Source organism: Uliginosibacterium sp. H1, assembly GCF_036017065.1.
Lineage (GTDB): Bacteria > Pseudomonadota > Gammaproteobacteria > Burkholderiales > Rhodocyclaceae > Uliginosibacterium.
Genome location: NZ_JAYXHR010000004.1, coordinates 171,761 through 228,824, shown reverse-complemented (window position 1 = coordinate 228,824; position 57,064 = coordinate 171,761). Strand labels below are relative to the sequence as shown.

Here is a 57,064-nt window from a genome sequence, read left to right as displayed (position 1 = left end):
AAGGCCTTGATGATGCGCGACATCACCACCTTGATGCTCATGTCCAGCGCCGGCGCGCTCATCAGGCGCCCTTCCGCCAGGCCGCCCAGCCACAGCGCGCCAATCATGGTCGCCATCACCATCGAGCAGCCCTGCAGGACGCCCCACAGGCTGATGCTCTCCTTGCCGATCGGCAGCGTGACCTGCTCCGCCCATACCACCAGGTCGTCCCAGATGCCGACGATGTCCAGCGCGACCCCGCACCAGATGAGCAGGGCGATGGTCTTCTCGAAGGACGCCACCCACGGCGCCTTGATGGCGTAGCGCAAGGCGAACACCACCATGCGCACCACGGCGGCCGCGAGCAGCAATTGCGTGGCGATCACGAAGAGGCCGCGCGGCCAGCCGTTGTGATGCGCGACGAAGCGCGCGACCAACATCAGGCCCACACCCGCCAGCGGAAACGCCAGCCTGCGCAGGCCGCTGGCGTGCACGCTCTGGCCGGCGTCGCGCGACACGCGTCCGGCCACCAGCGCGGCAACGCCCAGCGCCAGTGCGATGACCAGCAACTGCTGCCAGACGCCGCGTCCCGCCATGAACTGCAGCAGGTCCGCGTACAGGTGATCGAGCGCTTCCATGTCAGGTCTTGCGGACGAAGGCGGCGGCGAAGAATCCGTCCGTGCCGTGCGTCACCGGATCCAGCCGCAGACGCTCACCGGTGTCCAGCGCGATGTGCGAGCCCGCCAGCGCCTCGCTGACCGGCAGCGGGGCGAACTGCGGATGCGCCGCAAGAAAGGCATCCACGACGCTGTCGTTCTCTTCCGCCAGCAGCGAACAGGTGGCATACACCAGCCGCCCGCCGGGCTTCACGAGGCTGGCGGCGGCGGCGAGGATGCTGGCCTGCTTGGCCGTCAGCTCGACCACGTCCTGCTCGGTCTGCCGCCATTTCAGGTCCGGGTTGCGGCGCAGCGTGCCGAAGCCGCTGCACGGCGCATCCACCAGCACGCGGTCGAGCTTGCCGGCCAGCCGCTTGATGCGTGCGTCATGCTCATGGGCGATCGCCGCCGGATGCACGTTGGAGAGGCCCGACCGCGCCACCCGCGGTTTCATGCGTGCCAGGCGCTTCTCGGAAACGTCGAAGGCATAGAGGCGACCGGTGGAGCGCATCAGGGCGCCCAGCAACATCGTCTTGCCACCGGCCCCGGCGCAGAAATCCGCCACCATCTCGCTGCGCTTCGGCGCCAGCATGTAGGCCAGCAGCTGGCTGCCTTCATCCTGCACCTCGATGGCGCCGTCGAGGAACAGGGGATGCTTCTGCAAGGCCGGCTTGTCGGCGAAGCGGATCGCAACCGGCGAATAGCGCCCTGCTTCCGCCTCGAAGCCACCGTCCTTCAGTTGCGCAAGCGCGATATCGCGCTCGGTCTTCATGGTGTTGACGCGGATGTCCAGCGGGGCCGGACGGTTCAAGGCATCGGCCAGCGCAAGCAGGCCTTCGTCCCCCAGTTGCGCCTGCAGGCGCGTCGCCAGCCAGTCGGGCAGATCACAGCGTTCGGCAATGCTCAGGTCGTCGAACGACACGGCCTTCATCGCCGGAAACCATTCCTCGATCTCGTTGCGCGACAGCACGGGCTCAAGCTGGCGCAGGGAATAGCCTTCGAAGCGCGCCAGCCAGGCGAGCACCAGCTTGCGTGGACCCACGTTGCCCTCGCCTGCCGCGATACGCACGCGACGCATGCGACGCAGCACGCCATACACGGCCTCCGCCACGAAGGCCCGGTCACGCTGCCCGAGCTTGCGGTCGTTGCGGAAGAAATTCGACAGCACGCCGTCGGCGGGGTACTGGAAGCGCAGGACTTCAGTCAGGGCTTCGGTCGCCGCATCCAGACGCAGCGTGGTGATCTTTTCGATTGTCATGGGTTTCCAATGCCATCCGGACGGATGGCGTTTCTGCTTCGTACTTGCTCAATTCACTCCCGCAGCCTGTCAGGCGCCGGCGTACTGGCCACGATCTGGCCATCAAGCTCGATTTCGGTCGCGCGCATGTCGACGCGCAAACCCTCGCGCCGATCGTCGACGCGGATGCGCAGGGGCGCACCGCGCCAGTCGCGCGATATCCAGATGTCGATTTTATATTGCCCCTGCCGGGTTTCCGCGTGGAATCGACGCGCCATCACGCGGCCAAGCGGCAACTCGATCTCGACCTCGCCTTCGTTGGCGACGACCACCCGCTCAACCCAGAAGCCGCCGATCGCATTGAACTCCACCACGTCGATCTGCGCGCCGACCGCAGCGAGCATGTGCGGCAAGGTCACCAGATCGAGAATCGCCCCCTCGACCTTGCGCTCGCGGCGCTCCTCGCCACGGATCTGCAGGATGCTGCCGTTGGCCTGGTCGATCAGCGCCTGGGCACTGCGACCGTTGGTGCGCGTCTCGCGGAAGCCATCGATGATCGGCTGCCCACGCAGGATGCGGCCGGCGGATTCCTGGACGATCTCGCGCCCCAGCCCGCCCACCACCTGACGCACGCGAAAGCCTTCGCCGTCGTGCTCCCAGCGCTGCTCGCCGGAGCCTTCCAGGGGCAGGATGCCCCACAGCACGGAGGCCACGTAGGTCACGCGCCCCTTGTTCGGCCAGCGCAAGTCACCGGGTGCCGCCATGAACTGCTCGGTGCCCGCCGGCACGGGCAAGGGCTCCGGTGCGCTGGCCTGTACGGGAGGCCCGGCCACCGGAGCGGAGCCCGCCAATGTGTCGGCAGCGACGGGGGCAGAGGCCGGCGCCGCGGCAGGCGCGCTGGCTAGCTCCGGTGCGGGTAGTGGCTGCGTCGCAGGCAGGCTCGCGGTCGTGGCGTTGGGCCGTGATGGTGGCGCTGGCCGTGGCTTCGGAGGAGGCGCAGGTTTGCTGACAGCCTGTGGCACTGCCACGGGCGCTGGCGCGGCGACTGCAGACGGCGCCGCCAGCAATCGGGCGCTCAGGGGCAGCGGACGTGAGGATTCTTCAGGCACGCCCCAGCCGGGCGAGAGCACCAGCCACAGGTGCATCAGCAGCGAAACGAGCGCTCCAGCCAGCAGTGCGCGCCGTTCTAGCATCAAGGGCGCTCAGACATCCAGCGGCGGCACGCTCCAGCCAGCCTCCGCTTCATTGACGCCCGCCACCCGCACCCTGCCAGCGTCGATCTGCAGTCTGCCTTGCGCGAACCACTGTACGGCTTGCGGGTAGATCCGGTGTTCCTGACGGAGCACGCGTGCGGCGAGTGCGGCTTCGTCGTCATGCGCCAGCACCGGCACCGCGGCCTGGACGACGATCGGCCCGCAATCGAGTTCGGCCGTTACGAAGTGCACCGTGGCCCCATGCAGACGCACCCCCGCTTCGAGCGCCCGTGCATGCGTGTGCAGGCCCGGGAAAGACGGCAACAACGAGGGATGGATGTTGAGCAAACGCCCGTCGTAGCGACGCACGAAAGTCTCGGTCAGCACACGCATGAAGCCGGCCAGCACGACGAGGTCGGGCGCGAATCCGTCGACGCACTCGGCGAGCGCGGCATCGAAGTGATCGCGCGACGCAAAACCCTTGTGGTCCACGACCGCCGTCGCGATGCCATGGCCGGCAGCGAAATCGAGTCCGCCAGCGTCCGGCCGGTTGGAGATCACCGCGGCGATCTTCACGCCCTGCAGTTGCGCGCGGACGATGGCCTCCATGTTGGAGCCACGCCCGGAAATCAGGATGACGACGTTCTTCATGAATCAGGCTGCCTTGGCTTCCATGCGGGTCTTCAACCACATGAAAAACACCGGCAGCAGCGACACGCCGATGATCCCGATGATGAACAGCGACAGGTTGTTCTTGATGAACGGAATGTTGGCGAAGAAGTAACCCAGGTACGTGAGCGAGACGATCCACAGTGCCCCACCGGCGATGTTCAGCATCAGGAAACGCTGCGGATTCATCTGTGCCACGCCGGCCACGAAGGGCGCGAAGGTCCGCACCAGCGGCAGGAAGCGTGCAATGACGATGGTCTTGCCGCCATGTCGCTCGAAGAATTCGTGCGTGTGATCGAAGGCCTTGCGATTGAAGAAGCGCGACTGCTCCCAGGCAAACACCTTGGGGCCGACTTTGCGACCGATCCAGAAATTCAGGTTGTCGCCGAGCACCGCGGCGACGAACAGCAGCAACACCAGCAGATGCACGTTCATGCCACCGGCAGCAGCCAGACCACCAGCCACGAACAGCAGTGAATCACCCGGCAGGAAGGGCGTCACGATGAGCCCGGTCTCGCAGAAGATGATGAGGAAAAGGATCAGGTAGATCCATGCCCCATAGTTCTGCATCAGCACCGCAAGGTACTTGTCGAGGTGCAGCACGATGTCGATGAAGTGCAGCACGAGGTCTGTCAGGGGCCCGAAGAATTCCATGTGTTCTACCGTCAGCCTGCAAGGAAACCCGTGATGTTACCGGACGACCGCGACGCGGGCCGACGCGCCGCGTCAATGCGCGGCCCGGAACAGGCGGAAAAAGTTGTCCGTACTCGCCTGGGCCACGACCTCGACCGGCAGATCCCGCAAGCGCGCGATCTCCGCGGCCACGTGTGGCACGTAGGACGGCTCGTTGGTCTTGCCGCGGTAAGGCACCGGCGCAAGATACGGGGAGTCGGTCTCGATCAGCAGGCGCTCGAGCGGCACGCGCTTCGCCACCTCCTTGAGCGCCACCGCGTTCTTGAAGGTCACGATGCCTGAGAACGAGATGTAGAAGCCGAGTTCCAGCGCCGCGTCCGCCACGTCCTGCGTCTCGGTGAAGCAGTGCATGACGCCGCCACACTGGTCGGCGCCCTCCTCCCGCATCAGGCGGATGGTGTCCTCGGCCGCATCGCGGGTATGGATGATCAGCGGCTTGTCGCTGGCACGCGCCGCACGGATGTGATTGCGGAAACGCTCGCGCTGCCACTCCGGCCGATCCTTGTGCCAGTAGTAATCCAGCCCCGTCTCGCCGATGGCCACCACCTTGGGATGGATCGCCAGTTCCAGCAGACGCTCGACCGTGGCCTCTTCACCTTCCGTGTGTTCAGGGTGAACACCCACCGAAGCAAAGACGTTGGCGCGCTCCGCCATCGACAGCACGCGCGGCAGGTTCTCGAAGTTCACACCGACACACAGCGCATGCGTGACCCCTGCTGCGGCCATGCGCTCGAACAGCGCATCGCCCTGGGCAGACAGGTCAGGAAAATCGATGTGGCAATGGGAATCGATGTACATGCGCGGCATTGTGCCGAAAGCACAAAAAAAAACGCAGCTCGGTTAGGAGCTGCGCCAAGTCCACACCAAAGGAGGAGGGTGGAGGAGACAATCTTGGATCGAGGGAGCCTGCCTGCTTCGTTGCTGCTGCGACCTCAATCACGACGATTTCATTATGCGCGGAGCGCTTGTGCGTTGCAAGAACTTCCAAACGTTCCGGCCAAGAATGTTTCTATCTGACGATCAATTATGCTTATTCATATACAGGTAGCTGATATGTATATGAAATTATTCCGTAGTGCACAATCCAGCTCAGCTGACGGACAAAATACTTGCCAGAGAAAACGAAGCGTTTCGTCATGATTTTGTGCACAGCACAAAATAGCTCAGACGCACATTTTTGATTTTATTGTTTTTGTCGTTTATTTCAAATCAAAAGGTGTGTCTTGCTCTGGGTGGTCGGACAGACCGACGGACGGCAGGTTCCCGAACACTGCGACTGCCATGCGGCTACGACTGCCATGCGGCTACACTTGCCGCTTTGTCTCATTCAAGCGAGGACAGGATGGATTGCACGGTGAGCTGGGCGGGCGGCGCCAAGTTCTCTGCCACGACCGGCAGCGGCCACACGATGTTCATGGAAGGCTCTGCCGAAGCCGGGGGCACCAACTCCGCGCCACGGCCGATGGAAATGCTGTTGGTGGGCACCGGTGGCTGCACCGCCTTCGACGTCGTCCTGATCCTTCAACGTGGCCGTCACGATGTCACCGGCTGTGAATGCCGGCTGCACGCGGATCGCGCCGAGACCGACCCCAAGGTATTCACCCGCATCCATTTCCACTTCACGGTACGCGGACGCAATCTGAAGCGGGAAGTGGTCGAGCGTGCCGTGAAGCTGTCCCACGACAAGTACTGCTCTGCGTCGATCATGCTGGCCAGGACGGCTGAACTGACGCACGAGGTGGAGATCATCGAGGAAGCCTGAAGCCCGGGCTCCCTTTTCGACGCCTCCGGCCTACACCCAGTAGGCCGTGCCGGTCATCACGCGCGAGGCCAGCTTCATTGCCTGGCGCACTGGCGCCGGCAACTCCGCCCCACCGAGCTGGCGCGCCAGGTCGGCGTGCTCGCTCTCGTCTTCCTTCATCTGGGCGATGATCGCGCGGGAACGCTGGTCCTGCACCGGCACCCGCTCCAGATGGCCCTGCAGATGTGCCGCGACCTGCTTTTCCGTTTCGGCCAGAAAACCGAGGTTCCATTTGTCACCGGCGATCCCGGCCGCCACGCCGATGGCCAGCGCACCGCCGTACCACAGCGGGTTGAGCAACGAGGTGCGCCCACCCAGCTCCCCGATGCGCTGGGCTGTCCATGCGAGATGCTCCACCTCTTCATGGGCCGCCTGACGCAGGGTTTCTCGGGTTCGTGGATCGCGGGAAGTTAGGGCCTGCCCCTGGTAGAGCGCCTGGGCGCACACCTCGCCGACGTGATTGACCCGCATCAGCGACGCGACCTGCTTTCGGGTCACCTCATCGAGCGGCGCATCCGGCATATCGTTGCCCGGCACCGGGCGCGTGCTGCGCGCAGGCGCCGCCAGCGTGCGCAGCACGCGGTCGAATTCGCCGATCAGGTGATCGATCATGGCGTGCCCATGTCGGTGTGCGCCTCGACGGTATAGCTGGTCGGGCGGGTGGCCGGATTGTGGCCGAAGATGATGGCACCGAGTTCGTTCAGCGCGTTGCGATAGACCTCGCGCTTGAACTCGATGACGCCTTCCAGCGGCACCCAGTAGTCCGCCCAGCGCCAGGCATCGAACTCCGGGTGACCGGACGCGCGCAGGCATACGTCGCAATCGCGCCCTACCAGACGCAGGAGGAACCAGATCTGCTTCTGCCCGCGGTAGGTACTGCGCCACTCGCGTTTGATCCAGTGCTTCGGCACGTCGTAACGCAGCCAGTTACGGGTACGCCCGAGCACCTTGACGTGCTCGGGTTGCAAGCCGGTTTCTTCCAGCAGTTCGCGGAACATCGCCTGCTCCGGCGATTCGCCGTGCTTGATGCCCCCTTGCGGAAACTGCCAGGAATGTTCGCGGATGCGTTTGCCCCAGAAAACCTCGTTGCGTGCGTTGACAATGACGATGCCGACGTTGGGGCGATAGCCGTCCCGGTCAAGCATGAGAACCACCTAGAAAACCAAGAGTTGCCCGGATTCTTTCACAGTTCCGAAATGCTGAAAACCGAGGAAAACACGCCATCTGGCGGGCAGTTCCACGCTGCCGTGCAGGGCCTACGTTACAATCGCGCCGCATCTTTTTGATTTCATTGAAACCGACCACCGCACCATGCGCGCCAGCCAGTTCTACATCTCCACCCTGAAGGAAGCCCCCTCGGACGCAGAAGTCGTCAGCCACAAACTGATGACGCGCGCCGGCCTCATCAAGAAGCTGTCGGCCGGCATCTACAACTACATGCCGATGGGGCTGCGGGTGATCCGCAAAGTGGAGAACATCATCCGCGAGGAGATGAACCGCGCTGGCGCGGTGGAGCTGTCTATGCCCGTCGTCCAGCCGTCCGAGCTGTGGCAGGAGACCGGCCGTTTCGACAAGATGGGCGACGAACTGCTGCGCTTCAAGGATCGCCACGAGCGTGACTTCGTGATCCAGCCGACGTCGGAGGAAGTCATCACCGACATCGCGCGCCAGGACATCCGCAGCTACCGCCAGCTGCCGCGCAACCTTTACCAGATCCAGACCAAGTTCCGCGACGAGCGTCGTCCGCGCTTCGGCGTAATGCGCGGCCGCGAGTTCACGATGAAGGACGCCTACTCCTTCCACACGAGCTTCGAGGACCTGCAGCGCGAGTACCAGAACATGTTCGCGGCCTATTCGCGCATCTTCACGCGCCTGGGCCTGGAGTTCCGTGCGGTGGCGGCCGACACCGGCGCCATCGGTGGCACCGGCTCGCATGAATTCCACGTCATCGCCGAAACGGGTGAGGACGCACTGGCCTACTGTCCGGATTCCGACTTCGCCGCCAACGTGGAGCTGGCCGAAGCCGTGACGCCGAGTGGAAGTCGTGCTACTGCGACCGAAGCGCTGACCAAGGTCCACACGCCCGGCGTGAAGACCATCGAACAGCTGGCAGCCTTCCTGAAGATCGATGTCACCCGCACGGTGAAGGCCATCGTGCTGGAAGGCGCGGACGGCGCACCGCCGGTACTGCTGCTGCTGCGCGGCGACCACGCGCTGAACGAAGTGAAGGCCGGCAAGCTGGCTGGCGTGCTGTCGCCGATCCGCTTCGCCTCCCCCGCCACCATTCGCGAAGCCTTCGGCGCCGACCCCGGCTCACTCGGGCCGGTGGGATTCAAGGGCAAGGTGGTCATGGATCGCGCCGTGGCGGTGCTGAGCGATTTCGTCATCGGCGCCAACGAGAACGACCAGCACTACACCGGCGCCAACATCGGCCGCGACTTCGCCGAGCCGGAGATCGCCGACATCCGCAATGTCGTCGAAGGCGACCCCTCGCCCGACGGCAAGGGCCTGCTGGCCATCTGCCGCGGCATCGAGGTCGGTCACATCTTCCAGTTGCGCACCAAGTACTCCGAAGCCATGGGCTGCAAGTACATCGGGGAGGACGGCAAGGAACACGTGATGGAGATGGGCTGCTATGGCGTGGGCGTGACCCGCATCGTCGGCGCCGCCATCGAGCAGAACAACGACGCCCGCGGCATCATCTGGCCGGATGCCATCGCACCCTTCCAGCTGGTCATCGCACCGATGGGCTGGAGCAAGTCGGAGGCTGTGCGCGCCGAAGCCACGAAGCTTTACGAATCGCTCAGCGCCGCCGGCATCGAGGTGGTGCTGGACGACCGCGACGAACGCCCCGGCGTGATGTTCGCCGACTGGGAGCTGATCGGCGTGCCGCACCGCGTCGTGATCGGCGACCGTGGCCTCAAGGAGGGGCAGGCCGAGTACCAGGGCCGTCGCGACGCCGAAGCCACCAAGCTGCCGCTCGCGGAACTGGAAGCCTTCGTCAAGGCGAAGCTGCTGAAGCCGTAAATCGACCTCATGCGCCTGCCTTCCCTGTTCTCGTTGCCGCTGGTTTTCCTGCTCTGTGCCTTCGCCGGCACGGCGCAGGCTGGCGCACAGCGCGAAGAGGACCTGTCCGCCAGCGTGCGGGCTGCGTTGCACGCCGCCGTAAGCGATCGCTCTTCACCCGAGCCCGTTTTCCGGTCTGTCGAGGAAAAACACCGCTGGCTCACCGAGATGTCGGCCAAGCTGGTAAAGCGCATGCCGGACGCCCAGGAACGCGTGGACTTCCTCAAGACCGTGCATTACGAGGCCACCCGCGCCGGCCTTGACCCGCAGCTCGTGCTCGGGCTGATCCAGGTAGAAAGCGGTTTCAAGAAGTACGCCGTATCCAGCGCGGGGGCGCGCGGCTACATGCAGATCATGCCGTTCTGGGTGCGGGCAATCGGCACGCCCGACAACAACCTCTTCCATCTGCGCACCAACCTGCGCTACGGCTGCACGATCCTCCGTCACTACCTTGATATCGAGAAGGGTGACCTGTACCGCGCGCTAGGCCGCTACAACGGCAGCCTCGGCAAGCCGCAGTACCCCAGTCTGGTACGCGGTGCCTGGGAAAAACACTGGGCCTACGTCCCTGCCCGCCTCGCGCAGGTCGACAACGGCACCAGCGCGCGCTAAATCAAAGGAATAAACGCTCCGGCCGGAGCGTTTAGACCATGCGATTTCCGCACATCCCTGGAGGCCAAAATGAACAACAGCAAGCTCCACCTGGCGCTCGCCTGCGCCGTACTCGCCTTGTCCGCCTGCAGCACCATGTCCGGCCCGGCTGCGCCTGCCGCCACCCGCGACGGGGTGCTGGCCAACGACAAGGGCATGACGCTCTACACCTACGACAAGGACGCTGGCGGCAAGAGCGTGTGCAACGGCCAGTGCGCCATCAACTGGCCACCCCTGATGGCCAAGGCTGACGACAAGGCCACCGGTGACTGGACGGTCATCACCCGCGACGACGGCAGCAAGCAGTGGGCCTACAAGGGCAAGCCGCTGTACCTGTGGATCAAGGACACCAAGCCGGGCGACAAGAGCGGTGACAACGTCGGCAACGTGTGGCGTCTCGCCAAACCCTGAACGGCGTCGTAGTACCGGAAACAGAAAGGGAGGCCGCGGCCTCCCTTTTCCTTTCTGCTGCCTTGCCGGTATCGGTCGCTAGTACTGCGGCCCGCTCACGTAGTTCTCGAAGCGGGTGTACTCGCCGAGGAAGGTCAGTGGCACGGTGCCAGTCGGGCCGTTACGGTGCTTGCCGATGATGAGTTCGGCCTTGCCCTTGTCCTCGGTGTCCGGGTTGTAGATCTCGTCGCGGTACACGAACATGATGATGTCCGCATCCTGCTCGATGGCGCCGGATTCGCGCAGGTCGCTCATCACCGGACGCTTGTTGGGACGCTGCTCCAGGCTGCGGTTAAGCTGTGACAGCGCCATGATGGGCACGTGCAGTTCCTTCGCCAGCGACTTCACCGAGCGGGAAATCTCGGAGAGCTCGGCGGAACGGTTGTCGCTCTCCTTGTGACCCGTCATCAGTTGCAGGTAGTCGATGACCACCAGACCCAGCTTGCCGCCACACTGCCGGTGCAGCCGGCGTACGCGGGCGCGCAGGTCGACGGGGTTGAGGCCCGGCGTCTCGTCGATGAAGATCGGTGCCTCGTGCAGGCGTCCGAGTGCGTACGAGAGTTTCTGCCATTCGTCGTCGGTCAGCTGGCCGGTACGCAGCTTGTGCTGATTGAGGCGCCCCACGGATGAAATGAAGCGCATGGCGAGCTGGGTCGCCGGCATTTCCATCGAGAATACGGCGACGGGCAGCTTGGCCTCCAGCGCCACCGCTTCGGCGATGTTGAGTGCAAACGAGGTCTTACCCATACCGGGGCGCCCCGCCACCACGATCATGTCGGTGGCCTGCAGGCCGGAGGTCATCGCGTCCAGATCGGCCAGGCCGGTCGGTACGCCGGTCACGGCGGCCGGGTTGTCGCGGTCGTACAGCTCCTGGATGCGCTCCACCACCTGCCCGAGCACAGGCTGGATGGCCACGAAACCGCTCTTCTGGCGGCTGCCTTCGTCGCGGATGGCAAGGATGTTGGCCTCGGCCTCGTCGAGGATCAGCGCAGCATCGCGCCCGGCCGGCGAGAGTGCCTTGGCAGCGATCTCGTCACCGACGGTGACGAGGCGGCGCAGGATCGCGCGCTCGCGCAGGATCTCGGCGTAGCGCCGGATGTTGGCCGCCGACGGTGTGTTGTTGGCGATCTCGCCGAGGTAGGCCAGCCCACCGACGTGGGTGGCCTCGTTGTTCTTGTCCAGCGACTCGTAGACCGTCACCACGTCCGCCGGCTTGCCGTGCTCGATCAGCTTGGCGATGTGCTGGAAGATGCGACGGTGTTCGTCGCGGTAGAAGTCTCCGTCGCTGACCAGGTCGCCGACGCGGTCCCAGGCTGCGTTGTCCAGCAACAGGCCGCCCAGCAGGGACTGCTCGGCCTCGATGGAATGCGGCGGCAGCTTCAGTGCGGCAATTTGCGGATCGACAGCGGGAGGCTGACCGTCGCGACGGTTCTGGGCCATGAAGGACTCCTGAGGGGACTGCAGATTCTACGGGGTGTTTCGTCAACTGGACGTGGTTGTTTAGCCAGCCAACTCCATGTGCTTCACGCAAAGAAAAAGGGCTGCCTTGCGGCAGCCCTTTTTTCCGAAGCACGACAGCTTACTGTTCGCCTTGCACCACGACCTTGATCGTGGTGACAGCATCGGCGTGCAGCGCGATGGACACTTCGCTCTCGCCCACGGCCTTGATCGGGCCATTGGGCAGGCGCACGGTCGACTTCTCGATGGCGATGCCTTGAGCAGCCAGACCATCGGCGATGTCGGCGTTGGTCACGGAGCCGAACAGGCGACCATCGACACCAGCCTTGCGGTTCAGCGTCAGGGTGAAGCCTTCCAGCTTGGCGACCAGACCTTGCGCAACGCCCAGCTTCTCGGCGGCGACGCGCTCGAGCTCGGCGCGGCGGGCTTCGAATTCAGCCAGATTGGCAGCGGTGGCACGCTTGGCGTGACCCTTCGGGATCAGGAAATTGCGGGCGTAGCCGTCCTTCACGCGGACGACGTCACCGAGGTTGCCCAGGTTGACGACCTTGTCCAGCAGAATGATTTGCATGTTCTCGGTCCTCTTACTTGTGCAGATCGGTGTACGGCATCAGCGCGAGGAAGCGGGCGCGCTTGATGGCGGTCGACAGCTGGCGCTGGTAGCCGGCCTTGGTGCCGGTGATGCGCGCCGGCATGATGCGGCCGTTCTCGGTGATGAAATCCTTCAGGATCTCGATGTCCTTGTAGTCGATCTCTTCGATCTTCTCTGCCGAGAAACGGCAGAACTTGCGACGCTTGAACAGGCCGCCACGGCTACCACCGCGTTCGTCCTTCTTCTTGTTACCAGGTCTGAAAGCCATTTTGTGTTCCTTCCAGTAATTCCACTGTTCTTACATGCAGCACCGGCATCTTGCTCTTGAGGCTGCGGGAGGCGAGAAAGCCTTCCAGCCTGAGCAGGCTGCCCGGTGGCAGCGCATTGATCTGATGAGCCAGCGCTCCGATGGCCGAGGCTTCGATCTCACAGGACACCTCGCGCTCCACTTCGCCTTCCACCTGCTTCGACTTGTGCCCGACGCGGAATTTCACGACGGGCAGGCGGGCCGGGGTATAGCGCAGGGCATCGCGTTCAAGCAGATGCCCGCTGAAGCGGACGGTGTTTTCCGTGAGGGGCCTCGTGTCGTCCGGAGACTCAGGCAGCACTCGCCTCGGCGGGCTTGGCTTCGTCCGATGCAGGCGTCAGGGACTTGGACTTCTCTTCCTTCATCATCGGGGAAGGAGCAGTCACAGCCTTCTTGGTCTGGATCGTCAGGTGACGCAGGACGGCGTCGTTGAACTTGAAGCCGTGCTCCAGCTCGTCGAGCGTTTCCTGATCGCACTCGATGTTCATCAGCACGTAGTGCGCTTTGTGAACCTTCTGGATCGGGTAGGCCATCTGGCGGCGGCCCCAGTCTTCCAGGCGGTGGATCTGGCCGTTGCGGCCGGTGATCAGCGTCTTGTAACGCTCGATCATCGCCGGAACCTGCTCGCTTTGGTCCGGGTGGACGATGAATACGATTTCGTAATGTCGCATGGACACTCCTCGTGGGTTGAAGCCCCCCGGCATGCGACCGGTGGAGCAAGGAAAAAAAGCGCCCGTGGGGCGCTTTGACATCAGTAATGCAAAGAGCGGTCTGGCGGAGAGGGCGGGATTCGAACCCGCGGTGGGGTATTACCCCACACACGCTTTCCAGGCGTGCGACTTAAACCACTCATCCACCTCTCCAGGCGCAGGGGCGGCATTATAGCAAGAATCAATGGCTTGGGCGCAAGCCCAATCTGGCGTTACCCTTCGGCCCGACATGCCGGAATCCACAAAAACGACATTCGCGGGAGGCGCAAGGTGAAAGCAGCCGGGCCGATCATTGCCGTCATCGCGCTGCTGGGCGTCGCCTGGGCGCTATATCGTGCCTGGAGCGTCTGGCGCGAGCGCTTCGGCAACCGCGATTCGCTGGAAAGCTCCCGCGAGATGGCTTTGCTGGCAGAACTACGCAAGGCCTCGTCGGAAGCGCCCGAGACGGTGATGGTCCTCGACCCGCCGCCGCGCCCCAAGCGTCCGAAACCGGTCCAGCCGCCGGTCACCGGTCCGGAAACCGTACCCGTCGGAGATCCCACGCCAGCCACGCCGAGGATGCCGGCCGCGTCGGTGCCGGCATTGCTGGATGCAGTCGGTCGCGTGGTGTTCTTCCTGCTGAAGATCGAACTGAACGACCACGAAGTGCTGTCACGCGTGGACCCGGCCATCTTCCTGCCCGGCCACGACACCGCACTGCCGCGTGCCACGCTGGATTTCGTGGTGTGCCGCCGGGACTTCACGCCCGCAGCGATCATCATGGTTCAACGCGGAGACGCGGAGGAGCCCTTGCGCGAGCGCGTCATCGCCCTGCTCAGCCAACGCGGAATGAAGGTTCTGCGCTGGAAGGTCGGTGCGCTACCCGCGCGCGGCAGCGTGCGGGACGCCGTACTCGGCACGGGTTGAGCCGACCGCACGGTACTGCCACCTGCAGCACCGTGCAGCGACCTGCGGCTACAGCACTTCGGCCGCGTGATCCGCCAGGCGGGAACGCTCGCCCCGCTGCAGCGTGATGTGCCCGCTGTGCGCCCAGCCCTTGAAGCGATCCACCGCGAAGGTGATACCTGAACTGCCCTCGGTGAGGTAGGGCGTATCGATCTGCGCGATGTTGCCCAGGCAGACCACCTTGGTGCCGGGACCGGCACGGGTGATCAGCGTCTTCATCTGCTTGGGCGTCAGGTTCTGCGCCTCGTCGATGATCAGGAATTTGTTGATGAAGGTACGGCCGCGCATGAAGTTCAGGCTCTTCACCTTGATCCGCGTACGGATGAGGTCGCGCGTCGCCGCCCGGCCCCACTCGCCGCCGTAACCGCCCCCCTCCTCGGCACCGCCGTTGAGCACGTCGAGGTTGTCCTCCAGCGCACCCATCCACGGCGCCATCTTCTCTTCCTCGGTACCCGGCAGGAAGCCGATGTCTTCGCCGACCGGCACGGTCACGCGGGTCATGATGATCTCGGAGTAACGCTTGGTTTCCAGCACCTGGGTGAGGCTGCTGGCCAGCGTCAGCAGCGTCTTGCCGGTACCGGCCTGGCCCAGCAGGCTGACGAAGTCGATTTCCGGGTTCATCAGCAGGTTGAGCGCGAAGTTCTGTTCGCGGTTGCGTGCGACGATGCCCCACACGTTGTTCTTGTGGTGGCTGAAGTCGATCAGCGTCTCCAGCACCGCCACCGGGCCCTTCACTTCCTTGACGATGGCCTGCAGCGGATTGTCGCCTTCCTGGAAGACCAGTTCATTGACGATCATGTCCGCGACCAGCGGGCCACGCACGCGGTAGTAGGTGCGACCGCCCTCCTTCCAGGACTCCATGCCCTTGCCGTGGGTGTCCCAGAAGTCATGCGGCAACTCACGCATGCCGGTGTAGAGGAGATCCGTGTCCTCCAGCACCTTGTCGTTGAAGTAGTCCTGCGCCTCCAGGCCCATGGCGCGGGCCTTGATGCGCATGTTGATGTCCTTGGACACCAGGATCACCGAACGGCCGGGATCGCGCTCGCGCAGGAACATCGTCACGGCGAGGATCTGGTTGTCCGCCTTGGCGGTCGGCACGGTGGCCGGCAACTGGGTGGCGATCGCCTCGGTCTGCAGGAACAGGCGCCCGCTGGCCAGCTCCTTCGACGGGCCGGACAGCGCGATGCCGGCCTCGATGCCTTCCAGCGAGCCGGACACGATCTCGTCCATCATGCGGCTGGCCTGGCGGGCGTTGCGCGCCACTTCGGTCATGCCCTTCTTGTTGTTGTCCAGCTCCTCCAGCACCATGATCGGCACAAAGAGGTCATGCTCTTCGAAGCGGTACAGACTGGTGGGATCGTGCATCAGCACGTTGGTGTCGAGGACGAACAGCTTGGTAGAGGAAGCAGCTTTGGCGGTGTTTTTGCGGGTAGCCATAGTTATCCAGGACAAGTGACACAAAGTGGCAGAAAGGCACAGGGGCCTGACGGCCCCTGATTTACAACGACTTCACGTAATCGAGTACGTCCTTGGCATGGCCTGGCACCTTTACGCCGCGCCATTCACGACGCAGCACGCCTGCCTTGTCGATGACGAAGGTGCTGCGCTCGATGCCCAGCACCTGCTTGCCGTACATGTTCTTCATCTTGATGACGCCGAAGGCCTTGCAGAGGGCCTCATCCGCGTCGGACAGCAGTTCGAAGGGCAGCTCCAGCTTGCACTTGAAGCCTTCGTGAGACTTCAGGCTGTCGCGCGACACCCCCAGGATCACCGCGCCGGCCGCCTCGAATTGCGGATACAGGTCGCGGAAATCCGTGCCCTCGGTCGTACAGCCGGGCGTGTTGTCCTTGGGATAGAAATACAGAACGACTGATTTGCCGCGCAATGCGGCGAGGGAGATGGTGCTGCCACCCGTTGCGGGGGCGGTGAAATCCGGCGCGGCCTGGCCGATCATCGGGCTCTCTCCAGTGGGAAGCTGGGGTCCAGCGTATCGGCAATTCCGGGGCCTCGCAACAGCCTTTGCAGCGTGTTCGTGGCGACTCTTCCAAGCCCTTGATTTCAATCTGCGTCGCTGATGGACAGGTCCGGCAGAGACTGGCCTGCTACCCGCGGGTCACTCCTCGAACAGCAGGGCAGCCAGCACTTTGCGGCCTTCACTGGCCAGCACGTTGTAGGTGCGGCAGGCGGATCCGGTGTCCATCACCTCCCAGCCCACGCCAGCCTCGATCAGCGGGCGCAGCAAGGCCGGGGCCGGGAAATGCTGGCGCTTGCCGGTGCCGATCAGCACGACACCAGGCGCTTGTTCCAGCAAGGCGGCGAAGTCCGCCGCGACAAGACTGTCGCGATCCCGCGCCCAGGGGCCGATCACGGCTTGCGGGGTCAACACCACGCTGCCGCGCAGCGTCTCGCCAGCGACCACGACACCGGAACTGTCGTAGCGCTGGATGAGGAGCGTGCCGTCGGCGGAATCACGATGGAGCTTCATGGGAACGGGGAGTGGGGATTGATTGGCGATCAGGTCGAACGAGGAACAGACAAGCGAGACGCAGGCGGCAACCGGCGAGAAACTGCGATCGCGGCGGAAACGGTTGCTGCGGGGCCGTAGAGGCTTCGCTATCATACTGTTTCTTTGAATCAAGCTGCCGGCAACGCCGTCCGGCAGGGGTTGCACCCGATGAACAAGCCTGAACCGCTGCGCGTTGCGCAGGACCCCTCGATGCCTTCCACCCCGCGCCTCATCGCCAAGTCCACCAAGCTCGCCAATGTCTGCTACGACATCCGCGGCCCGGTGCTGGACCGCGCGCGCCAGATGGAAGAGGAAGGCCAGCGGATCATGAAGCTGAACATCGGCAACGTGGCCGTGTTCGGGCTGGAGCCGCCGGACGAGATCGTGCAGGACATGATCCGCAACCTGCCCGACGCCGCCGGCTATACCGACTCCAAGGGCCTGTTCGCGCCGCGCCGCGCCATCGTGCATTACTGCCAGCAGAAGAAGATCGCCGGCGTGACGGTGGACGACGTATACCTCGGCAACGGCGCCTCCGAGCTCATCGTCATGAGCATGAACGCCCTGCTCAACGCCGGTGACGAAGTGTTGCTGCCCGCGCCCGACTACCCGCTGTACACGGGTGCCGTCGCCCTTTCCGGCGGCACGCCGGTGCACTACCTGTGCGACGAGGCCTCGGACTGGATGCCGGACATCGCCGACATCCGCCGCAAGGTGACGCCCAACACCAAGGCCATCGTCCTCATCAACCCGAACAATCCCACCGGCGCGCTGTACCCGCGCGAAGTGCTGGAGCAGATCGTGCAGGTGGCGCGCGAGCACCAGCTCATCGTGTTCTCCGACGAGATCTACGACAAGACGCTGTACGACGACGCCGAGCACGTCAGCATCGCCTCGCTGGCCGACGATGTGCTGTTCCTCACCTTCAACGGCCTGTCCAAGAACTACCGTTCCTGCGGCTATCGCGCCGGCTGGATGGTGGTGTCCGGCGACAAGCGCCATGCGCGTGACTACATCGAAGGCCTCAACATGCTGGCCTCGATGCGCCTGTGCGCCAACACACCGGGCCAGCTCGCCATCCAGACTGCACTGGGCGGCTACCAGAGCATCGACGACCTGGTGCGCCCCGGTGGTCGCCTGCGTCGCCAGCGCGACCTCGCCTACGAACTGCTCACCGCGATTCCCGGTGTCACCTGCGTGAAGCCCAAGGCCGCGCTGTACCTGTTCCCGAAGCTCGACCCGAAGATGTACCCGATCCAGAACGACCAGCAGTTCATCCTCGAACTGCTGGAAGCGGAACGCGTACTGCTGGTGCAGGGCACCGGCTTCAACTGGAAGACGCCGGACCACTTCCGCATCGTCTTCCTGCCGCACGAGGACGACCTGCGCGAAGCCTTCACGCGCATCGCGCGCTTCCTCGACCAGTACCGGAAGCGGCATGCCTGAACTGCGGTGAAACGTGAAAGGTGAAAGGTGAAACGTACAAACCTTGAACCGCTCCACGTTTCACATTTCACTTTTCACCTTTCACGCCCCTGAACAATGAAACCCATCAACGTAGGCCTGCTCGGCATCGGTACCGTCGGCGGTGGCACCTGGACGGTGCTGTCGCGCAACCAGGAAGAAATCACCCGCCGCGCGGGTCGTCCGATCCAGATCACCGCTGTGGCAGATCGCAACACCGCGCTGGCGCAGAGCATCGTCGGCGACAAGGCCCGCGTGACGGCGGATGCCTTCGATGTCGTGCGTGACCCGAACATCGACATCGTGGTGGAGCTGATCGGTGGCTACACCATCGCCAAGGAACTGGTGCTGGCCGCCATCGAGAACGGCAAGCACGTCGTCACCGCCAACAAGGCACTGCTGGCCGTGCATGGCAACGAGATCTTCGCCGCTGCGCAAAAGAAGGGCGTGGTCGTGGCCTTCGAGGCTGCGGTGGCTGGCGGCATTCCCATCATCAAGGCGCTGCGCGAAGGCCTCACCGCCAACCGCATCCAGTGGATCGCCGGCATCATCAACGGCACCACCAACTTCATCCTGTCCGAGATGCGCGACAAGGGCCTGGCCTTCGCCGACGTGCTGAAGGAAGCCCAGCGCCTGGGTTACGCTGAAGCCGACCCGACCTTCGACATCGAAGGCGTGGATGCCGCGCACAAGGCCACCATCATGTCGGCCATCGCCTTCGGCATCCCGGTGCAATTCGACAAGGCCTATGTCGAAGGCATCACCAAGCTGGAAGCCTCCGACATCAAGTACGCCGAGCAACTGGGCTATCGCATCAAGCTGCTGGGCATCGCCAAGCGCCGTGACGCTGGTATCGAACTGCGCGTACATCCCACGCTGATCCCTGCCAAGCGCCTGATCGCCAACGTGGAAGGTGCGATGAACGCCGTGCTGGTGAACAGCGACGCCGTCGGCGCCACGCTGTACTACGGCAAGGGCGCGGGCGCCGAGCCGACCGCTTCGGCGGTCATTGCCGATCTGGTGGACGTTACCCGCCTGCACGCCGCCGACCCGAACCACCGCGTGCCGCACCTCGCCTTCCAGGCCGACCAGCTGAAGGACCTGCCGGTCCTGCCGATCGACGATGTGCAGACCGCCTACTACCTGCGCATGCGCGTCGAGGACAAGACGGGCGTGCTGGCCGATATCACCCGCATCCTCGCCGACGGCGACATCTCCATCGACGCGCTGCTGCAACGCGAACCGGCGGAAGGCGAACAACAGACCGACATTATCCTGCTGACCCACCAGGCGGTGGAGAAGAACGTCAACGCCGCCATCGCACGCATCGAATCGCTGAAGACCGTCGTCGGCAAGGTGACGAAGATCCGTCTGGAAGAACTGAACTGATGGCGTGAAACCTGATGCCGCGCCACGCGCTACGGTGAAACGTGAAACGTTGAACCGCTGAGCTTCGGCCACGTTTCACTTTTCACCCTTTCACTTTTCACATCGCCATGAACTACCTATCGACGCGCGGCAAGGCGCCGCAGAAGCGCTTCTCCGACATCCTGCTCGGCGGCCTGATGGAAGACGGCGGCCTGTCGCTGCCGGCCACCTACCCGCAGGTCAGTGACGCGGAACTGACCGCCATGCGCGCGATGAACTACCGCGAGCTGGCCTTCGCCATCCTGTCGAAGTTCGCCGACGACATTCCCGCTGACGACCTGCGCGACATCGTCGAGCGCACCTACACCGCGGAGGTGTATTGCAACGGCCGTCCGGATTCCGACGCTGCGCAGATCACGCCGCTGCGCAAGCTGGACGACACGCTGTTCCTGCAAGAACTGTCCAACGGCCCGACCCTGGCCTTCAAGGACATGGCCATGCAGCTGCTCGGCAATTTGTTCGAGTATGTGCTGGCCAAGCGTGGCGAGACGATCAACATCCTCGGCGCCACCTCGGGCGACACCGGCTCCGCCGCCGAGTATGCGATGCGCGGCAAGCAGGGCGTCAAGGTGTTCATGCTGTCGCCGCACAACGCGATGAGCGGCTTCCAGCGCGCGCAGATGTACTCGCTGCAGGACGCAAACATCTTCAACATCGCCGTGCGCGGCATGTTCGACGACGCGCAGGACATCGTGAAGGCGGTGTCCAACGATCTCGTCTTCAAGGCGAAGTACAAGATCGGTGCGGTGAACTCCATCAACTGGGGCCGCGTCGTCGCGCAGGTGATCTACTACTTCAAGGGCTACCTGGCGGCCACCGCATCGAACGACCAGCAGGTGAGCTTCGCGGTGCCCTCCGGCAATTTCGGCAACATCTGCGCCGGCCACATCGCCCGCATGATGGGCCTGCCGATCCGCCGCCTGATCCTCGCCACCAACGAGAACGACGTGCTCGACGAATTCTTCCGCACAGGCGCCTACGTGCCGCGCAAGACCGCCGACGTGCACGTCACCTCCAGCCCGTCGATGGACATCTCCAAGGCCTCGAACTTCGAACGCTTCGTGTTCGACCTGGTGGGCCGCGACCCGAACGTGGTGCGCGAGTTGTGGAAGGCGGTAGACACGGGCGGCAGCTTCGACCTGTCGGCCACGCCCTACTTCCCGCGCATGGACGAGTTCGGTTTCGTGTCCGGTCGCAGCAGCCACGCCGACCGTCTCGCGACCATCCGCAGCGTCTACAAGGAGCACGGCCTGATGATCGATACGCACACTGCCGACGGCCTCAAGGTGGCCCTGCAGCATCGCGAGCGCGACGTGCCGACCATCGTGCTGGAGACCGCCCTGCCGGCGAAGTTCGAGGAGACCATCATCGAGGCCCTGGGCGAGAAACCCTGGCGGCCGGCGTCCATGCAGGACATCGAATCATTGCCGCAACGCGTGGAGGTGATGGGCATCGATGCGCAAGCGGTGAAGGACTACATCGTCCGCAACGTCTGAGCAGTAAGACGCGAGCAGACGCAAACGGAAACGGCCGCAACAGCGGCCGTTTCTTCATTCAGTACCCGCTTCGCTCAAGGCAAGATCTGTTGCGAGAAGCCAGGGTTCGCGGGGACGGCGGCAAGTTTGCGCAGCCCCACCGGAGGCACGAACTCAGCTTGCGGCGTCAGGCTCATGCCGGCATCGACCAAGGCTGGCGGAAGCGTCCCGGCGGGAATCGTCACCGCCTTGCCCAACCACTTTGCGGCGCGCTTCGGACGGAAGTCCTGCCTCACGGCCAACGCGAAATCCTCCCAGCTCGTCATCACCGTACCCTGCTCCACGCTACCGGCCGGCAGCTTCCACATCTTTCCGCCCACCAGCAGGTTGTTGTAGGCCACGACCCGCGGCTCGCCCTTGCGCACCACGACATAGTCGCCGCCATTCGGCCGGTCATTCACCAGGGTGTTGTGGCTGAGGTAAAGCGCGTTCTGTGCATGCGTGCCTTCGGCACCGTAGGAGACCACCGCGGAATTGTCGGTGGTCGCTTCCTGCTGGATCAGGTTGCCCACCACGACCGCGACACCACCATCCGGAAACTCCAGCTCGTAGCTGGCCTTGCCGCCCGGCTCGTCGGTCAGGCGGTTGTAGGCGATGTAGTTGCTTGCCGCCCGGCTCTTCAGCAGATGCCCCACCTTGGCATGGTGGAAGTAGCTGCCGGTGACCACCAGCCGCGCGATGCGGCCGACGTACAGGTTGTGCGTCTGACCGGTACTGTCGCCGTTGTGGCCGAACTCGCTGTCGTGGATGAACAGCGAGATGTCCGGCTTGTTGGCGACCAGGATCCCGTTCTGGTTCTCGAGGAAGCGGCATTTGCGCACCGTCAGCATGCCGCTCTCCAGGCGGATGCCGGCACCGTTGCGGTCGGGCACCTTGGTGTTGCTGAACTCGATGCCCTCGACGCTGAACTCGCCGCCACGCATTACCCAGATGGCCTTCCCCTCGGCCGACATGCCCATGGCGTTGATGCGCACCGGGCCGTCCACGGCGCGGATCGCCAGCTTGCGCTGCGTCCAGATGGCCACGTCGCCGGCGTAGTCACCCGCCTCGATCTCCACCACGTCACCGTCTTTCGCCAAGGCCGCGGCGTCGGAGATCGATCGCAACTCGTGCGGCTCCTTGCCCACCCGCAGCGTGGCGGCTTCGGCTATGCCCGAAGCCAGCAGAAGGGCAAGCAGAGCGACGCACGCGGCCAGGGAACCAAGTGACCGCGGGCAAAAACGGGGCAGACTGGCTTGCATCGATCTTCCTGACAGATGGTGATTGTCCGACGATAATCCGCACAAGTACGTGGTGGCGGCCGCTCGCATTGATGGAAGCGGAACGATAACGCACGGCACGGAAATTTCTGGCGCAGTCGCCCGTTTGGCGCAGAAGCCCGGGCGGCGATTCTGTTTTCGAATGACAACCCGAAGGGGTCGATCATGAAGAAGCTCGCTGCAGGACGCCCCGGCATTGCGGCGCTGGCACTATGCCTGATCGTGATGTCACCTTCTGCGCTCGCACAGCCGGTCGCCGACCCCGTGCTCGTGGAGGTAGGCTTCATGACGGTGGAAGAGTTCCAGAGCCTCGACGCTCCGGCCCAGGCCCGCTATGCGGCGGGGGTGGTCGATGGCTGGTTCAGCAGCGCGCTGTACGGCTCATCGACCAGCCGGCTGGCGCGGATCAAGGGCTGCATGACCGGACTGGACCCCGTGCAGGTCGCCGACATCTGGCGCGCCTTCATCACCCGCCACCCCGAACGCGCGCAACACCAGATGAGCGTGGTGGCGTACGCGGCGACCAGGGAAATCTGCGAACGGTGATGGTGGCCCCGTACACCGGGCGGGACGAAGGACCAGATCGGCCGACTGGTGCCCAGGAAGGGACTCGAACCCCCACGTATTGCTACGCCAGAACCTAAATCTGGTGCGTCTACCAATTTCGCCACCTGGGCTCCACGAACCCGCCAGACGGCGGATTGCGAAGAGGCGGCAGTATAACGCCGTCCGCGCCGGGGCCGGTCATTCGCGCGGGCTATACTTGCGCCCGCCATGCCGGTCGAGCATTACGAAAACTTCCCCGTCGCCTCCCTGCTGATGCCTGCGCACCTGCGCGAGCCGGTGGAGGCGATCTACGCCTTTGCACGCAGCGCGGACGACATTGCCGACGAGGGCGAGGTGCTGTCGCGACACCGCCTTGCGCAGCTGAACGACTACCGCGTCGAGCTGGACCGCATCGAACGGGGCGACACCAGTGTCGATCCGATGTTCGCGCGGCTTGCCCGTAACGTGCATACCCACGCCCTGCCCGTGCAGCTGCTGCGCGACCTGCTGGACGCGTTTTCGCAGGACGTGGTGAAGAAGCGTTATGCCGACTTCCCCGAGCTGCTGGACTACTGCCGCCGCTCGGCGAATCCCGTCGGCCGCCTGCTGCTGCATCTGTACGGCCACACCAGCGCCACGCAACTCGCGCGCAGCGACAGCATCTGCAGCGCACTGCAGCTCATCAATTTCTGGCAGGACGTCGCCGTCGACTGGCGCAAGAACCGCGTCTACCTGCCGCAGGACAGTCTCGCCCGTTTCCATGCTGAGGAAGCACAGATCGACAAGGCACGCGTGGATGAGCACTGGCGTGCCCTGATGCGCTTCGAAGTCGATCGCGCCCGCGCCATGTTGCTGGGCGGCGCGCCGCTGGCGCTCGAATTGCCGGGACGCATCGGCTGGGAGCTGCGCCTAGTGGTGCAAGGTGGGCTGCGCATCCTGGAGCGCATCGAGGCGGTCGGCTACGATGTGTTTCGCCATCGCCCCCAACTCGGCAAGGCGGACTGGCTACTCATGGCCTGGCGGGCGCTCCGTATGACCCGCGGCGCGACGCCTTCCAGTGCGGACAGCCGGGACACCCAGACCAGACCCCGGGCCTGAGCGGCCCGACACGAATCACACCAAGCGGCCCAACGCGAGTCACCGTTACACCGTTTCATGAACCCCTTCGACTACTGCCAGCAGAAGGCCGCGGCCAGCGGCTCCAGCTTCTACTACAGCTTCCTCTTCCTGCCCGAGCCGCGGCGGCGCGCCATCATGGCGCTGTACGCCTTCTGCCGCGAAGTGGACGACGTGGTGGACGAAACCCATGACCTCACCCTGGCGCAGACCAAGCTGGACTGGTGGCGCAAGGAGACGGCGGCCATCTACGGCGGCACGCCCACCCACCCGGTGGGGCTGGCGCTGAAAGAAGTCATCCGCGACTTCAACATCCAGCAGGCGCAGTTGCAGGAAATCATCGACGGCATGCAGATGGACCTCCAGCAGACGCGCTACCTCGACTTCAAGGCGCTCAACCTCTACTGCTACCGCGTCGCCAGCGTGGTGGGCCTGTGCGCCGCCGAGATCTTCGGCTACCAGGACCCGCAGACGCTGAAGTACGCGCACGACCTGGGCCTCGCCTTCCAGCTCACCAACATCATCCGCGACGTGGGGGAAGATGCACGACGTGGCCGCATCTACCTGCCGGTCGACGAACTGCAACGCTTCAACGTACCTGCACGGCAGATCCTGGATGCGCAATACAGCGACGAGTTCCGTGCGCTGATGGAGTTCCAGATCGACCGCGCCGAGCAGTACTACGACCAGGCCCTGGCGCAACTCCCTGCGGGCGACCGCAAGAGCCAGCGCCCCGGCCTCGTCATGGCGGCCATCTACCGCACGCTGCTGCGCGAGATCCGTGCCGATGGCGGACGGGTGCTCACCTATCGCACGGCACTGACGCCGGTGCGCAAGCTGTGGATCGCCACCACCACCTGGATCAAGGGCTGAGAGGGATGGACGCCAGCAGCATGGACGCCAGCAACTGCCACGTCGGCATCATCGGCGCCGGATACGCCGGCCTCGCGGCCGCCGTCGAGCTGACCCGGGCCGGCATCACGGTGAGCGTGTTCGAAAGCTCGCGCACGCTCGGTGGCCGCGCCCGCGTGGTCACCAAGGACGACTACACGCTGGACAACGGCCAGCACATCCTGGCGGGCGCCTACACCGAAACGCTGAAGCTCATGCGCACGCTGCGCGTACCGCCACGCAAGCTGCAGACCGTACCCTTCACGCTGAACGTGCCGGGCCGCATCGACCTGCGCGCCGCCAGCCTGCCGGCGCCGCTGCACCTCGCCTGGGGGCTGTTGAAGTGCAAGGAGTTGAGCTGGGCCGACCGTTTCGCCGCCATCCGCCTGGTGCGTCACCTCAAGCGTCGCCGCTTCGCGCTGGAGGCCGACATCACCGTCAGCGAGCTGCTGAACCAGACGAAGCAGACCCCGCTGCTGCGCGAACTCATGTGGGAGCCGCTATGCGTGGCCGCGCTGAACACGCCGGCCGAGATCGCCTCCGCCCAGGTCTTCGCCAATGTGTTGCGCGATACGCTGGCAGCCGGCGCCACCGCGTCCGAGCTGCTGCTGCCGCGCACCGACCTGACCGACCTGCTGCCTTTCCCGGCCACGCTCTACCTCAACCGCAGTGGCGCATCGGTCTACACCGCCACCCCGATCCGCCGGGTGCAGGGCGACAGCGGTGAATTCCAGCTGGAGGGCGATGCGCACCCGCACATCCGCTACTCGCACGTCATCGTGGCCACCGCCCCGTACCACGTCAGCGAGCTGCTGGCGGACTACGAGGGGCTCAGCCAGCTGCGCCAGCAGATCGACAGCCTGCCCTACGAGCCGATCACCACGGTCTACCTCGCCTACGACGAAGCCATCGGCCTGCCCGACCCCATGGTCGGTGTGTCCGGTTCGGTGGTGCAGTGGTTGTTCGACCGCGGCCAGCTGGGCGGCCCGGCCGGCATGATTGCCGCCGTGATCTCCGGCAGCGGCCCGCATACCAGCCTGTCGCGCGAGGACATCGCACTGAAGGCGCACGAAGCGGTGGAGGCCCTGCACCCCCGCCTCCCTGCGCCGAAGTGGTCGCAGGTCATCACCGAGAAGCGCGCCACCTTCTCCTGCCGCCCGGGCATCGTGCGGCCGCTCACCATCACCCCGTTGCCAGGCCTGTTGCTGGCGGGTGACTACGTGGACTCGCCCTACCCCGCCACGATCGAATCTGCAGTGCGGTCCGGGCAGGCAGCAGCCCGGCACATCATGCGCGGCCTCGGCGTTACGGCACCCGCCTTCGCGCTCTGAGCGTCACAAAAAAAGGGAGGCCGAGGCCTCCCTTTTTGCTGGTCGCTACGCGGTTCAGCGCTTCGGCGGCTTCACCGCCGAATTGAAGGCATCGCTGGAGGCCTTGGCGACCTGTTCCATCGTCTTGCGGGCGGCGTCGAAGGTGTTCTGCAGGGCCTCGGCCGCGGCATGGCTGTTCATCGGCATGCCCTGCAGGAAGTTCTGCATCGCCTCGATCATGTCCTGGCTGCCGCTGGCCAGCTGGGCGCTGACCATCTTGCTCATCTCGCCCTGCACTTCTGCGGTGATTTCCGCGATGCTGCGGCTGCAGGAAAACATCTGTTCCGCCGCCTGCTGGGCGTAGCGGGCACGCAGCTCCATGGCCTCCTGCGGCGTCTTGACCTGGCTCATCGCGCGGGCGCTTTCCACCCCGCCCTCGAACATGTCGCGGGCCACCTGCATCTGCAATTGCAGGATGCGTTGGGAATTTTCGATCGACAACTGAGCCAAACGAACTGCGGATTCGAGGTTCTTTTTCTGCAGAGCGGCAACGGCTTGCTCGGGCTTGCTGGACATTGTTGGACTCCCGTTCTGGTGTGGGGTAGAAGCGGTGATGACTGCAAATTCCTTGCCCGACCCTCGTCGGCCGGTTATGCCATAGGCTTGAAACATAGCATCGCACCGGCCCTGGCGCGAGGCGCTGCATGTCTCAGCCCCGCACCATACCGCGATCCGGGCCGGCTTGAAACCTGAGGAATCTCCCCAATCTTGGAGGGAACCCCAGGATCCAGGAGATTTCCATGCGCATCGACAAACTCACCACCAAATTCCAGCAAGCCCTGGCCGACGCCCAGAGTCTTGCCGTCGGCCATGACAGCCAGTACATCGAGCCCCAGCACCTGCTGCTGGCGCTGCTGCAACAGGAAGACAGCGGCGCCGGCCCGCTGCTGGCGCGCGCCGGCGTCAACGTTCCGCCGCTGAAGGCCGCGCTGGACCGCGCCATCGACAACCTGCCACAGGTGCAGGGCCACGGCGGCGAGGTGCAGGTCGGGCGCGACCTGTCCAACCTGCTGAACCTCACCGACCGCGAGGCGCAGAAGCGCGGCGACCAGTACATCGCCAGTGAAATGTTCCTGCTTGCGCTCACCGAGGACAAAGGTCCGACCGGCCGCCTGCTGAAGGAGCATGGTGGCGCGCGCAAGGCGCTGGAAGCGGCCATCGAGGCCGTTCGCGGCGGCGCGGCCGTCGATAGCCAGGAGGCCGAAACCCAGCGCGAATCGCTGAAGAAGTACTGCCTGGACCTCACCGAGCGCGCCCGCAGCGGCAAGCTGGACCCGGTGATCGGCCGCGACGACGAGATCCGCCGAGCGATCCAGATCCTGCAGCGCCGCACCAAGAACAACCCGGTGCTGATCGGCGAGCCCGGCGTCGGCAAGACCGCCATCGTCGAGGGTCTGGCCCAGCGCATCATCAATGAAGAGGTGCCCGAGAGCCTGAAGGGCAAGCGCGTGCTGTCGCTGGACATGGCCGCATTGCTGGCCGGCGCCAAGTACCGCGGCGAATTCGAGGAACGCCTGAAGGCGGTGCTCAACGACATCGCCAAGGAAGAAGGCCGCATCATCGTCTTCATCGACGAGATCCACACCATGGTCGGTGCCGGCAAGGCCGAGGGGGCGATCGATGCCGGCAACATGCTGAAGCCGGCGCTCGCCCGTGGCGAGCTGCACTGCATCGGCGCGACCACCCTGGACGAGTACCGCAAGTACATCGAGAAGGACGCCGCGCTGGAGCGCCGCTTCCAGAAGGTGCTGGTCGACGAGCCGAGCGTGGAGAGCACCATCGCCATCCTGCGCGGCCTGCAGGAGAAGTACGAGCTGCACCACGGCGTGGACATCACCGACCCCGCCATCGTTGCCGCGGCCGAGCTGTCGCACCGCTACATCACCGACCGCTTCCTGCCGGACAAGGCCATCGACCTGATCGACGAAGCCGCCGCGCGCATCAAGATGGAAATCGACTCCAAGCCGGAGTCGATGGACAAGCTCGACCGCCGCATCATCCAGCTGAAGATCGAACGCGAGGCGGTGAAGAAGGAGAAGGACGAGGCCTCGCAGCGCCGCCTGGGCCTGATCGAGGACGAGATCGCGCGCCTGGAGAAGGAGTATTCCGACCTCGACGAGGTGTGGAAGGCCGAGAAAGCGCAGGTCGCTGGCAGCCAGCACATCAAGGAGGCCATCGAGCAGCTCCGCGTGCAGATGGATGAAGCCAAGCGCCGTGGCGACTGGCAGAAGATGAGCGAACTGCAGTACGGAGAACTACCCAAGCTGGAGGCGCAGCTGAAGGAAGCGGAATCCGCCCAGTCTGCCCCGCAGGCCAACCGCCTGCTGCGCACGCAGGTCGGTGCGGAGGAGATCGCCGAGGTGGTGTCACGCGCCACCGGCATTCCGGTCGCCAAGATGCTGCAGGGCGAGCGTCAGAAGCTGCTGCAGATGGAAGACAAGCTGCATGAGCGGGTCATCGGCCAGGACGAGGCCGTGCGGCTGGTGTCGGATGCCATCCGCCGCTCGCGCGCCGGCCTGTCGGACGAGAACCGCCCCTACGGCAGCTTCCTGTTCCTCGGCCCCACCGGCGTCGGCAAGACCGAGCTGTGCAAGACGCTGGCGAACTTCCTGTTCGACAGCGAGGAGCACCTCATCCGCATCGACATGAGCGAATTCATGGAGAAGCACTCGGTATCGCGCCTCATCGGCGCGCCTCCCGGCTACGTCGGCTACGACGAGGGCGGCTACCTGACCGAACAGGTGCGGCGCAAGCCCTACTCCGTGATCCTCTTCGACGAGGTGGAGAAGGCGCACCCGGACGTTTTCAACGTGCTGTTGCAGGTGCTGGATGACGGCCGCATGACCGATGGGCAGGGCCGCACCGTGGACTTCAAGAACACGGTGATCGTGATGACCAGCAACCTCGGCAGCCAGATGATCCAGCAGATGGCCGGCGAAACCTACTCGGCGGTGAAAGCGGCCGTCATGGCGGAGGTGAAGACCTTCTTCCGGCCGGAGTTCATCAACCGCATCGACGAGGTGGTGGTATTCCACGCGCTGGCGGATGTGCATATCCAGAACATCGCGAAGATCCAGCTCGGCTATCTGCAGAAACGCCTGGCAAAGCTGGAGATCGGCCTGCAGGTGTCCGACGCGGCGCTGGAGGAAGTGGCCAAGGCGGGCTTCGACCCGGTGTTCGGCGCGCGGCCGCTCAAGCGGGCGATCCAGGAGCACATCGAGAACCCGCTGGCACGCGAGATCCTGGAAGGAAAGTTCGGCAGCAAGGACACGGTGATCGTGGATACCGACAACGGCCACATCGCCTTCCACAAGCCGAACTGACAGCCCGGCCGGAACCGCCAGACCAACGGGCAGCCTGCGGGCTGCCCGCTCATGCCGCCTCAAGCCAGACGCATAAACGCCGTAATCCACGGGAGTGGTGTCCGTTCGACGGGACCACTCCCTTTTCGTGTTCATTGGCACCCTTGAAAGGCGGCTGCATTGACCACTCTTCCGCAACGGCAATGGACCTGGCTGCTGGCCATATGGGTCGGGCTCGCATTGTTCATTGCGGCCGCCGGCCTGTTCGTCGGCCGCCTGCTGGAAGAGCAGGCGCTGGCACCGATCCGTACCTTCCAGCTGCAGCGCGTCGCACGTCTCGCCGAAGGCCTGCAGACGAACCTGCGCAAGCCGGTGGAAGACATCCGCTCCCTGGCCGGCACGCGTGCGGTGCAGGCAGTCATTCCGCATTTTTCCCCCGCTGCGCTGGACCAGCTGGCCGACCAGTTCATGCTGCTGGCCAATGGCAACTCGCGCATCGACCAGTTGCGCCTGCTGGATGCCCGTGGCATGGAATGCCTTCGGATCAACCACCGCCACGGCATCAGCGAGCGGGTGGCGACCCAGGACCTGCAGGACAAGGCCGGCCGCTACTACTTCGAGCGCAGCCGGACGCTGGCACCCGGCCAGATCTTCGTATCCCGCATCGACCTCAACGTAGAGAACAACCGCATCGAGCAGCCCATCCAGCCGACGATGCGGGTCGCCACGCCGCTGCACGGGCCGGACGGCAGCCTGGCTGCGGTGCTGGTGCTCAACGTGGCCATCACCGAGCTGAGCACCAGCTTCCGGCGCGAAACGACGCCGGAGAATCCCGTGCTGTTCGCAGACCACGAGGGATACTGGCTGAAGGCGCCGCGGCCGGAACTGGAATGGGGTTTCCAGCTGGAACGCCCGGACGCGCGCATCGACCGATACGAGCTTGCACTCGCCGACGTGGTCAACCAGCCCGAGCGCCAGCAATTGCGCAGCCGCTCCGGCCTGTGGAGCCTGGACCGTACCGACCTGCCGGACCTGCCCGGCGTCGCCTTGCCGGGAGAACGCGGCCCGCAGGAGTTCAACGGCCTGCTGATCGCGACCTTCGTTCCTGAAGCCGTACTGCAGGAGGCCACCCGGCGCGGCCACGCGCTCACCTGGGTGCTGGCACTCGCGGTCTGGCTGTTGCTGGCAGTGGGCAGCACCGTGCTGATGATGGCTTTCGAAGCCCGCAAGCAGCAGGCCCATGCTGCCGAACAGGCGCGGGTCCGCCTCCGCCTTGCGTTGCTGGGCGGCAAGCTGTCGATGTGGATCTACGACTTCGACAAACCGGGCCTGTACCTAAACGCAAGCTGGGAACAGATCACCGGCCACTCGCAGGGCCCGCGCGACCTCGACGGCTGGCTGGCGCTGATGCATGCCAACGACTGCACCACCATCCGCAATGCGCTGGAGGCCATGGGCAGCGGCCGGCAGACGACCCTCGACACCGTGCTGCGGCTACGCCATCGGGATGGCAACTGGCTGACCCTGGCCTGCTACGGTGGCGTGGTGGAGTACGACGCCCAGGGCCGACCACGACAGGCCGCTGGCGTATTGCGCGACCAGTCGGCACTGGCCTACAGCGAGCGCCGCCTGCAGATGGCCTTGCGGGGGGGCGAGCTGTGCTGGTGGGACTGGCATCTGCCGAGCGACCGCATCGTGCTGGACGAACGCTTTTCGCAGATCACCGGCGTGGAATACCGACCAGACATTGCCCTGTCGGCCAACGCCATCCTCGGCACCCTGGTGCATCCGGACGACCTGGCGGACGTACAGGAATCCCTGCAGGCCCACTGCTCTGGCAAGACCGGTTTCTACGCCACCGAGACCCGGCTGCGCCGGGCCACCGGGGGCTGGGCCTGGGTGTCTTCGCGCGGCGAAGTGGTGGAGCGCGGCGAGGACGGCACCGCCGTGCGGATCGTCGGCACCTTTCACGACATCACTCCGCGCAAGGAACTGCAGCTCGCACTGATCGCGGAGCGGGCCTCGCTGGAGCAGAAGGTGGAGGAACGCACCCGCAACCTCGACCTCGCCCGGGCCGAGGCGGAGCGCGCCAACATGGCCAAGAACACCTTCCTGACCAACATCTCGCACGAGATGCGCACCCCGATGCACGGCATCATCGGCTTTGCAGACATGGGCGCCAAGCATGCCGGCCAGGCGCCGCCGGACCTGCTCGTCACCTACTTCGACTCGATCCGCCAGAGCGCCAGCCGGCTGCTGTCGCTGATCAACGACCTGCTGGACATCTCCAAGCTGGACAGCGGCATGATGAGCTTCCACCCGGAGCCGATCGACCCACGCTACCTGGTGGAGAGCCACACGGCCGAGCTAGAAGCCCTGGCGCGCCAGAAGAACCTGCGCTTCCGCGTCGAGCTTGCCCCTGACCTGCCGCAGATCGTGGCCGACCCGGTGCGCATCGGCCAGGTGCTGCGCAACCTGCTGGCCAACGCGATCCGCTATTCGCCCGAGGCCGGTGTCATCGCCATCACGGTTGACCGCGCCGGCAGGGCCTTGCGCTTCGTGGTCAGCGACGAAGGCTGCGGCATTCCGCCCGACGAGCTGGAGAGCATCTTCGAGAAATTCGTGCAGAGCACCCGCACCCAGTCGGGTGCAGGCGGCAGCGGCCTGGGGCTGTCTATCTGCAGGGAGATCGTCGCCCATCACGGCGGCCACATCCAAGCCTACAACAACCCCGAGCGCGGCAGTTCGTTCGAATTCGTGCTGCCGCTCGACAAGGAGGCAGCATGACGAGCCGACGGATTCTCGTCGTCGACGACGAGCCGATCAACCTTGCCCTCACCAAGGCTTTCTTCTTCGGCATGCCGGACGACGTGACGCTGGCCAGCTCCGGCACTCGCGCCCTGGAGCTGCTGGAAGACCCGCAGCAGCACTTCGACGTGGTGCTGCTCGACCTGATGATGCCGGGCCTGGACGGCTTCGAGGTGCTGCGCCGGATCCGCACCCACCCGCTGCACCGCGAACTGGCCGTGATCGTCCAGAGCGGCAACGGTGACGTCGGCCACATCGATCGCGCCATGCGCGGCGGCGCCAACGAGTACCTGGTGAAACCCTTCGTGCTCGACACCCTGCTCAGCGCACTGGGTCGGGTGTGCAGCGAACCCGGAACGCGCCAGTAGGCCAGTGGGGCAAGCCGGCCGCCCAGCAAAAAGGCCACGCAGTTGCGTGGCCTTTTTGCTGGGACCGGACAGGCTCAGATGGCTTGCTCGTTGGTCTCGCCAGTACGGATGCGCACCACCTGCTCCACCGAGGACACGAAGATCTTGCCGTCGCCGATCTTGCCGGTACGCGCCGACTTGACGATGGCCTCCACCGCCTGATCGACGATGCTGTCGGTCACCACCACTTCCACCTTGATCTTGGGCAGGAAGTCCACGACGTACTCGGCGCCGCGGTACAGCTCGGTGTGCCCCTTCTGGCGGCCGAAGCCCTTCACCTCGGTGACGGTCAGGCCGGTGATGCCCACTTCCGACAGTGCTTCGCGCACTTCGTCCAGCTTGAAAGGTTTGATGACGGCCTCGATCTTCTTCACGTCGTTCTCCGCGGTGAAAATGTAAGTCGTCCGGAGTATAGCGGATGGCGCAAGATCGCTGGGCGCAAGGGGCCGCCCAGCCCTCAGGCAGCGAGGCCGAGCGCCCGCCGCACCGCGGTCGTTACGTTGGCTGCATTGAAGGGCTTGACCACGTAACCACTGGCGCCGCCGGCGATGGCCGCCTGCACGGTTTCGCGCTCGGTCGCGCCCGTCACCATCAGCACCCGTACCGAAGGAAGTTCAGCCTTGATGGTCTGCAGGACTTCCAGGCCGTTGCTGCCCGGCATCTGCACATCCAGGCAGACCAGGGCCGGCTTGAGCCGGCGTACCACCTGCAGCGCAGACTCGCCGTCCTTGGCCTCGCCGATCACGTCCAGGCCGTCCTGGCGCAGGATGCCGCGCAGCATCGCCCGCGTCGTGTCGTTGTCGTCCACCACCACTACCGTTGAACTGGTCATCACTCCTCCGCTTCGCGCGCCTCGTCGCGCACTGCTACCACACGGTTGCGGCCCTGGGCCTTGGCGTCATACAAGGCATCGTCGGCCACCTTCAACAGGGCGTCGCCTCCCGGTCCGCTGCGCTGAGGCCAGGTGCAGGCCACGCCGATGCTCACCGTCACCATTCCTGACGCCGTGCCGGCATGCACCATGCCCAGCGCCAGCACTGCCTGCCGCATGCGCTCGGCCAGTGCGACGGCACCGTCCAGCGGCGTTTCCGGCAGGATCACCGCGAACTCCTCGCCGCCATAACGCGCCGCCAGGTCGGTGGGACGCTTCAGCTGCTCATGCAGCACGCGCGCCACGCTCCGCAGGCAGTCGTCGCCAGCCTGGTGCCCGTACAGGTCGTTGTACTGCTTGAAGCTGTCGACGTCGCACATCAGCATCGCCAGGCAGGAACCGTTGCGCGTGGCCCGCCCCCACTCACGGGTGAGGAACTCGTCGAACTGCCGCCGGTTTGCGATGCCCGTCAGACCATCGATCGCCGATAAGCGCAAAAGTTGCCGATTGGCTTCATCCAGGCGTCGGGTCAGCACGACCAGCGAATAGCGCATCTGGGCGATGCGCTGCATCGCGCGCACCTTGGCGGTCAGCACGAGCTCGCTGACCGGCTTCACGAGATAGTCGTCACCGCCCACCGCGATGCCACGCTCCAGGTCCTCGTCGCTGGTGCGCGCGGTCAGGAAGATGATCGGCGTCCATTCGCCATCGTTTTCCAGCTGGCGCAGGCGCTTGGCCACTTCGTAGCCGTTCATGCCCGGCATGATGATGTCCAGCAGCACCAGCTCCGGCCGGTGCTCCTTGAACATCTCGATGCCGCTGGGGCCGTCGCGCGCCATCAACGGCTCGATGCCGATCTTGCGCAGCTGGTGGCAGACCAGCGTCGCACTCGTGAGGGTGTCCTCGATGACCAGCGCTTTCATGCGGACGACTCCCGCTCGGTAATGCCCGACCAACGCACCCCTTCAATGGGTGTGCGAGCCGCGGGTGTTTGGATAGAATCCGTCTCTGGTCGAAAACGGCAGGAAACGATGAAGCCTTTAACTCTCATGGCCGGGCTGTTCGTCGTGCTGGTCGGACTTTCCGGCTGCGCAACCACCCACCCGGCAGTGCAGGCCGACGCTGGCGAATCCACCGCCCCGTCCCGCCCCGCGGCATCGCCAGCCAGCATCGCCGCGCTGGCGAGCCCGAACGACCGCAACCTGGGACTGGACACCGAGCTGCGCGACCCGCAGATGCGGCCGGCAGCCGCCACGGTGATCGTTCCGCTGGCACCGCCGCTGAAAACCATTGCCACCCGTGACCTGACCGTGGAAGCGCCGGATATCTGGGCGCGAATCAGACGTGGTTTCGGCATGCAGAATCTGTATGGCCCGCTCGTGGATGATCGCCAGCAATGGTATCTCGCGCGACCGCAGGCGCTCACCGTGATGTTCGAGCGCTCTCGCAAATATCTGTATCACGTCGTGATGGAGTTGGAAAAACGCGGCATGCCCACTGAACTGGCGCTGCTGCCGCTGGTGGAAAGCGCGTACAACCCCAACGCCCTGTCGTCGGCGAAGGCCGCCGGCCTGTGGCAGTTCATTCCGTCGACCGGCAAGAGCTTCCAGCTCGCGCAGAATTTCTGGGTGGACGAGCGTCGCGACATCATGGCCTCCACCGACGCCGCGCTGACCTACCTGCAGGCCATCTACGAGATGCACGGTGACTGGCACCTCGCGCTGGCGTCCTACAACTGGGGCGAGAACGCGGTGGCGCGCGCGGTGAACAACAACCGTGCAGCCGGCCTGCCGGTCGACTTCAACAGCCTGCGCATGCCCAACGAAACGCGCTATTACGTGCCCAAGCTGCAGGCCCTCAAGAACATCATCCTGCACGCCGAGCAATACCACGTCAGCCTGCCGGCGATTCCCAACACGCCCTACTTCGTGACGGTGCCGCGCCAGGACGGCATGGACGTCGCGCTGGCCGCGCGTCTGGCCGAGATGCCGCTGACCGAGTTCCGCGAACTGAACCCCAGCTACAACCGCCCGGTCATTCCCGGCCACAGCGACGCCCCGCTGCTGCTGCCGATCAGCAATGCACAACGCTTCGAGGCCAACCTGGCCCAGCACAACAGCCCGCTGATGAGCTGGCGCACCTACTCCGTGCCGAAGGCCGAGCGCGTCGAGCAGGTCGCCCAGCGCCTGCGCGTCCCGGTCGACACCCTGCGCACCGCCAACAGCCTGCCCCCCCGCGCCCGCCTGCGTGCCGGCTACACCCTGCTGGTGCCGGCCCAGGCGCAGGACCTGATTGCCAGCGCGCCTGTCTCCCCCTCCGAACGCAAGGCAACAACGCCTTCGGCGAAGACACAGGCCAAGGGCAAGCAGGCCACGCGCAGCGCCAGCAAGAAGGCGCCTGCCAAGCAGGCCAAGGCGCCCGCCCGCAAACCCCCGGTCCGCGTGAGCGCCGCAAGCGATCAGCGCGGCTGAGCCGCACCGGCCCCTCCTCCGCACCGGCCCCCTCATGTGGTCTGCACGCATCACCCTCGCCGCCATCGCGGCTCTGATGCTGTCGGCATGCAGCAGCACCCGCCTTGCCTCCACCTGGCACGCACCGGATGACCCGCGCACGCCCATGCGCAGGATCGCGCTCTTCGTCGCCCTGAAGGACACCGAGACCGCGCGCTTCATCGAGGACGAACTCAGCCGCAAGCCGCCGGAAGGCGTTGCCATCACGGCCGGCCACACGCTCGCCGTTTCGCCTGCCATGCCGTCCGACGAAGCCAAGGCCGCGCTCACCGGCAAAGGTTTCGAAGGCGCCATCGTCACCCGCCTGGTCACCGTGGACGAACGCGACGTCTACCATCCGCCGGAAGCCAATTTCGTCGGCGACCCCTGGGTGTTCGCCCCCCGCTACCGCAGCTTCTGGGGCTACTACCCGTACGCCTACACAACCCTGGTGTCGCCCGGCTACGTGAGCCGCGAACGCCGTTTCATCGTCGAGACCATCCTGTACCGCCTGCCGGAAGGCAAGCCGGCCTGGTCGGCCGTCACCGAAAGCCTCAACCCGGCTTCCACGCTCGTGATGATCAACGAGGTGCGCGCCATCGCCACCAAGCAGTTGCGCACGGCCGGCCTGATTCCGCCCGCCGCGCGCTGAGCCGGCTGTCGTCCCGCATGTCTGCAGCGCAGTCGCCCGGCTTTGCCCTGTTCGAAGACAACCTGGACCAGCAGCGCGCACTCCTGTTGCATGACTGCAAGACCTGCATCGAACTGCGTGCCGGCGATGACGTGGAGGCTTTCTTTTCCCGTCTGGACGAAGCCCGCGCTGACGGCGCCTGGCTGGGGCTGGTGGCGCGCTACGAGCTGGGCTACCTGCTCGAACCGCACTTGCGCCCCTTGCTGGAAGGCGACGGCTGGCTGCTGCGCGCATGGGTGTTCGGCCGGGCCAATGTCATGGAAGGCGGCACGCTGGATGCGTGGTGGCAGGCGCAGCTGGCAGCCTTGTCGCCGCAGCAGCGCGAGGCCGGGCTGCTCGGCCTGCAGCCGGAACGCCAGCAGGCGCAACATGTCGTGCAGGTCCGGCAGGTGCTGGATTACATCGCTGCGGGCGACTGCTACCAGGTCAATCTCACCTTCCCCTGCACGGCCAGGGCCTACGGCGATCCGCTCGCGCTCTACGCCCGCCTGCGCGCCGCACAGCCGGTACGGCACGGCGCCTTCATCGCCCACCAAGATGGCTGGCTGCTGTCGCGCTCGCCCGAACTCTTCGTCGCACGCCAGGGCAGTACCGTGCAATGCCGGCCCATGAAGGGCACCGCGCCACGCTCGCCGGACCCCGGCACCGACGCGGAACTCGGCCGCGCGCTGCAGGCCTCCGAGAAGAATCGCGCCGAGAACCTGATGATCGTCGACCTGATCCGCAACGATCTTGGCCGGCTCGCGCCACCGGGTGGCGTGCATGTCACCCGGCTGTTCGAGCTGGAGCCCTACCCGACGGTCTTCCAGATGACGTCAAGCATCGAGGCCGCCCCGGTGAACGCCCCCTTGCGCGACATCCTCGCCGCCCTCTTTCCCTGCGGCTCGGTCACCGGCGCGCCCAAGCTGCGGGCGATGGAGATCATCGCGGAACTGGAGGACACGCCACGCGACGCCTATTGCGGCGCGGTCGGCTGGCTGGCGCCGGACGGCGACTTCTCGTTCAACGTGCCCATCCGCACCCTGTTGCTGGACCGCCAGCGCGTGGGACGACTCAACGTCGGCAGCGGCATCGTCGCCGATTCCGACCCGGCGGCCGAGTATGCCGAATGCCTGGACAAGGCGAGCTTCGCCGGCGCGCTCGTCGGCGAGCTGCGGCTGATCGAAACCCTTCTGTGCGAGCCGGGCTCGCGGGACCTGCCGCGGCTCGCACGGCATCTTGAACGGCTGCGTCGCTCCACCGCGGAACTCGGTTGGCGCTACGACGAGGCAGGCCTCCGCGCAGCGCTGGTGGCCGCCTGCGCACCGTTGGCCAACGGGCCGCACCGGGTGCGCCTGCTGCTTGCACCCGACGGCTCCGCGGAAGTCACCACCGCGCCACTCGACCCGCTGGCACCCACGCAAAAGGTCGGCCTGGCCACCATGCGCCTGGAACCCGACGATCCCCGCCTGCGCTACAAGACGACCGCGCGTCGCTTCTACGACGACGCCCTGCGCGAGGCGATGGCTGCCGGACTGTTCGACATCCTGTTCCTCAATACGCGCGGCGAACTGTGCGAAGGCGCGCGCAGCAACGTCGTGCTGGAGCTCGAGGACGGCCTGTGGACGCCGCCGCTGGACTGCGGCCTGCTGCCCGGCGTGATGCGGGCAGAACTGCTGGACAGCGGACGGGTGAAGGAGAAGTTGCTGTACGAGCAGGACCTGCGCACGGCCCGGCGCATCTTCGTATGCAATGCGCTGCGCGGCCTGATTGAAGTCGGACTGGAGGATGTGGCGGAAACGCCATGAAGCATGGCCAAAAGAAAGCCCACGCATGCGTGGGCTTTTTCCTTACGACCGCAGCCCGGCCTATTGCGCGCTGCGACCCTTCACCCATTCATCGAACTGCTCGACCGTCATCGGCCGCGCAAGGTAGTAGCCCTGCATGACCTCGCAACCGAGATCCAGCAGGACCTGCTGCTGCTCCTCGGTTTCCACGCCTTCGGCCACCACACCCAGCGAACGGTTGCGGGCCAGCGAGATGATGGTGGCCGCGATGGCCCGATCCGCCGGATCGCCCACCACGGACTGCACGAAACTGCGGTCGATCTTCAGGCAGGTGGCCGGCAGGCGCGCCAGCTGGCTGAGGCTGGAGAAGCCGGTGCCGAAGTCATCCACCGCGAAGCGCACGCCCATCTCGCGCAGCTCGTTGAGATGGCCCAGCACCATGTCATGGTCTTCCAGGCCGACGGATTCCGTGATCTCGAACACCAGGCGCTCGGCCGGCACATCGGCGTAGGCAATCATCTGGCGCACGCGGCGCGAGAAGTCCTCGGCACGGAACTGCACCGGTGAAATGTTGATCGACAGGTCCAGCTTGTCGAGCCCCAGGCGACGCCAGGCCGCGAGGCGATCCAGCGCCATCTCGATGACCCACAGGCCCAGCTCGTGGATCATGCCGGTGCGTTCGGCCAGCGGGATGAAACGGTCCGGCGTGACCATCTCGCCGTAGTCGTTGCGCCAGCGCAGCAGCGCTTCCACGCCCACCAGTTCGCCGGTGGTGGCATTGACCTGCGGCTGGTAGTTGACCGACAGGCCGCGACGGAAATCGATGGCGGCGCGCAGGCTGTGCAGCAGCGACACGCGGGTCTGCACGTCGTCGCTCATCTCGCGCGAGAACATGCTGTGCGCACCGCCGCCAGCCATGCGTGCCTGGTTGAGCGCGAGGTTGGCGTTGCGCAGCAACTCCACCGCGCCACCCTTGGTGTCGGCCACCCGCACGATGCCCAGGCGAACCTGCACGGCCAGGGCATGGCCATGTACGAAGAACGGCGCCTCGAAGGCGCGGCGGATCGCCGTCGGGTCGATGGCGCCTTCCGGTCCGTACAGGCCGAAGGCGTCACCAGCGATGCGTGCCATCGTGACGCCACTGCCGGCGGCCGCGCGCAGGCGCTTGGCCACCGCGATCAACAAGGTGTCGCCACAACGGTGACCCAGCGCGTCGTTGATGTCGGAAAAGCGCACCACGTCGGCAATCGCCAGGCAGCGCTGGCCACCCTGGCGGGCGAACAGGTCCTGGTCGACATCGGCCAGGAAGCGCGTGCGGTTCGGCAGGTGCGTCAGCGGGTCGAAGAAGGCGAAGAAATCCAGCCGTTCGATGAGATCCACGTTCTCGAAGCCCACCGCGAGGCTGGCCGCGAACAGGCTGAGCAGGCGCTTTTCGAGTTCGGTGATCGGGCGGCCGACGTCGAAGTAGGCCACCGCATCACGGGTACCGCCACCCAGGCACATGGCGAAGGTGGCATCGTCGAAGACACAGGTCTTGGCTGCCAGGCAGCGACGCACGACGCGTTGCATCTCGCCCTCGCCCACCTTGTCGAGCGAGGCGCCGATCAGCGGCGCGAAGCGGCCGGCCGCATGCAGCACCTGCAGCCCGGCATCGATCGGGTCGGGCGTACTGGGAGGTTCCACGCAGACTACGCCATGAGCCGTGACGCCCATCATCTGCGCGATGCGCTCCAGCAGGCTGCGGGCGTATTCGCGCGCAGAGCGGATGCGGAACAGGGAATTGGCGGAATGCGCGACATCGGCCAGGCCGCGGTTGCTGGCCTCGATGGATTCCAGCTGGGCGTAGGCGCGGATCGCGGCCGTCAGCGTGGTGATCAGCCGGGTCTGGGTGAGCTCGGACTTGGTACGGTAATCGTTGATGTCATAGCGGCGGATCACCTCCAGCTCGGGGGCATACCCTGGCTGGCCGGTGCGCAGCACGATGCGCAGGGTGCGCAGGCCGATCTGGTCGCGGATCGTCTCCACGAGGCCCAGGCCGGCATGCGGCGTTTCCATGACCACGTCCAGCATGGCCACGGCCACGCCGGGCACGGAACGCAATACGGATTCGGCCTCGATGGCGCTGTGGGCGTGCAGCAGTTCGAGCGGGCGGCCGTCTACCTCGACGCCGCGCAGGGCGAACGCGGTGGCGCGGTGCACCTCCTCGTCGTCGTCGGTAATGAGGACCCGCCAGGGCGGCGCAGTGCTGCCCCGGACGTTGCCAAGCTGGCTGTCATCGCTTTCGTCAGCGAACAGGAAGGGATCGTCCGGCGTCTCCGAACCCGCCCGACGCGTCGGCATGAAGCCACCGATCATCGATCCATTCCCCCCTTGGCGAAGAAGCTGTTCCGGTCTGTTCCTGCCATCTTTTGTGCTGGACCTTGCTGGCCTGTCTCCTGTTATCGGCGCCGCTTACCAAAACCTTACGACTTTCGGCCTACGGGTGGCCGGCGGCGAGCCTTGGTGTTTCTACGTATCTGCCCGCCGCGCTGCCCATGAGTGGCTCGCCTGGTCGCAGAAGCGCGCCATCTGCAGGTCGAGTTCGGTCACGCCGCCCGCACTGTGGGTGCTGAGCAGGACGTCCACACGGTTGTAGACGTTGGACCATTCGGGGTGGTGGTCGAGCTTTTCCGCCATGAGCGCCACGCGGGTCATGAAGGCGAAAGCCTGATTGAAATCCGTGAAGGTGAACTGGCGGCGGATTGCGTCACGACCATCGACGCGTTGCCAGTCCGGCAAGGTACTCAGGGCCTGCTGTAGCTGGGATTCCTCCAGCCGTGTCGGTCTCATCCAACTCTCCTGCTACGAGTTCCGTACCGAGGTTCCACCGCGTCAACGTTGGCGCGGCGGGCATCGACATGCCATCAAGCATGTCGCGACCGAAGCTTAATGTTTACTGCAAAGAAAAATCAACGCGAGCACCCGGTCTGTCTGAATTTTCTTTGGTCGCTACATTCGGCGCATTGATGATGAAAAGGCGTTCGCCCGCCACCTTCCCTTTATCCACCAGCCAGTTGCGCACGGCCTGGGCACGACTGCGCGCCAACGCCTGGATGTCGCCATCACTGATTTTCACGTTTGCCAGCAGGCGCGTTTCCATCTCCGCGACCGGCACATCGCGCTGCATGCCGATGAGGTTGCGCGGCTTGTCCATGGGCTCGGCGCGATAGGCCTCGGCCAGCAACTGCGGATACTCCTGCGGCGTAATGACAAGCTCTTCCACCGAGCCGACGGCCTCGCCCCGCTTCACCATGGCCTGCGCCTTGAGGCTGCGCAGCTTCGCCTGCAGCTGGGCCCGGCGCACCGCGTCCAGCTCGCGTTGCGCGTCGGCGTGGCCGGCAATCTCCAGCTTGAGGGCCGGACGCGAGGCCAGGGCTTTCGACAAGGCCTGCAGCTTTCCTTCCGCTTCGGCATCCAGCTTGGCGGTGCCGGGTGCAAACGCGACATAGGCAAGGTCCACGTCCTCACCCCCGCTCACCATCGAGGCCAGCAAGGAGAACGGCGCGGTGACCGCGCGGGTGATCAGGTTGCCGATCACTCTCAGGATGACGCCGCCGACGGAGAACTGCGGATCGTCCAGCGACCCGGACACTGGCAGGTTGATGTCGATGTCGCCACGGCTGTCTCGTAGCACGGCCACGGCGAGCATGACCGGCAGCTTGGTGGCGTCGGGGCTGTCGACCTTCTCGCCGAACGTCAGCTGGTTGAGCACCACATGGTTTTGCGCGACCAGCCTGCGGTTCTCGATCTTGTAGGCAAGGTCCAGCGACAGCCGTCCGCGGGTGATGCCATAGCCGATGTACTTGCTGGAGTACGTCGAGGCGCCGGTCAGATCGACGCCGCTGACGCGCGCCTTGATGTCGAGGAACTGGTCGCGCCGCAAGGGATTGAGGCGCCCGTCGATGACCAGCGGGGCCGAGCGGTCCACGCTGCCGTCCACCCTCAGGGTGGCGATCGAGTCCGGCGCGGAAGACAGCCCCGACAGGCTGCCTTTCAGCTCGGTGAGCATGGCGTCGTAGTTGGGCCGGATCAGGCGATCGGTGTACGCGACGTTGCCGCCGTTCAGCACGATGCGCCCGATCGACACCGGCGGGAGATCCTTCCTGGGTGCCGGCACGGGCGCGGATGCCACCTGCGTCTGCGACCGTGCATCCTGCAGGCGCGCGTCCTCTTCGTCGCGTTGCGCCTGCGTCAGCTCCCGCAGGTTGAGCTCCCCGTCCGCACTGAGGATCAGCCGGGTGTACAGATCCTCCAGCAGGACTTCGTCCGCCTTGAACGACAGCGGTGACAGGCTGAGGTCGATGCCGGTCAGGCCGAAGGTCTTCCAGCGCAGGAAGTCGGCATCGTTGATCTGGTCGAACGAGTTGAAATCGGCCAGCGCCAGCGAACCAACATACGCGAATTTCGGCTCGTCCAGGCGGGTGAGGTCGAAGCGCAACCGGCCGTCCGCCGACAATGCCCCACGCGTCAGCAACACCCGGTAGCGCTCGCTCAGCCACGGCTGGGCAGGCAGGATGTCCACGCTCTTCAGGCTCACCTTCAGGTCGCCGCGCAGCGGCAACAGGCCCAGGCTGCCCGCCACGTTGACGCGCCCCCCCTTGTTGACCCGGCCCTTCATCTGCACACGGGCTTCACGCCCCTGCCGGGTGCTCAGTCCTTCCAGCAGGACTTCCTCTTCCACCACGTCCATGACCACCGGATTGCGTTCCTGGCTACGGTCCTCGTAGCGGACGGCCCATTCGCGCAGTTCGGTGCGCTTGATGTCGACCTCCCAGGTCGGCTCCGCCGCGCGCTTGCGTGCGTCCGCCGCGGGCGCCGAGCCGGTCACCGCGGCGAGGCGCTCCTGCGACACGCCGACGCTCGCCGCCACCTCCTGGACGACTTCGCGTGCAGCCTCCTGCGCATCCTCGCGACCGCCACTCACCGCCGCGACGATGTCGACCCCGCGTTTGTCGCGCAGCACCCGGGCACGCACCTTCGTCGACTTCGCCAGCTCGACCGCCACCGTGCGTGCCTTGCCATCCACCGCCACGCCCTCCAGCGACGCATCCGGCACCTGTATCAGCGGCGTCGCCACACCGCGACGCGACAGGCTGAACCCGCTCAGGCCGAGCTGGCCGCCCTCCACTTTCCAGCCCAGCTCGCCACCGGCGTCCGCGACGCTGTAGCGCGCCAGCAGCCGTGCCTTGCCGCGCACGTCGGCGTTGGGCAGCAGGCGGGCGTAATAGGGGCGCAGGCGTTCCAGCAGCAGGCCGGTCGCCGTCGCCTCACCGCTTGCGCTCAGCGGGCTGAGCCTAAAGCGTCCTTCATGGGTGAACTGTTCGCCGTCCGCGGCATCGGCCTTCAGGCTGAGGCTGGCTTCGGTCTTGCCGGAGAGGTCGAAGTTCTCCATGCGGACTTCCAGCGGCGTGAGCTTGAGGTCGTAGTTCCCGGGCACGGATTCGTCGCGCAGGTGCAGGCCGGACTGGGTGACCACCAGGCTACGGATGGTCACCACCGGCGCGGCCGCGGGTCTGGCGCCCGCCACCGGGGCGGATGCCGGCTTGGGCGCGGGTTTGCTCGCGGCCGGCGCGGGGCGCAGGCGTTCGAGATTGATCTTGCCGTCGCGGTCGCGCAGGACGCTCAGGTCCGCGCCGCCCAGGGTGATGGCTGCGATGTCCGCGCGCAGGGGGCGCGCCAGTGGCTCCACGCGGGTGAGGTCAATGTCCAGCGTCTTCCACGACACCACCGGCGCATTGGCCATGTCCGCCAGCGCGAAATCCGCCGCATGCACCTTGCCGGAGATGGTCAGCGTCGCGTCGCCACTGGCCGGCTGCGCCCAGGTCAGCTTGAGGTCCAGCCCCAGCCGGCCGGACTTGAGCTGTACCGGCAAGCCGGCCGGCAGGTAGGTCAGGTAGGACGTCAACGCGGTGGGCGCCAGCGTCAACGCCAGGCTGGCCTCACGGTGGTCGGTCGAGAACGGCCGCACCTGCCCCTGCAGGTCCAGTTCTGCCCCGTTGATGCGAGCCGCCACCCGCGGCTCGACGAAGCTGTCCACCCGTGAGGGGACGTTGGACAGGAAAGGCAGGCTGATGGTCAGGCCGTCGATTTCATGGCGGGTGGCCTCCGGCTGGTCGACATAGCGCAGGCTGCCACCGCTCAGCTGGATGTTGGCGACCGAGAAGCGGACCGGTTCGTCGTCCTCGTCGGCCGCCTTGGGCGGCCTGGCGGCAATGCGGTCGACGATGTCGGAGAAGTTGAAGCGCCCGTCCCGCAGACGTTCGATGTTCACGCCCGGCTCGTCCACCCGCAGTTCCCGCAGCACGGGCCCGCCGACGAACAACGAGCTGAGCTGCGCATCGGCCAGCAGGCTGCCGATGCGGACGAATTCGCCCTGGCCGTCGGCCTCGGCGATCCGCAGGCCACGCAGCCCCAGCTGCAGGCGGAACGGATCCAGCGTCAGCGCCTCGATGCTGACCTTGCGCCCCAGGGCCTCGCCGGCGGCCTGTTCGACCTTCCCCTTGATCCAGGGCGGCAGCACCAGGTAACCCAGCACGGCGACCAGCGCCACGAGGCAGGCCAGGGAAATGGCCGCCCATTTCAGGCGGCGGCGCGCCTGCCCACCCACCCTGGCCCAGACCCGCTGCAATCGCTCGCGCATGCTTGAACTCCACACGGAATGACGGCCAGATTACCAGCCCGCCCGGTGGAATGCTCCGCGACGGCCACCCCGTCACCAGCCCCACCGCCCGCCTTATCGCCCGCCCGATCCCGCCGCAGCCCGGGCGCCGCCTTCATCTTCGCGTCTCCAGACGGTCACGGGTTTGTCACACGGGGCACTTATCTTCACGGGGCATGATCTCCCTGCTCCAGTCCTGATGCCTCACGTCCGCTCGATCTTCCTGTCGGACATCCACCTCGGTACCCGCGGCTGCCAGGCCGACAGTCTCCTGGGCTTCCTCCGCCACTACGAAGCCGACAACATGTTCCTGGTGGGCGACATCATCGACTTCTGGGCGATGAGCCGCAGCATCCACTGGACGCGGGCGCAGAACACCTTCGTGCAGAAGCTGCTGCGCCGGGCCCGCAAGGGCACGCGCGTGATGCTGATCCCCGGCAACCACGACGAGGCCCTGCGCGAGTACTGCGGCACCCACTTCGGCGACATCGAGCTGAAGTACGAACACCTGCACATCGCCGCCGACGGCAAGCGCTACATGCTGCTGCACGGCGACGAGTTCGACCAGGTGACGCGCTACCACCGCTGGGTGGCGGTACTGGGCGACATGGCCTACAACCTGCTGGTGCGCATCAACACCTGGCTGTCGTGGGTGCGGCGCACCCTGCGCATCCCCGGCTACTGGTCGCTGGCCGGCTATGCCAAGCGCAAGGTCAAGACCGCCGTCAGCTTCATCTTCGATTTCGAGGATTCGGTAGTCCATGCCATGCGCGACCGCGGCGTGGACGGCGTGATCTGCGGGCACATCCACTGGGCCACGATCAAGGACATCCAGGGCATCACCTACATCAACTGCGGCGACTGGGTGGACAGCTGCACCGCCATCGTGGAACACCTGGACGGCCACATGGAGTTGGTGGAATGGCGCCTGGTCGCGCCGGAATTCGAGAAGCTGCCACCGATGCCGGACCCGGACGCCCTGACGCCCGCGGAAATGGCCTGAACGCACGACCTCGCGGGCCGTCCCCGGTCCCTCCTGACCACTCCGCAGGAACGCTAAGCACTTTGCCGGATGCAGTACCGGTCCCGCGGGCGGACAATGGCCGCATTCCCGCCGCCGGAGTGCCGCATGCAACTCACCCGCCTCGAACACGATCTGCTCGGTGACCGCGAGGTTCCCATCGCCGCCTACTACGGCGTGCATACCCTGCGGGCGTTTGAGAACTTCGCCATCACCGGTATTCCCATCTCCACCTACCCCGGGCTGATCCGCGCCCTGGCGTGCATCAAGCAGGCGGCGGCGCTGGCCAACCACGAACTGGGCCTGCTCGACGCCACCCGCATGCGTGCCATCGTGGCCGCCTGCGAGGAAATCCGCGGCGGCGCCCTGCACGAGCACTTCGTGGTGGACGTCATCCAGGGCGGTGCCGGCACCTCCACCAACATGAATGCCAACGAGGTGATCGCCAACCGCGCGCTGGAACTGCTGGGCCATGCCCGGGGCGACTATGCGCAGCTCCACCCCAACGAACACGTCAACATGAGCCAGAGCACCAACGACGTGTATCCGACGGCGCTGAAGATCGCCACGTACTTCGGCATCCTCGGCCTGGTGGAGGCCATGGCGACCCTGCGCGGCGCCTTCGAGGACAAGGCCCACGAGTTCCGCGACGTGCTCAAGATGGGCCGCACGCAACTGCAGGACGCGGTGCCGATGACCCTGGGCCAGGAGTTCTCCACCTACGCCGTGATGCTCGGCGAGGACGAGCAGCGCCTGAAGGAAGCCGTGCAGCTCATCTGCGAGATCAACCTCGGGGCGACGGCCATCGGCACCGGCATCACCGCCCACCCGGCCTATGCCGAGCGGGTGTGCCTGCACCTGTCGCGGATCACCGGCGTGGCCTTGCAGACCGCGCCGAACCTCATCGAGGCCACCCAGGATTGCGGCGCCTTCGTGCAACTGTCCGGCGTGCTCAAGCGGGTGGCGGTCAAGCTGTCCAAGACCTGCAACGACCTGCGCCTGCTGTCGTCCGGGCCACGTGCCGGCCTCAACGAGATCAACCTGCCGCCCATGCAGGCCGGCTCCAGCATCATGCCGGGCAAGGTCAATCCGGTGATCCCGGAGGTGGTGAACCAGATCGCCTTCGAAGTCATCGGCAACGACGTGACGGTGAGCTTCGCCGCCGAAGCCGGCCAGCTTCAGCTCAACGCCTTCGAACCGATCATCGCCCACAGCCTGTTCAAGAGCGTGGCCCACCTGCGCAACGGCTGCACCACGCTCACCGAGCGCTGCGTGCGCGGCATCACCGCCAACCGCGAACGGCTGCGCGCGATGGTGGAACAGTCCATCGGCATCGTCACCGCGCTGAACCCCTACATCGGCTACGCCAACGCCACGGCCGTGGCCGCCGAGGCCCACGCCAGCGGCGCCAGCGTGTATGACGTGGTGCTGGCCCGCGGACTGCTCACACGGGAGGAGCTGGAACGCATCCTCAAGCCGGAAACCCTGACCAGCCCGCAGGCTTTCCAGCCACGCGCCTGAACCGCAACGCGCGGCGACGCCCGACGCACGGCGGGGGCAGGCCGAGACAAGGCCGGAACAGCGGGCGAACGCCGCTGCAATCATGCGGTCTCAGCCCCTGCCGGCCTCTGCTAGGCTGAGATGAGCCATCGACACCCAGTCCGTCGACACCAAGCCCGTCGCCACGAATCCGTCGACACCCAGTCCGAAGTCTCCGACAAGACGCCTCCATGAACGCCCCCACCCCCGCCGCTGCCTTGCCCTCCTCCCCCGCCACCATCGCCGACAGCACCCGCCGCGCCCGCGAGATCCTCGACACGCTCGGCCGCATCGTTCTGGGCAAGCCGCAGGCCCTGCGCCTGTCGCTCACCTGCCTGCTGGCGCGCGGCCACCTGCTGATCGAGGACCAGCCGGGCGTGGGCAAGACCACCCTGGCGCATGCGCTGGCGATCACCCTGGGGCTGAAGTTCCAGCGCATCCAGTTCACCAGCGACCTGCTGCCGGCCGACCTGCTGGGCGTGTCGATCTTCGACACCGCCCAGCACACCTTCCGCTTCCACCCCGGCCCGGTGTTCTCGCAAGTCGTGCTGGCCGACGAGATCAACCGCACCACGCCCAAGACCCAGAGCGCGCTGCTGGAAGCGATGGAAGAACAGCAGGTCACGGTGGACAGCAACACCTACGCGCTGCCCACGCCCTTCTTCGTGATCGCCACCCAGAACCCGATGGAGCAGCTGGGCACCTTCCCGCTGCCGGAATCGCAGCTCGACCGCTTCCTGATGCGCATCGGCATCGGCCTGCCGGACGCCCAGGCGGAGCGCGAATTGCTGGCCGGCCGCGACCGCCGCGGCATGCTGGCCGAAATGCAGCCCTGCACCGACCCGGACGGCCTGCTGGCAATGCAGGCCAGCGTCGCATCCATCCATGTCGGTGACGCCGCGCTGGACTACGTGCAGGCCATCCTCGGTGCCAGCCGCAGCCTGCCGGACTTCTCCCACGGCCTGTCGCCGCGCAGCGGCATCGGCCTGCTGGCCGCCGCGCGCGCCTGGGCATTGCTGGCCGGCCGCGACCACGTGCGGCCGGAGGACGTACAGGCCGTGCTGCCGCACGTTGCCGGCCACCGCCTGGTCGGCGCCCAGCCCGGCGACACGCCGAATGCCCTGGTGCGCCGCCTGATCGAGGCGGTGCCGCTGCCTTGACCGCGGCAAGCTCCCGCGCGGCCACTTTGCCGCGCAGCGGACCCGGCACCGAAGCTTCTACGCGTCCCTCCCTGCAACGCGCACTGCGCGAACGCATGCGCCGCTGGATGCGCCGTGGCAGCGGCCCGGAGGCACAGCCCATCCGCCTGCCACAGCGGCGCATCTACGTGCTGCCCACCGCCACCGGCTGGTCGCTGTTCATCACCCTGGCGGTGATGCTGATCGCATCGCTCAACTACAACCTGTCGCTGGGCTACATGCTCACCTTCCTGCTCGGCGGCGTCTTCGTCGTGCACATGGTGCAGAGCTGGCGGGCGCTGCTCGGACTGGAGATCGCCCTGCGGCCGCAGGGCGAAGTCTTTGCCGGCGGCACCGCGGCCTTCCTCGTCGAGCTGCGCGACGACAGCGGCCGCGAGCGCATCGGCATCACGGTCGGCCCGCTGGACGAGGATCACGCCACCGGTCACCACGTCAGCATCGACGTGGCCGCCCACGCGATGGGCAGCGAGCTGCTGCGCCTGCCCGCCCCGCGCCGCGGCTGGCACGCAGTCGGGCGCCTGCGCGTGGAATGCCGTGCGCCACTGGGCTGGGTGCGTGCCTGGAGCTACATCGAGCCGGACGCGCAGGCCATCGTCTATCCGCAGGCCATCGACAGCATGGCGCCGCCACCGGCGCCCGGCCCGATTGCCGACCAGGGCGTGTCGCAACGGCCCGGCCGCGAAGAGTTCGCCGGCCTGCGCAGCTACCAGCCCAGCGATTCGCCGCGACAGATCGCGTGGAAACAGCTCGCGCGCGGCGGGCCGATGATGAGCAAGCAGTTCGTCGGCGGCACCGGCGCGGACCTGGTCTTCGACTGGGCGAGCCTGCCGGCGCACATGAACCCGGAGATGCGCCTGTCGCAAATCACCGCCTGGGTTGTGGCCGCCCGCCACCGCGGCCTCGCCACCACGCTGCGCCTGCCCAACCGCGAACTCGGCCCCGGCCGCACGCCACGCCACCACGAGGCCTGCCTGCAGGCGCTGGCGCTGTTCGGCGACCCACGCCACTGAGCGCGGCACCACGATGAGAGAACCCGCCCTCAGCCGTCAGCAGACGCTCGCCCTCACCGGCACCGCCGTGCTGGTGCTGGCCCCGCACATGCTCTACCTGCCGCCAGTGGTGGCTGCGCTCAGCGCCTTGTTCCTGCTCTGGCGCGGCGTCAACGCCTGGCGCAAGGTCGCGCCGCCGGGTCGCATCGTGCTGCTCCCGATCGCCGTGGCCTCCATCGCGGTCGTGCTGTGGTCGGTCGGCAACGTCTTCGGCAAGATGCCCGGCCTCGCGCTGCTGGCGCTGTTCATGCCGCTGAAGCTGCTGGAAGCGCGCAACCGCCGCGATGGCCGGGCGGCCCTGCTGCTCGGCTGCTTCCTGCTGATGGGCCTGTTCCTGCACGAGCAGAACATGCTGACCGCGGTGCTCGCGCTGATCGGCACGGTGGCCGTGCTGGCCAGTTTCGCGATGCTGCAGCAGGCGCGTGCGCCCAGCCTCGCCGGCCTGCGCGAGATCGGCCTGCTGATGGCCCAGGCGGTGCCGCTGCTCGTCGTGCTGTTCGTTTTGTTCCCACGCATCGACGGCCCGCTGTGGGGCCTGCCGCTGGACCAGACCGCCGGCCGCAGCGGCCTGTCCGACACCATGGAGCCGGGCTCGATCAGCGAGCTGATCATGAACGGCGAGATCGCCTTCCGCGTCGAGTTCCAGGGCGCGGTGCCACCAGCCAGCCAGCGTTACTGGCGCGGGCCGGTGCTGACCCGTTTCGATGGCCGTCGCTGGCAGCCGCTGTTCACCGGTTTCGAAAGCACGCCCGCCTATACGCCGCGCGGCCCGGTGTACGACTACAGCATCACGCTGGAGCCCCACAACCAGCGCTGGCTGATGGCCCTGGATTACCCGGTGTCCGCCGAGGCCACCCATCTCTTCTCCTACGACTACACCCTGCTGTCGCGCGTGCCGGTGCGCAACCGCATGCGCTACACCTTGCGCTCGCAACCGCAGGCGCCGGTGGAGCAACGCCTGTCGCGCTACATCCTGCTGGCCGCCCGCCAGTTGCCCGAGGGCTACAACCCGCGCAGCCTGGCGATCGGTGCGCAATGGAAGGCCGAAAGCGAGGACCCGGACACGCGCCTGGGCAACGTCCTCGACTTCATGCGCCGGGCCGGCCTGCGCTACACCCTGACGCCGCCGGTGCTCGGCCAGCACAGCGCTGACGAATTCCTGTTCGACACCCGCGAGGGTTTCTGCGAGCACTTCTCCAGCGCCTTCGTGGTGCTGGCCCGTGCCGCCGGCCTGCCCGCCCGCGTGGTCACCGGCTACCAGGGCGGGGAGATTAATCCACTGGACCGCACCCTGGTGGTACGCCAGTCGGACGCCCACGCCTGGGCCGAGGTCTGGCTGGACGACGCACGTGGCTGGCAGCGCGTGGACCCCACCGCGGCGAGTTATCCCACGCGCATCGAGTCCGGGCTCGGCCAGGCGCTGGGCGACGATGCCCTGCCCTTCATGCTGCGTACCAACAACGACTGGGTGCTGGCGATGCGCCATCGCTGGGAGGCCATCAACAACGGCTGGAACCAGTGGGTGCTTGGCTACAATGCCCAGCGCCAGGCCGAGCTGATGCGCCGCCTCGGACTGGGCAGCGGCGGCTGGCATGCGATGGTGGGACTGATGGCGATGGCGGCCGGTGCCTGGATGCTGTGGATCGCCTTGCGCCTGTTGCCGCGCGCACCCCGGCGCGACGCCCTAGACAAACTGTGGCATCGTTTCTGCGCCCGCCTCGCAGCCAGAGGTCACCCGAGGCTGGCCTGGGAGCCTGCCAGCACCTATGCCGAACGCGTTGTCCGCAACAAACCGGAACTCGCCGCGCTGCGCGACATCGCAGAACAGTACGAACAACTCCGCTACGGCCGCAGCGCGCCCGACCAGTCATCGCTGGCGGCGCTGCGCGCCCTGATGCGCCAACTCGGAAAGACCTGAATTGCCTGCTGAATCGACCGGTTTCCCCTTCAAGCGCACGCGCGCCGCACTCGCCGCCGCGCTGGCGTGTTCCTTCCTGCAAGTGCCCGCACAGGCTGCCGGCTTTCCCGATGAAACGCTGCTGATCGCCTTCGCCCAGGATATGGCCGCCCGCCACGGCCTGGACGCCGCCGAGGTGCTCGCCACCCTGCAGAAAGCGCAGCACAACTCCCGCGTCATCGACCTGATCCGCCCGCCCAGCGACCCGGGCGTGCGCTCCTGGCAACGCTACCGCGCGCGCTTCATCGAACCGACCCGCATCCGCCACGGCGTGCAGTTCTGGAAGGACCATGCCGCCACGCTGGCGCGCGCCGAGGCCACCTACGGCGTGCCGCAATCCATCATCGTCAGCATCATCGGCGTGGAGACCATCTACGGTCGCAACACCGGCACCTTTCGCGCACTGGATGCGCTGGCGACGCTGAGTTTCGACTACCCGCCGCGAGCCGAGCTGTTCCGCGGTGAGCTGGAAGCCCTCTTCCTGCTGGCGCGCGAGCAAGGCGACCCGGTGGAAAGCTATCGCGGCTCCTTCGCCGGCGCGCTAGGCCTGCCGCAGTTCCTGCCCAGCAGCATCCGCAAGTACGCCACCGACTTCGACGGCGACAACCACATCGACCTGCTGAAAAGCCCTCAGGACGCCATCGGCAGCGTCGCGCGCTTCCTGCAGTTGCACGGCTGGCAACAAGGTGGCCCGGTGGCTGCGCGCGCCTACCTCAGTGGCGACGCCCAGCCCCAGCCCTTCGTCGCCGCCGGCATCACCCCGCAGTTCGACCGCACCACCCTGCTCGGCAAAGGCATCGCCACCACCAGCCAGCACGACGCCCCCGCCGCGCTGATCGACCTCGTGACCCCCAACCAGCCCACCGAGTACTGGCTGGGCTACCAGAATTTCTACGTCATCACCCGCTACAACCGCAGCAGCTTCTACGCGATGACGGTGTATGAATTTGCCGAGGCCTTGCAGCAACGCATGGGTGGGCAGCCGGTCGTTTCGCAATCCACCACCACGCCGCGCTGACGACGCGCTGACGGGACCCGGAAATAAAAACGCCGCGACCTCAGTCGCGGCGTTTTTCCTGCAGCAGCCCGCTTACTGACGGGTGCCGACGGCTTCCAGCTCCACGCGGCGGTCAGGTGCCAGGCACTCGACCAGCTTGCGGTTGCGGCCGTTCTCGGCGCCAAGCTTGGTGCAGTCGGTCGTCTTGGGCTCGCTCTCACCCTTGCCTTCGACATACACGCGGTTCGCGTCGATACCGCGGCTGACCAGGAAGTCCTTCACCGCGTTGGCGCGCTTCTCGGACAGCGTCTGGTTGTAGGTGTCGCTGCCGATGCGGTCGGCGTGACCACGGGCCAGCACCATTTCCAGCTGCACGCCTTTGACCTGGGCCACGAAGGCATCCAGCGCCTGGGTGCCGGCCGGCGTGATGACGGCCTTGTCGAATTCGAACAGCGCGTCGGCCGGGATGGTGACCTTCTGCGCGACCGGAACGGGAGCCGGTGCGGGCGCAGGAGCCGGGGCCGGTGCGGGCGCTGCCGGCGCAGCTACCGGGGCGGGCTTGGGCTCGCAGACTTCCTTCGGCATCAGGCTCTTTTCGCATTCACAGCCGACCGGGAAGGGGCTGCCGACCACCTTGGTGGTGCGGGCCGCGTCCAGCGACCAGGAGCCGGTGCGCCAGCACAGGCCGGCGCCGCTGCGCACCAGGACGTTGCGGGAGTCGATCAGGTAGGGCACGTTCTGGCCGGGCTCCACGACGACGTCCTTGGTCTGGGCGGCAAGGGGAGCGGCCAGCGTTGCGCCGAGCAGCAAGGTGCCGATGATCCGTTGCGTTCTCACGTTGTTCTGCTTCTTCATGTTGATGTCCTTTTTCTGTGTGTGTAACGGTACTGCGTCATCGGGCAACACTCCCTGTGCCGCCCTGAGAGGCACGGCGAAGCTCAGTCCGCGTCCTGTTCTTCTTCGTAGCCGATGCGATCCACACCGAACTGCGTGCTTTCGATATGGACTTCGTCCAGGTAGGCCTGGCGCTCGCGTTCGGCTGCGGCATCTTCCTGATACATCGGGGTGTCGATCTGAGGATTCTTCATTTCAATCTCCTTGTCCCAACGGGATGACGGGTTCGATTTCCGGCAGGCAGCACGCGCCGACCTGTTGGGATGGATTCTTGCAAGCGACACCGGGCGCACCCTGTCGGCGCAAGATGAAGTGCGTGTAGGACGAGACTGACCGCAGGTGCCGTAACTGATTGAAAAGGCACCGCTTGCGCAGCCCTTTTCGAGGGGTGAAGCAGGATGGGCAGGAATCGGCCGCGAGGACGCGGTGGGACGCAATGGACGCACGGTAAGGCCACGGCAGGCCTTGTGCCTGGCCGCGCCCGGCCAAAGCTGCAAGGCTCGGGTTAAGGCTTCGCCGGGCTGCGTACTTCGGCCAGCACCTCGCCGGCATGGCGGCCTGGCGCAGCGGTCAGCAGGCTGACGGCCACCAGCACGACGAAGCCGGCACACACACCGAACACGCCGCTGGAGATGGGCTGGATGCCCAGCCAGGCGTTGTCCATCGAGCCGCCGAAGAAGGAATGGGTGCGCACCGCGTAGGCCAGCGTGCCCAGCAGGCCGGCCAGCATGCCGGCCACCGCCCCCCACTTGTTGGCGCGTCGCCAGAAGATGCCGCACACCAGGGCCGGGAAAAAAGCCGCGCCGGCCAGCGAGAAGGCGAAGCCGACGGTGAACAGGATGCTGTCCGGCCGCAACGACGCGACCCATGCCGCGATGACCGCCACGACCATCAGCGTGCCCTTGGACACCAGCAGGCGGCGCGACGTGGTCGCCCGCGGATTGATGACGTGGTAGTACACGTCGTGCGACAGGGCGCTGGAGATCGTCAGCAAAAGCCCGTCCGCGGTGGACAGCGCGGCCGCCAGCCCGCCCGCCGCGACCAGCCCGGAGACGACATAGGGCAGGCCCGCGATTTCCGGCGTCGCCAGCACGATGACATCCGGGTTGAGGCTCAGCTCGGCGAGCTGCAGGATGCCGTCGAGATTGACGTCCTCCACCGCGATCAGCCCGACCTTGCCCCAGCTGAACAGCCAGGACGGCAGGCTGGAGATCGCCGATCCCACCACGTTGCTGTAGATCTCCCACTTGGCGAACACGGCGTAGGCCGGCGCGGTGATGTAGAGCAGGAAGATGAACAGCAGCGACCAGAACACGGAGCGTCGCGTGTCGGCGACGCCGGGGGTCGTGTAGTAGCGCATCAGCACATGCGGCAGGCCGGCGGTGCCGATCATCAGCACGAACACCAGGGCGATGAAGTTGTTGCGGGCGTGCTCGGAGGACTGCAGCGCGGTGCTCGGGAAAGCTTCCGCGTGGCGGTGCGGCGGCTCGGAGCGCAGCAGCGCCTCGCGATACTCCCTGTCCCATTGCACGCGGGCAGCCTCCGGGTCGGGCGGCAAGGCACGCAACTGGCGCTGGGCCTGGGCGACATCGCGTGCCGGTGCGTTGGCCTGCTGCAGGGCACTGATACGTGCGACCAGCGTGGCGCGCTCCTGAAGCAGGGATTCGGGCAGCGCGGCGATGCGTACCTGGTATTGCTCGGCACGGCGGATCAGCGCCTCGCGCACCTCGGCCTCGGCCGGGTCGGCCAGCAGCCGCGTTTCCACCGCGTCCAGCCGCTGCAGCACCTGCCCGTACATCACCTGCGGCACCGGCACGCCGGTGACTTTCCAGGACAGGATGACGACCGGCGTCAGGTAGGCGGCGATGATGACGATGTACTGCGCCACCTGCGTCCAGGTCACCGCGCGCATGCCGCCCAGGAAGGAGCACACCAGCACGCCGGCCAGGCCCACGAAGACGCCGATCTCGAACTCGATGTTGGCGAAGCGGCTGGTGATCAGCCCCACGCCGTAGATCTGCGCCACCACGTAGACGAAGCTCGCCACCACCACCGCGCACACGCCGATGAGGCGCGGCAGGCGGCCTTCGTAGCGCTCGCCGAGGAAGTCCGGGATGGTGAACTGGCCGAAGCGCCGCAGGTAGGGTGCCAGCAGCAGGCTGACCAGCACGAAGCCGCCGGTCCAGCCCATCACGAAGGCGAGGCCGTCGTAGCCGGCGAAGTACAGGGTGCCGGCCATGCCGAGGAAGGACGCGGCGCTCATCCAGTCCGCCGCCGTGGCCATGCCGTTGAAGATGGCGGGGATGCGCCGGCCGGCCACGTAGTACTCGGTGACGTCCGCCGTGCGTGAGAACACGCCGATGGCGGCGTACATGACGATGGAGGCCAGCATCACCGCGAAGCCGATCCAGTGCGCAGGCGCACCGGCGCCCTCGGCGAGCGCCAGCAGGCCGATGTAGAGCGCGAAGCAGATGGCGAAAAGAACGTAGCGGCGGCCGATCTGAGCGGGCGTCATGGGGTGGCGATGATGCAGGGTCCGTCTGGGCGGAGATTGCCGGAGTGTAGCCTGAGGCCTGCAACACGCACGGCTGGGACTTGCCCCAGTCGACGTGCGGAAGCCGCGTCAGCCGGAACCACCGGGTGCTTCACTCGGTACGTCACCCAGAACTTCACCCGGTGCGTCACTCGGTGCGCCATCCGCTGCGCAACCAGGCGGGCTCAAACTCAGGGCAGCTTGAACGGGCTGCGCCGCTCCAGTTCGTCCACGTATTCCGCCATGCCGCCGCTTTCGCGCTGCAGGTAGCGCGCCACGGCGTCCTGAAAGCGCGCGTCCGCCAGCCAGTGCAGGGAGTGGG

Annotated in this window: 52 protein-coding genes and 2 tRNA genes (2 of these 54 cut by a window edge); 24 read left to right on the top strand and 30 right to left on the bottom strand. The window is 66.1% G+C overall.

Features of this window, described 5'->3' with window-relative positions; all coding sequences use genetic code 11:
* From VVD47_RS20175 to VVD47_RS20150, 6 genes are all read right to left on the bottom strand, one after another.
* Positions 1–617 carry the 5' end (the start) of a mechanosensitive ion channel family protein gene (locus VVD47_RS20175; protein ID WP_327605325.1) on the bottom strand. 670 nt of this gene lie to the left of the window's left edge, so the window shows 617 of its 1,287 coding nt (coding positions 1–617); the start codon lies at positions 615–617; its stop codon lies beyond the left edge, outside the window.
* 1 nt (position 618) lies between these two features.
* Positions 619–1,893 (bottom strand): RsmB/NOP family class I SAM-dependent RNA methyltransferase, encoded by a 1,275-nt coding sequence (locus VVD47_RS20170; RefSeq protein ID WP_327605324.1) that lies wholly within the window; start codon positions 1,891–1,893, stop codon positions 619–621.
* A 53-nt stretch (positions 1,894–1,946) separates the two neighbouring features.
* Positions 1,947–2,660 (bottom strand): hypothetical protein, encoded by a 714-nt coding sequence (locus tag VVD47_RS20165; RefSeq protein WP_327605323.1) that lies wholly within the window; start codon positions 2,658–2,660, stop codon positions 1,947–1,949.
* Positions 2,661–3,074: 414 nt separating this feature from the next.
* Positions 3,075–3,716, bottom strand: a complete 642-nt coding sequence (purN, locus tag VVD47_RS20160) for a phosphoribosylglycinamide formyltransferase (RefSeq protein WP_327605322.1) — start codon at positions 3,714–3,716, stop codon at positions 3,075–3,077.
* A gap of 3 nt (positions 3,717–3,719) precedes the next feature.
* On the bottom strand, positions 3,720–4,388 hold the full coding sequence (locus VVD47_RS20155) for a DedA family protein (RefSeq protein ID WP_327605321.1): 669 nt from the start codon (positions 4,386–4,388) through the stop codon (positions 3,720–3,722).
* 72 nt (positions 4,389–4,460) lie between these two features.
* A complete protein-coding gene (locus tag VVD47_RS20150; RefSeq protein ID WP_327605320.1) occupies positions 4,461–5,225 on the bottom strand; it encodes a TatD family hydrolase in 765 nt (254 codons plus the stop codon).
* Positions 5,226–5,769: 544 nt separating this feature from the next.
* Between VVD47_RS20150 and VVD47_RS20145 the strand changes: the two genes are divergently transcribed.
* Entirely contained in the window at positions 5,770–6,189 is a 420-nt protein-coding gene (locus VVD47_RS20145) for an OsmC family protein (protein WP_327605319.1), read from the top strand.
* 30 nt (positions 6,190–6,219) lie between these two features.
* Here VVD47_RS20145 and coq7 read toward each other — a convergent pair whose 3' ends face one another.
* Together coq7 and VVD47_RS20135 are read right to left on the bottom strand one after the other, a co-directional pair.
* Positions 6,220–6,840 (bottom strand): 2-polyprenyl-3-methyl-6-methoxy-1,4-benzoquinone monooxygenase, encoded by a 621-nt coding sequence (coq7, locus tag VVD47_RS20140; RefSeq protein ID WP_327605318.1) that lies wholly within the window; start codon positions 6,838–6,840, stop codon positions 6,220–6,222.
* Complete coding sequence (locus tag VVD47_RS20135) at positions 6,837–7,373, bottom strand: RNA pyrophosphohydrolase (RefSeq protein WP_327605317.1); 537 nt, start codon at positions 7,371–7,373, stop codon at positions 6,837–6,839. Before VVD47_RS20135 ends, coq7 begins: the two co-directional genes overlap by 4 nt.
* 166 nt (positions 7,374–7,539) lie before the next feature.
* On the opposite strand from VVD47_RS20135, the gene VVD47_RS20130 reads away from it, so the two are divergent.
* The 3 genes from VVD47_RS20130 to VVD47_RS20120 all read left to right on the top strand — a co-directional run bounded on the left by VVD47_RS20130 (position 7,540) and on the right by VVD47_RS20120 (position 10,356).
* The gene (locus tag VVD47_RS20130) at positions 7,540–9,255 is read left to right on the top strand and encodes a proline--tRNA ligase (protein WP_327605316.1); all 1,716 of its coding nucleotides are present in this window, start codon (positions 7,540–7,542) and stop codon (positions 9,253–9,255) included.
* A gap of 9 nt (positions 9,256–9,264) precedes the next feature.
* On the top strand, positions 9,265–9,906 hold the full coding sequence (locus tag VVD47_RS20125; protein WP_327605315.1) for a lytic transglycosylase domain-containing protein: 642 nt from the start codon (positions 9,265–9,267) through the stop codon (positions 9,904–9,906).
* 69 nt (positions 9,907–9,975) lie between these two features.
* Positions 9,976–10,356, top strand: coding sequence for a COG4315 family predicted lipoprotein (locus VVD47_RS20120; RefSeq protein WP_327605314.1), 381 nt, complete (start codon positions 9,976–9,978; stop codon positions 10,354–10,356).
* Positions 10,357–10,434: 78 nt separating this feature from the next.
* Here VVD47_RS20120 and dnaB read toward each other — a convergent pair whose 3' ends face one another.
* From dnaB to VVD47_RS20090, 6 genes are all read right to left on the bottom strand, one after another.
* A complete protein-coding gene (gene dnaB / locus VVD47_RS20115) occupies positions 10,435–11,835 on the bottom strand; it encodes a replicative DNA helicase (protein ID WP_327605313.1) in 1,401 nt (466 codons plus the stop codon).
* Between the two features lie 139 nt (positions 11,836–11,974).
* Positions 11,975–12,424 (bottom strand): 50S ribosomal protein L9, encoded by a 450-nt coding sequence (gene rplI / locus VVD47_RS20110; protein WP_327605312.1) that lies wholly within the window; start codon positions 12,422–12,424, stop codon positions 11,975–11,977.
* A 13-nt stretch (positions 12,425–12,437) separates the two neighbouring features.
* A complete protein-coding gene (rpsR, locus tag VVD47_RS20105) occupies positions 12,438–12,713 on the bottom strand; it encodes a 30S ribosomal protein S18 (RefSeq protein WP_327605311.1) in 276 nt (91 codons plus the stop codon).
* Positions 12,694–13,053 (bottom strand): primosomal replication protein N, encoded by a 360-nt coding sequence (priB, locus tag VVD47_RS20100; RefSeq protein WP_327605310.1) that lies wholly within the window; start codon positions 13,051–13,053, stop codon positions 12,694–12,696. Before priB ends, rpsR begins: the two co-directional genes overlap by 20 nt.
* Positions 13,043–13,423 (bottom strand): 30S ribosomal protein S6, encoded by a 381-nt coding sequence (rpsF, locus tag VVD47_RS20095; protein ID WP_327605309.1) that lies wholly within the window; start codon positions 13,421–13,423, stop codon positions 13,043–13,045. Before rpsF ends, priB begins: the two co-directional genes overlap by 11 nt.
* A 101-nt stretch (positions 13,424–13,524) precedes the next feature.
* A tRNA-Ser gene (locus tag VVD47_RS20090) sits at positions 13,525–13,615 on the bottom strand.
* Positions 13,616–13,732: 117 nt separating this feature from the next.
* On the opposite strand from VVD47_RS20090, the gene VVD47_RS20085 reads away from it, so the two are divergent.
* Positions 13,733–14,368, top strand: a complete 636-nt coding sequence (locus tag VVD47_RS20085) for a hypothetical protein (protein ID WP_327605308.1) — start codon at positions 13,733–13,735, stop codon at positions 14,366–14,368.
* Positions 14,369–14,416: 48 nt separating this feature from the next.
* On the opposite strand, the gene VVD47_RS20080 is transcribed toward VVD47_RS20085, so the two are convergent.
* From VVD47_RS20080 to VVD47_RS20070, 3 genes are all read right to left on the bottom strand, one after another.
* On the bottom strand, positions 14,417–15,844 hold the full coding sequence (locus VVD47_RS20080; protein WP_327605307.1) for a PhoH family protein: 1,428 nt from the start codon (positions 15,842–15,844) through the stop codon (positions 14,417–14,419).
* 61 nt (positions 15,845–15,905) lie between these two features.
* On the bottom strand, positions 15,906–16,361 hold the full coding sequence (locus VVD47_RS20075; RefSeq protein ID WP_327605306.1) for a peroxiredoxin: 456 nt from the start codon (positions 16,359–16,361) through the stop codon (positions 15,906–15,908).
* A 159-nt stretch (positions 16,362–16,520) separates the two neighbouring features.
* On the bottom strand, positions 16,521–16,892 hold the full coding sequence (locus VVD47_RS20070) for an Mth938-like domain-containing protein (protein WP_327605305.1): 372 nt from the start codon (positions 16,890–16,892) through the stop codon (positions 16,521–16,523).
* A 189-nt stretch (positions 16,893–17,081) separates the two neighbouring features.
* Between VVD47_RS20070 and VVD47_RS20065 the strand changes: the two genes are divergently transcribed.
* The 3 genes from VVD47_RS20065 to thrC all read left to right on the top strand — a co-directional run bounded on the left by VVD47_RS20065 (position 17,082) and on the right by thrC (position 21,301).
* Positions 17,082–18,359, top strand: coding sequence for a pyridoxal phosphate-dependent aminotransferase (locus tag VVD47_RS20065; RefSeq protein ID WP_327605304.1), 1,278 nt, complete (start codon positions 17,082–17,084; stop codon positions 18,357–18,359).
* Between the two features lie 96 nt (positions 18,360–18,455).
* Complete coding sequence (locus VVD47_RS20060; RefSeq protein WP_327605303.1) at positions 18,456–19,766, top strand: homoserine dehydrogenase; 1,311 nt, start codon at positions 18,456–18,458, stop codon at positions 19,764–19,766.
* 107 nt (positions 19,767–19,873) lie between these two features.
* Positions 19,874–21,301 (top strand): threonine synthase, encoded by a 1,428-nt coding sequence (gene thrC / locus VVD47_RS20055; protein ID WP_327605302.1) that lies wholly within the window; start codon positions 19,874–19,876, stop codon positions 21,299–21,301.
* A gap of 74 nt (positions 21,302–21,375) precedes the next feature.
* On the opposite strand, the gene VVD47_RS20050 is transcribed toward thrC, so the two are convergent.
* On the bottom strand, positions 21,376–22,446 hold the full coding sequence (locus VVD47_RS20050; RefSeq protein WP_327605301.1) for a right-handed parallel beta-helix repeat-containing protein: 1,071 nt from the start codon (positions 22,444–22,446) through the stop codon (positions 21,376–21,378).
* Between the two features lie 318 nt (positions 22,447–22,764).
* On the opposite strand from VVD47_RS20050, the gene VVD47_RS20045 reads away from it, so the two are divergent.
* Positions 22,765–23,145: a hypothetical protein gene (locus tag VVD47_RS20045; protein WP_327605300.1), complete on the top strand. Its 381-nt coding sequence runs from the start codon at positions 22,765–22,767 to the stop codon at positions 23,143–23,145.
* Positions 23,146–23,191: 46 nt separating this feature from the next.
* On the opposite strand, the gene VVD47_RS20040 is transcribed toward VVD47_RS20045, so the two are convergent.
* Positions 23,192–23,276: transfer RNA gene (locus VVD47_RS20040), tRNA-Leu, on the bottom strand.
* Positions 23,277–23,373: 97 nt separating this feature from the next.
* Here VVD47_RS20040 and hpnC point away from each other — a divergent pair.
* The 3 genes from hpnC to hpnE are packed head-to-tail and all read left to right on the top strand — an operon-like array spanning position 23,374 to position 26,483.
* Entirely contained in the window at positions 23,374–24,243 is an 870-nt protein-coding gene (gene hpnC / locus VVD47_RS20035) for a squalene synthase HpnC (RefSeq protein ID WP_327605299.1), read from the top strand.
* 57 nt (positions 24,244–24,300) lie between these two features.
* A complete protein-coding gene (gene hpnD, locus VVD47_RS20030; protein ID WP_327605298.1) occupies positions 24,301–25,134 on the top strand; it encodes a presqualene diphosphate synthase HpnD in 834 nt (277 codons plus the stop codon).
* A 5-nt stretch (positions 25,135–25,139) separates the two neighbouring features.
* Positions 25,140–26,483 (top strand): hydroxysqualene dehydroxylase HpnE, encoded by a 1,344-nt coding sequence (hpnE, locus tag VVD47_RS20025; RefSeq protein ID WP_327605297.1) that lies wholly within the window; start codon positions 25,140–25,142, stop codon positions 26,481–26,483.
* 54 nt (positions 26,484–26,537) lie between these two features.
* Here the strand turns inward: hpnE and VVD47_RS20020 are convergent, their stop codons facing one another.
* Entirely contained in the window at positions 26,538–27,134 is a 597-nt protein-coding gene (locus tag VVD47_RS20020) for a phasin family protein (RefSeq protein WP_327605296.1), read from the bottom strand.
* Positions 27,135–27,262: 128 nt separating this feature from the next.
* Here VVD47_RS20020 and clpB point away from each other — a divergent pair, with 128 nt between their 5' ends.
* The 3 genes from clpB (at position 27,263) to VVD47_RS20005 (ending at position 33,000) form a co-directional block, all read left to right on the top strand.
* On the top strand, positions 27,263–29,845 hold the full coding sequence (gene clpB, locus VVD47_RS20015) for an ATP-dependent chaperone ClpB (RefSeq protein WP_327605295.1): 2,583 nt from the start codon (positions 27,263–27,265) through the stop codon (positions 29,843–29,845).
* A gap of 159 nt (positions 29,846–30,004) precedes the next feature.
* Entirely contained in the window at positions 30,005–32,611 is a 2,607-nt protein-coding gene (locus VVD47_RS20010) for an ATP-binding protein (RefSeq protein ID WP_327605294.1), read from the top strand.
* Positions 32,608–33,000 (top strand): response regulator, encoded by a 393-nt coding sequence (locus VVD47_RS20005; RefSeq protein WP_327605293.1) that lies wholly within the window; start codon positions 32,608–32,610, stop codon positions 32,998–33,000. Before VVD47_RS20010 ends, VVD47_RS20005 begins: the two co-directional genes overlap by 4 nt.
* Before the next feature lie 74 nt (positions 33,001–33,074).
* Here VVD47_RS20005 and VVD47_RS20000 read toward each other — a convergent pair whose 3' ends face one another.
* From VVD47_RS20000 to VVD47_RS19990, 3 genes are all read right to left on the bottom strand, one after another.
* Positions 33,075–33,413 (bottom strand): P-II family nitrogen regulator, encoded by a 339-nt coding sequence (locus VVD47_RS20000; RefSeq protein WP_327605292.1) that lies wholly within the window; start codon positions 33,411–33,413, stop codon positions 33,075–33,077.
* A gap of 83 nt (positions 33,414–33,496) precedes the next feature.
* Complete coding sequence (locus tag VVD47_RS19995; RefSeq protein ID WP_327605291.1) at positions 33,497–33,871, bottom strand: response regulator; 375 nt, start codon at positions 33,869–33,871, stop codon at positions 33,497–33,499.
* Positions 33,871–34,833, bottom strand: coding sequence for a GGDEF domain-containing response regulator (locus tag VVD47_RS19990; RefSeq protein ID WP_327605290.1), 963 nt, complete (start codon positions 34,831–34,833; stop codon positions 33,871–33,873). The genes VVD47_RS19995 and VVD47_RS19990 overlap by 1 nt, the downstream gene beginning before the upstream one ends.
* Before the next feature lie 108 nt (positions 34,834–34,941).
* On the opposite strand from VVD47_RS19990, the gene VVD47_RS19985 reads away from it, so the two are divergent.
* Genes VVD47_RS19985 through pabB form a run of 3 tightly spaced genes read left to right on the top strand, consistent with a single transcriptional unit; the run spans position 34,942 to position 38,877 of the window.
* Positions 34,942–36,381: a transglycosylase SLT domain-containing protein gene (locus VVD47_RS19985; RefSeq protein ID WP_327605289.1), complete on the top strand. Its 1,440-nt coding sequence runs from the start codon at positions 34,942–34,944 to the stop codon at positions 36,379–36,381.
* Between the two features lie 34 nt (positions 36,382–36,415).
* Positions 36,416–37,051, top strand: coding sequence for a hypothetical protein (locus VVD47_RS19980; RefSeq protein WP_327605288.1), 636 nt, complete (start codon positions 36,416–36,418; stop codon positions 37,049–37,051).
* Positions 37,052–37,068: 17 nt separating this feature from the next.
* Positions 37,069–38,877, top strand: a complete 1,809-nt coding sequence (pabB, locus tag VVD47_RS19975) for an aminodeoxychorismate synthase component I (RefSeq protein ID WP_327605287.1) — start codon at positions 37,069–37,071, stop codon at positions 38,875–38,877.
* 60 nt (positions 38,878–38,937) lie between these two features.
* Here pabB and VVD47_RS19970 read toward each other — a convergent pair whose 3' ends face one another.
* From VVD47_RS19970 to VVD47_RS19960, 3 genes are all read right to left on the bottom strand, one after another.
* Positions 38,938–41,196, bottom strand: coding sequence for an EAL domain-containing protein (locus VVD47_RS19970; RefSeq protein ID WP_327605286.1), 2,259 nt, complete (start codon positions 41,194–41,196; stop codon positions 38,938–38,940).
* Between the two features lie 168 nt (positions 41,197–41,364).
* The gene (locus VVD47_RS19965) at positions 41,365–41,685 is read right to left on the bottom strand and encodes a 4a-hydroxytetrahydrobiopterin dehydratase (protein WP_327605285.1); all 321 of its coding nucleotides are present in this window, start codon (positions 41,683–41,685) and stop codon (positions 41,365–41,367) included.
* Between the two features lie 103 nt (positions 41,686–41,788).
* Entirely contained in the window at positions 41,789–45,535 is a 3,747-nt protein-coding gene (locus tag VVD47_RS19960; protein WP_327605284.1) for a DUF748 domain-containing protein, read from the bottom strand.
* A 217-nt stretch (positions 45,536–45,752) separates the two neighbouring features.
* Between VVD47_RS19960 and VVD47_RS19955 the strand changes: the two genes are divergently transcribed.
* The 6 genes from VVD47_RS19955 (at position 45,753) to mltB (ending at position 53,336) form a co-directional block, all read left to right on the top strand.
* The gene (locus VVD47_RS19955) at positions 45,753–46,556 is read left to right on the top strand and encodes a UDP-2,3-diacylglucosamine diphosphatase (protein ID WP_327605283.1); all 804 of its coding nucleotides are present in this window, start codon (positions 45,753–45,755) and stop codon (positions 46,554–46,556) included.
* Between the two features lie 126 nt (positions 46,557–46,682).
* Positions 46,683–48,095: an aspartate ammonia-lyase gene (aspA, locus tag VVD47_RS19950; protein ID WP_327605282.1), complete on the top strand. Its 1,413-nt coding sequence runs from the start codon at positions 46,683–46,685 to the stop codon at positions 48,093–48,095.
* Between the two features lie 209 nt (positions 48,096–48,304).
* On the top strand, positions 48,305–49,273 hold the full coding sequence (locus tag VVD47_RS19945; RefSeq protein WP_327605281.1) for an AAA family ATPase: 969 nt from the start codon (positions 48,305–48,307) through the stop codon (positions 49,271–49,273).
* 95 nt (positions 49,274–49,368) lie between these two features.
* The gene (locus tag VVD47_RS19940; RefSeq protein WP_327605280.1) at positions 49,369–50,322 is read left to right on the top strand and encodes a DUF58 domain-containing protein; all 954 of its coding nucleotides are present in this window, start codon (positions 49,369–49,371) and stop codon (positions 50,320–50,322) included.
* A gap of 13 nt (positions 50,323–50,335) precedes the next feature.
* A complete protein-coding gene (locus VVD47_RS19935; RefSeq protein WP_327605279.1) occupies positions 50,336–52,279 on the top strand; it encodes a transglutaminase TgpA family protein in 1,944 nt (647 codons plus the stop codon).
* A 1-nt stretch (position 52,280) separates the two neighbouring features.
* The gene (gene mltB, locus VVD47_RS19930; RefSeq protein WP_327605278.1) at positions 52,281–53,336 is read left to right on the top strand and encodes a lytic murein transglycosylase B; all 1,056 of its coding nucleotides are present in this window, start codon (positions 52,281–52,283) and stop codon (positions 53,334–53,336) included.
* Positions 53,337–53,408: 72 nt separating this feature from the next.
* Here mltB and VVD47_RS19925 read toward each other — a convergent pair whose 3' ends face one another.
* The 4 genes from VVD47_RS19925 to VVD47_RS19910 all read right to left on the bottom strand — a co-directional run.
* Complete coding sequence (locus VVD47_RS19925) at positions 53,409–54,170, bottom strand: OmpA family protein (RefSeq protein WP_327605277.1); 762 nt, start codon at positions 54,168–54,170, stop codon at positions 53,409–53,411.
* Between the two features lie 83 nt (positions 54,171–54,253).
* Positions 54,254–54,403 carry a hypothetical protein gene (locus tag VVD47_RS19920; protein WP_327605276.1) on the bottom strand — a complete coding sequence of 50 codons (150 nt, stop codon included), beginning with the start codon at positions 54,401–54,403 and terminating at the stop codon, positions 54,254–54,256.
* Between the two features lie 311 nt (positions 54,404–54,714).
* Complete coding sequence (locus VVD47_RS19915) at positions 54,715–56,724, bottom strand: VC_2705 family sodium/solute symporter (protein WP_327605275.1); 2,010 nt, start codon at positions 56,722–56,724, stop codon at positions 54,715–54,717.
* A gap of 209 nt (positions 56,725–56,933) precedes the next feature.
* Positions 56,934–57,064 carry the end of a GNAT family N-acetyltransferase gene (locus VVD47_RS19910; protein WP_327605274.1) on the bottom strand. The gene runs 1,033 nt beyond the window's last position, so only the last 131 of its 1,164 coding nucleotides appear in the window; its start codon lies beyond the right edge, outside the window; its stop codon occupies positions 56,934–56,936.

Coding starts and splice junctions, on each gene's coding strand:
- VVD47_RS20170 (WP_327605324.1), bottom strand. CDS start 1,893: ATGACAATCGAAAAGATCACCACGCTGCGTCTGGATGCGGCGACCGAA.
- purN (WP_327605322.1), bottom strand. CDS start 3,716: ATGAAGAACGTCGTCATCCTGATTTCCGGGCGTGGCTCCAACATGGAG.
- VVD47_RS20155 (WP_327605321.1), bottom strand. CDS start 4,388: ATGGAATTCTTCGGGCCCCTGACAGACCTCGTGCTGCACTTCATCGAC.
- VVD47_RS20150 (WP_327605320.1), bottom strand. CDS start 5,225: ATGTACATCGATTCCCATTGCCACATCGATTTTCCTGACCTGTCTGCC.
- VVD47_RS20145 (WP_327605319.1), top strand. CDS start 5,770: ATGGATTGCACGGTGAGCTGGGCGGGCGGCGCCAAGTTCTCTGCCACG.
- coq7 (WP_327605318.1), bottom strand. CDS start 6,840: ATGATCGATCACCTGATCGGCGAATTCGACCGCGTGCTGCGCACGCTG.
- VVD47_RS20135 (WP_327605317.1), bottom strand. CDS start 7,373: ATGCTTGACCGGGACGGCTATCGCCCCAACGTCGGCATCGTCATTGTC.
- VVD47_RS20130 (WP_327605316.1), top strand. CDS start 7,540: ATGCGCGCCAGCCAGTTCTACATCTCCACCCTGAAGGAAGCCCCCTCG.
- VVD47_RS20125 (WP_327605315.1), top strand. CDS start 9,265: ATGCGCCTGCCTTCCCTGTTCTCGTTGCCGCTGGTTTTCCTGCTCTGT.
- VVD47_RS20120 (WP_327605314.1), top strand. CDS start 9,976: ATGAACAACAGCAAGCTCCACCTGGCGCTCGCCTGCGCCGTACTCGCC.
- dnaB (WP_327605313.1), bottom strand. CDS start 11,835: ATGGCCCAGAACCGTCGCGACGGTCAGCCTCCCGCTGTCGATCCGCAA.
- rplI (WP_327605312.1), bottom strand. CDS start 12,424: ATGCAAATCATTCTGCTGGACAAGGTCGTCAACCTGGGCAACCTCGGT.
- rpsR (WP_327605311.1), bottom strand. CDS start 12,713: ATGGCTTTCAGACCTGGTAACAAGAAGAAGGACGAACGCGGTGGTAGC.
- rpsF (WP_327605309.1), bottom strand. CDS start 13,423: ATGCGACATTACGAAATCGTATTCATCGTCCACCCGGACCAAAGCGAG.
- VVD47_RS20080 (WP_327605307.1), bottom strand. CDS start 15,844: ATGGCTACCCGCAAAAACACCGCCAAAGCTGCTTCCTCTACCAAGCTG.
- VVD47_RS20075 (WP_327605306.1), bottom strand. CDS start 16,361: ATGATCGGCCAGGCCGCGCCGGATTTCACCGCCCCCGCAACGGGTGGC.
- VVD47_RS20070 (WP_327605305.1), bottom strand. CDS start 16,892: ATGAAGCTCCATCGTGATTCCGCCGACGGCACGCTCCTCATCCAGCGC.
- VVD47_RS20065 (WP_327605304.1), top strand. CDS start 17,082: ATGAACAAGCCTGAACCGCTGCGCGTTGCGCAGGACCCCTCGATGCCT.
- VVD47_RS20060 (WP_327605303.1), top strand. CDS start 18,456: ATGAAACCCATCAACGTAGGCCTGCTCGGCATCGGTACCGTCGGCGGT.
- thrC (WP_327605302.1), top strand. CDS start 19,874: ATGAACTACCTATCGACGCGCGGCAAGGCGCCGCAGAAGCGCTTCTCC.
- VVD47_RS20045 (WP_327605300.1), top strand. CDS start 22,765: ATGAAGAAGCTCGCTGCAGGACGCCCCGGCATTGCGGCGCTGGCACTA.
- hpnC (WP_327605299.1), top strand. CDS start 23,374: ATGCCGGTCGAGCATTACGAAAACTTCCCCGTCGCCTCCCTGCTGATG.
- hpnD (WP_327605298.1), top strand. CDS start 24,301: ATGAACCCCTTCGACTACTGCCAGCAGAAGGCCGCGGCCAGCGGCTCC.
- hpnE (WP_327605297.1), top strand. CDS start 25,140: ATGGACGCCAGCAGCATGGACGCCAGCAACTGCCACGTCGGCATCATC.
- VVD47_RS20020 (WP_327605296.1), bottom strand. CDS start 27,134: ATGTTTCAAGCCTATGGCATAACCGGCCGACGAGGGTCGGGCAAGGAA.
- clpB (WP_327605295.1), top strand. CDS start 27,263: ATGCGCATCGACAAACTCACCACCAAATTCCAGCAAGCCCTGGCCGAC.
- VVD47_RS20005 (WP_327605293.1), top strand. CDS start 32,608: ATGACGAGCCGACGGATTCTCGTCGTCGACGACGAGCCGATCAACCTT.
- VVD47_RS19995 (WP_327605291.1), bottom strand. CDS start 33,871: ATGACCAGTTCAACGGTAGTGGTGGTGGACGACAACGACACGACGCGG.
- VVD47_RS19990 (WP_327605290.1), bottom strand. CDS start 34,833: ATGAAAGCGCTGGTCATCGAGGACACCCTCACGAGTGCGACGCTGGTC.
- VVD47_RS19985 (WP_327605289.1), top strand. CDS start 34,942: ATGAAGCCTTTAACTCTCATGGCCGGGCTGTTCGTCGTGCTGGTCGGA.
- VVD47_RS19980 (WP_327605288.1), top strand. CDS start 36,416: ATGTGGTCTGCACGCATCACCCTCGCCGCCATCGCGGCTCTGATGCTG.
- pabB (WP_327605287.1), top strand. CDS start 37,069: ATGTCTGCAGCGCAGTCGCCCGGCTTTGCCCTGTTCGAAGACAACCTG.
- VVD47_RS19970 (WP_327605286.1), bottom strand. CDS start 41,196: ATGCCGACGCGTCGGGCGGGTTCGGAGACGCCGGACGATCCCTTCCTG.
- VVD47_RS19965 (WP_327605285.1), bottom strand. CDS start 41,685: ATGAGACCGACACGGCTGGAGGAATCCCAGCTACAGCAGGCCCTGAGT.
- VVD47_RS19960 (WP_327605284.1), bottom strand. CDS start 45,535: ATGCGCGAGCGATTGCAGCGGGTCTGGGCCAGGGTGGGTGGGCAGGCG.
- VVD47_RS19955 (WP_327605283.1), top strand. CDS start 45,753: ATGCCTCACGTCCGCTCGATCTTCCTGTCGGACATCCACCTCGGTACC.
- aspA (WP_327605282.1), top strand. CDS start 46,683: ATGCAACTCACCCGCCTCGAACACGATCTGCTCGGTGACCGCGAGGTT.
- VVD47_RS19945 (WP_327605281.1), top strand. CDS start 48,305: ATGAACGCCCCCACCCCCGCCGCTGCCTTGCCCTCCTCCCCCGCCACC.
- VVD47_RS19940 (WP_327605280.1), top strand. CDS start 49,369: ATGCGCCGCTGGATGCGCCGTGGCAGCGGCCCGGAGGCACAGCCCATC.
- VVD47_RS19935 (WP_327605279.1), top strand. CDS start 50,336: ATGAGAGAACCCGCCCTCAGCCGTCAGCAGACGCTCGCCCTCACCGGC.
- VVD47_RS19925 (WP_327605277.1), bottom strand. CDS start 54,170: ATGAAGAAGCAGAACAACGTGAGAACGCAACGGATCATCGGCACCTTG.
- VVD47_RS19920 (WP_327605276.1), bottom strand. CDS start 54,403: ATGAAGAATCCTCAGATCGACACCCCGATGTATCAGGAAGATGCCGCA.
- VVD47_RS19915 (WP_327605275.1), bottom strand. CDS start 56,724: ATGACGCCCGCTCAGATCGGCCGCCGCTACGTTCTTTTCGCCATCTGC.